At 61.7% G+C, this 57,671-nt stretch carries 49 protein-coding genes, 1 tRNA gene and 1 pseudogene (2 of these 51 cut by a window edge); 31 read left to right on the plus strand and 20 right to left on the minus strand.

The genetic code is table 11. The annotated features are described in order from the left end of the window. From L6D74_RS00260 to L6D74_RS00320, 13 genes are all read left to right on the plus strand, one after another. Positions 1–2,087, plus strand: the 3' portion of a protein-coding gene (locus tag L6D74_RS00260) for a bifunctional diguanylate cyclase/phosphodiesterase (RefSeq protein WP_236187434.1). It extends 1,660 nt beyond the left edge of the window; 2,087 of the gene's 3,747 nt are visible here — the last part of the coding sequence; its start codon lies beyond the left edge, outside the window; its stop codon occupies positions 2,085–2,087. Between the two features lie 15 nt (positions 2,088–2,102). Beyond that, positions 2,103–2,179 (plus strand) — tRNA-Ile (locus L6D74_RS00265). A 212-nt stretch (positions 2,180–2,391) separates the two neighbouring features. After that, positions 2,392–3,480 carry a pyoverdine biosynthesis transaminase PtaA gene (gene ptaA, locus L6D74_RS00270; RefSeq protein ID WP_236187435.1) on the plus strand — a complete coding sequence of 363 codons (1,089 nt, stop codon included), beginning with the start codon at positions 2,392–2,394 and terminating at the stop codon, positions 3,478–3,480. Positions 3,481–3,587: 107 nt separating this feature from the next. Further along, a complete protein-coding gene (locus L6D74_RS00275) occupies positions 3,588–4,049 on the plus strand; it encodes an Lrp/AsnC family transcriptional regulator (protein ID WP_064599860.1) in 462 nt (153 codons plus the stop codon). 146 nt (positions 4,050–4,195) lie between these two features. Then, on the plus strand, positions 4,196–5,878 hold the full coding sequence (locus L6D74_RS00280) for a flavin monoamine oxidase family protein (RefSeq protein ID WP_064599862.1): 1,683 nt from the start codon (positions 4,196–4,198) through the stop codon (positions 5,876–5,878). 12 nt (positions 5,879–5,890) lie between these two features. Continuing rightward, on the plus strand, positions 5,891–6,685 hold the full coding sequence (locus tag L6D74_RS00285; RefSeq protein ID WP_085646887.1) for a carbon-nitrogen hydrolase family protein: 795 nt from the start codon (positions 5,891–5,893) through the stop codon (positions 6,683–6,685). Between the two features lie 38 nt (positions 6,686–6,723). Beyond that, positions 6,724–9,150: a pyrroloquinoline quinone biosynthesis protein PqqF gene (gene pqqF, locus L6D74_RS00290; protein ID WP_236187436.1), complete on the plus strand. Its 2,427-nt coding sequence runs from the start codon at positions 6,724–6,726 to the stop codon at positions 9,148–9,150. A 159-nt stretch (positions 9,151–9,309) separates the two neighbouring features. Continuing rightward, positions 9,310–9,384, plus strand: coding sequence for a pyrroloquinoline quinone precursor peptide PqqA (gene pqqA / locus L6D74_RS00295; protein WP_003444522.1), 75 nt, complete (start codon positions 9,310–9,312; stop codon positions 9,382–9,384). Between the two features lie 84 nt (positions 9,385–9,468). After that, entirely contained in the window at positions 9,469–10,380 is a 912-nt protein-coding gene (pqqB, locus tag L6D74_RS00300; protein WP_236187437.1) for a pyrroloquinoline quinone biosynthesis protein PqqB, read from the plus strand. A gap of 21 nt (positions 10,381–10,401) precedes the next feature. Then, positions 10,402–11,154, plus strand: coding sequence for a pyrroloquinoline-quinone synthase PqqC (gene pqqC, locus L6D74_RS00305; protein ID WP_064599869.1), 753 nt, complete (start codon positions 10,402–10,404; stop codon positions 11,152–11,154). Continuing rightward, positions 11,151–11,426, plus strand: coding sequence for a pyrroloquinoline quinone biosynthesis peptide chaperone PqqD (gene pqqD / locus L6D74_RS00310; RefSeq protein ID WP_007959876.1), 276 nt, complete (start codon positions 11,151–11,153; stop codon positions 11,424–11,426). Before pqqC ends, pqqD begins: the two co-directional genes overlap by 4 nt. Further along, the gene (pqqE, locus tag L6D74_RS00315) at positions 11,398–12,570 is read left to right on the plus strand and encodes a pyrroloquinoline quinone biosynthesis protein PqqE (RefSeq protein WP_085612945.1); all 1,173 of its coding nucleotides are present in this window, start codon (positions 11,398–11,400) and stop codon (positions 12,568–12,570) included. The genes pqqD and pqqE overlap by 29 nt, the downstream gene beginning before the upstream one ends. Further along, positions 12,536–14,344 (plus strand): S9 family peptidase, encoded by a 1,809-nt coding sequence (locus L6D74_RS00320; RefSeq protein ID WP_236187438.1) that lies wholly within the window; start codon positions 12,536–12,538, stop codon positions 14,342–14,344. Before pqqE ends, L6D74_RS00320 begins: the two co-directional genes overlap by 35 nt. Positions 14,345–14,347: 3 nt before the next feature. Here L6D74_RS00320 and L6D74_RS00325 read toward each other — a convergent pair whose 3' ends face one another. Together L6D74_RS00325 and L6D74_RS00330 are read right to left on the minus strand one after the other, a co-directional pair. Next, a complete protein-coding gene (locus tag L6D74_RS00325) occupies positions 14,348–14,506 on the minus strand; it encodes a YqaE/Pmp3 family membrane protein (RefSeq protein WP_003228885.1) in 159 nt (52 codons plus the stop codon). Positions 14,507–14,712: 206 nt separating this feature from the next. Then, positions 14,713–15,996, minus strand: coding sequence for an aspartate aminotransferase family protein (locus L6D74_RS00330; protein ID WP_236187439.1), 1,284 nt, complete (start codon positions 15,994–15,996; stop codon positions 14,713–14,715). 169 nt (positions 15,997–16,165) lie between these two features. Here L6D74_RS00330 and L6D74_RS00335 point away from each other — a divergent pair, with 169 nt between their 5' ends. Beyond that, entirely contained in the window at positions 16,166–17,095 is a 930-nt protein-coding gene (locus L6D74_RS00335; RefSeq protein WP_064380308.1) for a LysR family transcriptional regulator, read from the plus strand. A 227-nt stretch (positions 17,096–17,322) separates the two neighbouring features. On the opposite strand, the gene L6D74_RS00340 is transcribed toward L6D74_RS00335, so the two are convergent. The 11 genes from L6D74_RS00340 to bioB form a co-directional block, all read right to left on the minus strand. Continuing rightward, positions 17,323–19,101 (minus strand): acyl-CoA dehydrogenase C-terminal domain-containing protein, encoded by a 1,779-nt coding sequence (locus L6D74_RS00340; protein ID WP_064599877.1) that lies wholly within the window; start codon positions 19,099–19,101, stop codon positions 17,323–17,325. 184 nt (positions 19,102–19,285) lie between these two features. Next, entirely contained in the window at positions 19,286–21,082 is a 1,797-nt protein-coding gene (locus L6D74_RS00345) for an acyl-CoA dehydrogenase C-terminal domain-containing protein (protein WP_236187440.1), read from the minus strand. Between the two features lie 90 nt (positions 21,083–21,172). Further along, positions 21,173–22,462, minus strand: a complete 1,290-nt coding sequence (locus L6D74_RS00350) for a GGDEF domain-containing protein (RefSeq protein WP_064380305.1) — start codon at positions 22,460–22,462, stop codon at positions 21,173–21,175. A gap of 210 nt (positions 22,463–22,672) precedes the next feature. After that, entirely contained in the window at positions 22,673–24,787 is a 2,115-nt protein-coding gene (locus tag L6D74_RS00355; RefSeq protein WP_236187441.1) for a cytochrome-c peroxidase, read from the minus strand. 260 nt (positions 24,788–25,047) lie between these two features. Beyond that, a complete protein-coding gene (locus tag L6D74_RS00360; protein ID WP_064599882.1) occupies positions 25,048–26,853 on the minus strand; it encodes a phenylacyl-CoA dehydrogenase in 1,806 nt (601 codons plus the stop codon). 275 nt (positions 26,854–27,128) lie between these two features. After that, positions 27,129–27,425: a hypothetical protein gene (locus L6D74_RS00365; RefSeq protein ID WP_007959856.1), complete on the minus strand. Its 297-nt coding sequence runs from the start codon at positions 27,423–27,425 to the stop codon at positions 27,129–27,131. Between the two features lie 106 nt (positions 27,426–27,531). Continuing rightward, positions 27,532–28,212: a dethiobiotin synthase gene (bioD, locus tag L6D74_RS00370; protein ID WP_007959854.1), complete on the minus strand. Its 681-nt coding sequence runs from the start codon at positions 28,210–28,212 to the stop codon at positions 27,532–27,534. After that, positions 28,209–29,015: a malonyl-ACP O-methyltransferase BioC gene (bioC, locus tag L6D74_RS00375; protein ID WP_236187442.1), complete on the minus strand. Its 807-nt coding sequence runs from the start codon at positions 29,013–29,015 to the stop codon at positions 28,209–28,211. The genes bioD and bioC overlap by 4 nt, the downstream gene beginning before the upstream one ends. Next, positions 29,008–29,739, minus strand: coding sequence for an alpha/beta fold hydrolase (locus tag L6D74_RS00380; RefSeq protein WP_236187443.1), 732 nt, complete (start codon positions 29,737–29,739; stop codon positions 29,008–29,010). The genes bioC and L6D74_RS00380 overlap by 8 nt, the downstream gene beginning before the upstream one ends. After that, positions 29,732–30,910: an 8-amino-7-oxononanoate synthase gene (gene bioF / locus L6D74_RS00385; RefSeq protein WP_236187444.1), complete on the minus strand. Its 1,179-nt coding sequence runs from the start codon at positions 30,908–30,910 to the stop codon at positions 29,732–29,734. Before bioF ends, L6D74_RS00380 begins: the two co-directional genes overlap by 8 nt. Before the next feature lie 68 nt (positions 30,911–30,978). Beyond that, a complete protein-coding gene (gene bioB / locus L6D74_RS00390; protein ID WP_011336244.1) occupies positions 30,979–32,034 on the minus strand; it encodes a biotin synthase BioB in 1,056 nt (351 codons plus the stop codon). A gap of 91 nt (positions 32,035–32,125) precedes the next feature. On the opposite strand from bioB, the gene L6D74_RS00395 reads away from it, so the two are divergent. The 5 genes from L6D74_RS00395 to rarD all read left to right on the plus strand — a co-directional run bounded on the left by L6D74_RS00395 (position 32,126) and on the right by rarD (position 37,702). Continuing rightward, the gene (locus L6D74_RS00395) at positions 32,126–32,863 is read left to right on the plus strand and encodes a ComF family protein (RefSeq protein ID WP_236187445.1); all 738 of its coding nucleotides are present in this window, start codon (positions 32,126–32,128) and stop codon (positions 32,861–32,863) included. A 58-nt stretch (positions 32,864–32,921) separates the two neighbouring features. Further along, a complete protein-coding gene (locus L6D74_RS00400) occupies positions 32,922–33,686 on the plus strand; it encodes a TOBE domain-containing protein (RefSeq protein ID WP_236187446.1) in 765 nt (254 codons plus the stop codon). A gap of 69 nt (positions 33,687–33,755) precedes the next feature. Then, positions 33,756–35,657, plus strand: a complete 1,902-nt coding sequence (locus L6D74_RS00405; protein WP_236187447.1) for a PhoX family protein — start codon at positions 33,756–33,758, stop codon at positions 35,655–35,657. A 116-nt stretch (positions 35,658–35,773) separates the two neighbouring features. Next, complete coding sequence (locus L6D74_RS00410) at positions 35,774–36,748, plus strand: serine/threonine protein kinase (RefSeq protein WP_236187448.1); 975 nt, start codon at positions 35,774–35,776, stop codon at positions 36,746–36,748. A gap of 66 nt (positions 36,749–36,814) precedes the next feature. Beyond that, positions 36,815–37,702, plus strand: a complete 888-nt coding sequence (rarD, locus tag L6D74_RS00415; RefSeq protein ID WP_039768038.1) for an EamA family transporter RarD — start codon at positions 36,815–36,817, stop codon at positions 37,700–37,702. A 223-nt stretch (positions 37,703–37,925) separates the two neighbouring features. Here rarD and L6D74_RS00420 read toward each other — a convergent pair whose 3' ends face one another. Next, positions 37,926–38,444, minus strand: a complete 519-nt coding sequence (locus tag L6D74_RS00420) for a glycine cleavage system transcriptional repressor (RefSeq protein ID WP_085646901.1) — start codon at positions 38,442–38,444, stop codon at positions 37,926–37,928. Between the two features lie 455 nt (positions 38,445–38,899). Between L6D74_RS00420 and L6D74_RS00425 the strand changes: the two genes are divergently transcribed. Then, complete coding sequence (locus L6D74_RS00425; protein WP_236187449.1) at positions 38,900–41,077, plus strand: malate synthase G; 2,178 nt, start codon at positions 38,900–38,902, stop codon at positions 41,075–41,077. Between the two features lie 69 nt (positions 41,078–41,146). Here the strand turns inward: L6D74_RS00425 and L6D74_RS00430 are convergent, their stop codons facing one another. Then, positions 41,147–41,593, minus strand: a complete 447-nt coding sequence (locus L6D74_RS00430; protein ID WP_064599912.1) for a response regulator — start codon at positions 41,591–41,593, stop codon at positions 41,147–41,149. Positions 41,594–41,846: 253 nt separating this feature from the next. Here L6D74_RS00430 and L6D74_RS00435 point away from each other — a divergent pair, with 253 nt between their 5' ends. The 8 genes from L6D74_RS00435 to L6D74_RS00470 all read left to right on the plus strand — a co-directional run bounded on the left by L6D74_RS00435 (position 41,847) and on the right by L6D74_RS00470 (position 50,768). Then, positions 41,847–43,787, plus strand: a complete 1,941-nt coding sequence (locus L6D74_RS00435; protein WP_236187450.1) for a putative nucleotidyltransferase substrate binding domain-containing protein — start codon at positions 41,847–41,849, stop codon at positions 43,785–43,787. Further along, positions 43,784–44,491, plus strand: a complete 708-nt coding sequence (locus tag L6D74_RS00440) for a 3'-5' exonuclease (protein WP_064599916.1) — start codon at positions 43,784–43,786, stop codon at positions 44,489–44,491. The genes L6D74_RS00435 and L6D74_RS00440 overlap by 4 nt, the downstream gene beginning before the upstream one ends. A 110-nt stretch (positions 44,492–44,601) precedes the next feature. After that, on the plus strand, positions 44,602–45,120 hold the full coding sequence (locus L6D74_RS00445) for an RNA polymerase sigma factor (protein ID WP_039768032.1): 519 nt from the start codon (positions 44,602–44,604) through the stop codon (positions 45,118–45,120). After that, entirely contained in the window at positions 45,117–46,088 is a 972-nt protein-coding gene (locus L6D74_RS00450; RefSeq protein ID WP_236187451.1) for a FecR domain-containing protein, read from the plus strand. The genes L6D74_RS00445 and L6D74_RS00450 overlap by 4 nt, the downstream gene beginning before the upstream one ends. A gap of 178 nt (positions 46,089–46,266) precedes the next feature. Then, complete coding sequence (locus L6D74_RS00455; protein WP_236187452.1) at positions 46,267–48,693, plus strand: TonB-dependent siderophore receptor; 2,427 nt, start codon at positions 46,267–46,269, stop codon at positions 48,691–48,693. A gap of 74 nt (positions 48,694–48,767) precedes the next feature. Next, positions 48,768–49,898, plus strand: coding sequence for a PepSY-associated TM helix domain-containing protein (locus L6D74_RS00460; protein WP_236187453.1), 1,131 nt, complete (start codon positions 48,768–48,770; stop codon positions 49,896–49,898). Beyond that, complete coding sequence (locus L6D74_RS00465) at positions 49,895–50,074, plus strand: hypothetical protein (RefSeq protein WP_011336259.1); 180 nt, start codon at positions 49,895–49,897, stop codon at positions 50,072–50,074. Before L6D74_RS00460 ends, L6D74_RS00465 begins: the two co-directional genes overlap by 4 nt. 64 nt (positions 50,075–50,138) lie before the next feature. Next, positions 50,139–50,768, plus strand: coding sequence for a glutathione S-transferase (locus L6D74_RS00470; protein ID WP_064600969.1), 630 nt, complete (start codon positions 50,139–50,141; stop codon positions 50,766–50,768). Positions 50,769–50,855: 87 nt separating this feature from the next. Here the strand turns inward: L6D74_RS00470 and creD are convergent, their stop codons facing one another. The 4 genes from creD to rloA2 form a co-directional block, all read right to left on the minus strand. Next, complete coding sequence (gene creD / locus L6D74_RS00475; RefSeq protein WP_236187454.1) at positions 50,856–52,226, minus strand: cell envelope integrity protein CreD; 1,371 nt, start codon at positions 52,224–52,226, stop codon at positions 50,856–50,858. 82 nt (positions 52,227–52,308) lie between these two features. After that, positions 52,309–53,724, minus strand: coding sequence for a two-component system sensor histidine kinase CreC (creC, locus tag L6D74_RS00480; RefSeq protein ID WP_236187455.1), 1,416 nt, complete (start codon positions 53,722–53,724; stop codon positions 52,309–52,311). Then, positions 53,724–54,404 (minus strand): two-component system response regulator CreB, encoded by a 681-nt coding sequence (gene creB / locus L6D74_RS00485; protein ID WP_007959816.1) that lies wholly within the window; start codon positions 54,402–54,404, stop codon positions 53,724–53,726. The genes creC and creB overlap by 1 nt, the downstream gene beginning before the upstream one ends. 73 nt (positions 54,405–54,477) lie before the next feature. Then, the gene (gene rloA2 / locus L6D74_RS00490) at positions 54,478–54,981 is read right to left on the minus strand and encodes a retropepsin-like aspartic peptidase RloA2 (protein ID WP_007959815.1); all 504 of its coding nucleotides are present in this window, start codon (positions 54,979–54,981) and stop codon (positions 54,478–54,480) included. Between the two features lie 175 nt (positions 54,982–55,156). Here rloA2 and L6D74_RS00495 point away from each other — a divergent pair, with 175 nt between their 5' ends. Further along, entirely contained in the window at positions 55,157–56,044 is an 888-nt protein-coding gene (locus L6D74_RS00495) for an acyltransferase (protein ID WP_236187456.1), read from the plus strand. Position 56,045: 1 nt separating this feature from the next. Here the strand turns inward: L6D74_RS00495 and L6D74_RS00500 are convergent, their stop codons facing one another. Further along, positions 56,046–56,603: a DUF2780 domain-containing protein gene (locus L6D74_RS00500; RefSeq protein ID WP_007959813.1), complete on the minus strand. Its 558-nt coding sequence runs from the start codon at positions 56,601–56,603 to the stop codon at positions 56,046–56,048. 149 nt (positions 56,604–56,752) lie between these two features. On the opposite strand from L6D74_RS00500, the pseudogene L6D74_RS00505 reads away from it, so the two are divergent. Together L6D74_RS00505 and L6D74_RS00510 are read left to right on the plus strand one after the other, a co-directional pair. Further along, positions 56,753–57,379, plus strand: a pseudogene (locus tag L6D74_RS00505) (sigma-70 family RNA polymerase sigma factor). After that, a protein-coding gene (locus L6D74_RS00510; protein WP_236187457.1) for an anti-sigma factor crosses the window boundary here: on the plus strand, positions 57,376–57,671 show its 5' end (the start). It continues 379 nt past the right edge of the window; the window shows 296 of its 675 coding nt (coding positions 1–296); its start codon is at positions 57,376–57,378; the stop codon falls past the right edge of the window. The pseudogene L6D74_RS00505 and the gene L6D74_RS00510 overlap by 4 nt, the downstream one beginning before the upstream one ends.

A 57,671-nucleotide genomic window follows, 5' to 3' on the forward strand; every position in this document is an offset into this window, starting at 1 on the left:
AACAGCAACTGCAAACCTCCGAAGAAAAGTTCGCCAAGGCTTTCCACGCCTCGCCGGACGGTCTGCTGCTGTCGCGCCAGAGCGATGGCCTGCTGCTGGAGGTCAACGAAGGTTTCAGTCGCATCACCGGTTTCAACAGCGCCATGTCGGTGGATCGCTCGGCGCTGGACCTGGGCATCTGGGTCAACCTCAACGAACGCAAGCAAATGCTCGATCTGCTGCACCGCGACGGGTTCGTTCGCGACTTCAGCTGCCACATCCGCCGCAGCGACGGGCAGATCCGCCTTTGCGAAGTGTCCAGCCGTCCATTGCCGATCGGCGACGAAGACTGCATGCTGACCATCGCCCGGGACATCACCGAACGCCACTTGATGCAGGAAAAACTGCAGCAGGCTGCGACCGTGTTCGAGAGCACTGCCGAAGGCGTGCTGATCACCGACACCCAGCAACATATCAGTGCCGTGAACCGCGCCTTCACCGAAATCACCGGCTACAGCGAAAGCGAAGCACTGGGTCACACTCCGCGCCTGCTGGCCTCCGGCCTGCACGACAGCGCGTTTTACGCGGCGATGTGGCATCAATTGACCGACGAAGGTCACTGGCAGGGCGAGATCTCCAACCGGCGTAAAAATGGCGAGCTGTACCCGAGCTGGCTGACTATCAGCGCCGTGCGCAACCGCGACAAGTTCATCACCCACTTCGTCGCGGTGTTCGCCGATATCTCCAGCCTGAAGCACGCCCAGGCCAAACTCGACTACCAGGCCCATCACGACCCGCTCACAGGCCTGCCAAACCGCACGCTGTTCGAAAGCCGCCTGTTGATGGCACTCAACAGTCAGCAGGAAAACGGCGGCCAGGGCGCGGTGTTGTTCCTCGACCTCGACCGTTTCAAACACATCAACGACAGCCTCGGTCACCCGGTCGGCGATTTGCTGCTCAAGGGCATCGCCGTACGCCTCAAGGAGCAACTGCGAGACATCGACACCGTCGCGCGGCTGGGGGGCGACGAATTCATCATTCTGCTGCCCGGCCTGCAGCAACCCGGCGATGCCGACAACATCGCCACCAAACTTCTGAACTGCTTTGGCGCGCCGTTCCAGGCCGGCGAGCATGAGTTCTTCATCAGCGCCAGCATCGGCACCAGCCTTTACCCGCGCGACGGCTGCGATGTCGCGACCCTGATCAAGAACGCAGACGCGGCGATGTACCGCTCCAAGGCCAAGGGCCGCAACCGGGTCGAAAGCTACACCCGCGACCTCACCGCCCAGGCCAGCGAACGCGTAGCACTGGAACACGAACTTCGCCGGGCCATCGAGCGCGAGGAGTTGTACCTTTATTACCAGCCGAAAATCAGCCTCGACGATCACAATCTGGTCGGCGCCGAAGCCCTGATCCGCTGGCGCCACCCGAACTTCGGCGAAGTGCCGCCAGAGCATTTCATTCCGCTGGCAGAAGAGAACGGCATGATTCTGCAAATCGGCGACTGGGTGCTGGAAACCGCCTGCCGGCAAATGTTCGAGTGGGGCCAGATCTATGAATCCCTCGGCCCGCTGTCGGTGAACCTCGCCGGCGCACAACTGCGCCAACCGAACCTGCTGGGACGCATCGAGCAACTGCTCAAGGACAACCGCCTGCAACCGGAATTACTGCAACTGGAAATTACCGAAAACTTCATCATGAGCCAGGCTGAAGAGGCGCTGGCAGTGCTGCACCAGCTCAAACACCTTGGCGTGCAACTGGCCATCGACGACTTCGGCACCGGTTATTCCTCGCTGAGTTACCTCAAACGCCTGCCACTGGACATCCTCAAGATCGACCAGTCTTTCGTGCGCGGCCTGCCCGATGACCCGCACGACGCGGCGATTGTCCGCGCCATCATCGCCCTGGGCCGCAGCATGCAATTCACCGTGATCGCCGAAGGCGTGGAAACCCAGGCCCAACAACAGTTCCTCGCCACCGAAGGCTGCGAACAGATCCAGGGCTACATCGTCAGCCTGCCGCTGCCACCAGAAGAGTTCGCCGCGACGTTTCTTCGTATAGCCGTATCAGATTTTTCGGATAGCACAGCCGAGAAACCGTCGCTATAATCCGCGGCCTACTGAGGGCCTATAGCTCAGTTGGTTAGAGCAGAGGACTCATAATCCTTTGGTCCACGGTTCAAGTCCGTGTGGGCCCACCAAACATGAAAAAGCCGCGCATTCGCGCGGCTTTTTCGTTTCTGCCATTCCGGCCCGGGGGCAGTCGTTCCATCTCCCTCAAAACATGCGACTTCCGAAAGCGTGAACAAGGCTTGCCTCGTGCCTGTTTAAATCGACAACTAACCATTTCGTTACACTTTTGTCCTGGCACCCAAAGCCGAGGCACATCTGATGATTCGAAAAAGGAATTTTTATGGTTGATGTCACTCGCCGCTCGCTCATGGGAATCGCCGCAGCACTCCCCCTGCTCGCGCAGTCATCCTGGGGACAGGCGCAACGTCAGGATGTACCGGCACCGGTACCCGGCGATGAGGTACTGATCAATTTCAACGAGAGCCCCTGGGGACCGGCACTCACCGCCCGACAGGCGATGCAGGAAGGCATTGCACTGTGCGGGCGTTATCCCTACAAGATCCAGTACCGACTCAACGCTCTATTTGCCCGCCAACAAGGCATACCGGAGGAGTATGTTCAGACCTTCTGCGGCTCCAAAATGGCCTTGCAGCATGCGGTTCACGCCTTCACTCGACGGGGCAGTCTGGTCGTCGCGTCGCCCTCTTATGAAGACCCTGTCGAGGCGGCGCGTGGCAGCCAGGTCGCGGTCCACGAAATAGCGCTGAATCCTGATCACGCCCATGATCTGCCACGCATGCTGGCAGCCGATCCGCAGGCGGGGCTGATCTACGTCTGCAATCCGAATAATCCGACCGGTACGGTGACGCCCCACGCAGATATCCTGCTCGCGCTGGCGAACAAGCCAAAGGGAACGATTCTGTTGGTGGACGAGGCCTATATCGACTTCTCGAATGCGCCAACCTGCATCCCGTTGGTCAAGGACCATCCCGAACTGATGGTGCTGCGAACCTTCTCGAAAATCTATGGCATGGCGGGCGCTCGCCTGGGTATCGCGATAGCCAACCCGGCCCTGCTGGAGCAACTGGAGGTGTTCGGCAACTATAACGTGCCGGCGGCTCCGTCGCTTTTGGGCGGCATAGCCAGTCTCGAGGACACGCAGTTGCTGCCACAACGCAAGCACACCAACACGAAGCTGCGTGACGAGACGATCAGCTGGCTGGCCGCTCGTGGTTTTCGCTGCACGGTGTCGCAGGCCAACTGCTTCATGGTCGACGTGAAACGTCCTGCCACGGAAGTGGTGCAGGCGTTGGCCGATCGCCGGGTAAAGGTCGGCCGCGTATGGAAAGAGTGGCCGACCTGGATTCGGGTCAGCGTTGGCACGGAAGACGACATGCGACGGTTTCGCGAGGCATTTGCCAGCGTCTGATATCAAGACAGTCCCTATGGAAAACCGCGCGAGTGTCGCCCACAAGCTTACCGCCGGCCGAGCCTGTAACATGCGCAGCCAAAGATCCGCGCCCATGGAGACGCCCCTTGTCCGACATCCGCCCACCCGTGCTCGATGAAATCGACCGCCAGCTGATCGCTGCCCTGCAAATCAACGCCCGTGAAAGCGTGGCGATGCTGGCCCGGCAATTGGGGATCGCCCGCACCACCGTGACTTCACGATTGGCGCGACTGGAAAAGGCCAAGGTCATCACCGGGTATGGTGTGCGTCTGGGACAGCGCGTGGTGGACGGTGGCTTGCAGGCCTACGTCGGGATCAAGGTGCAGCCACGCTCCGGCAAAGAGGTGCTGCGCCGGTTGAGCGCGATGGCCCAGGTGCAGCAATTGTGCGCGGTGAGTGGTGAATTTGATTACGTAGCCTGGCTGCGGACCGATTCACCGGAACAACTCGATCAGCTTCTGGATCAGATCGGCAGCGTAGACGGCGTGGAGAAGACCACGACGTCGATCATCCTCAGCAGCAAGATTGATCGCGGGCATCCAGTTTGATCACTACTTTCGTCATATTGCAGCACTAACGCTCAAAACGACGACACATTGCGTCTTATTAACGTGTTCTACGCTCCCTAGAATGGCTGGCATCTTTTCCTATACTCAGACGCGCATCCAGCGTCGGGTCGCCAGCAAGGTCAGCCATGAACAAGAACAATCGCCATCCTGCAGACGGTAAGAAACCCGTCACCATTTTTGGCCCGGACTTTCCTTTCGCCTTCGACGACTGGATCGAACACCCGGCCGGTTTGGGCAGCATTCCCGAGCATAACCACGGGGCCGAAGTGGCCATCGTCGGTGCCGGCATCGCCGGTCTGGTGGCGGCTTATGAGCTGATGAAACTCGGCTTGAAACCCGTCGTGTATGAGGCCTCGAAGCTTGGCGGTCGTCTGCGTTCGCAAGCGTTCAACGGTACCGACGGCATCGTCGCCGAGCTCGGCGGCATGCGCTTCCCGGTGTCCTCCACCGCGTTCTATCACTACGTCGACAAACTCGGCCTCGAGACCAAGCCCTTCCCCAACCCGCTGACGCCGGCCTCCGGCAGCACCGTGATCGACCTGGAAGGCAAAACCCATTACGCACAGAGCCTGAAGGATCTTCCTGCGCTGTTCCAGGAAGTGGCTGACGCTTGGGCCGATGCTCTGGAGGCCGGCTCACAGTTCGCCGATATCCAGCAGGCGATCCGCGACCGTGATGTGCCACGCCTCAAGGAACTGTGGAACACCCTCGTACCGCTGTGGGACGACCGCACGTTCTACGATTTCGTTGCCACATCGAAAGCCTTCGCCAAACTGTCGTTCCATCACCGTGAAGTGTTCGGTCAGGTCGGTTTCGGTACCGGCGGCTGGGACTCGGACTTCCCCAACTCGATGCTGGAAATCTTCCGTGTGGTGATGACCAACTGCGACGATCACCAGCATCTGGTGGTCGGCGGTGTGGAACAAGTGCCGCAAGGCATCTGGCGTCATGCGCCGGAACGCTGCGTACACTGGCCGCAAGGCACCAGCCTGAAATCGCTGCACCACGGCGCCCCGCGCTCCGGGGTGAAGAAAATCGCCCACGCGCCTGACGGACGCTTCGCAGTCACCGACAACAACGGCGACACCCGCGAATACGCGGCCGTACTGACCACCTGCCAGAGCTGGCTGCTGACCACCCAGATCGAATGCGATGAAAGCCTGTTCTCGCAAAAGATGTGGATGGCACTGGACCGCACGCGCTACATGCAATCGTCGAAGACCTTCGTGATGGTCGACCGCCCGTTCTGGAAGGACAAGGACCCGGAAACCGGCCGCGACCTGATGAGCATGACCCTCACTGATCGCCTGACCCGTGGCACTTACCTGTTCGACAACGGCGACGACAAGCCGGGCGTGATCTGCCTGTCGTACTCGTGGATGAGCGATGCGCTCAAGATGCTCCCGCACCCGGTGGAAAAACGCGTGAAACTGGCGCTGGATGCGCTGAAGAAGATCTACCCGAAGGTCGACATCGCCGCGCGGATCATCGGCGATCCGATCACCGTGTCCTGGGAAGCCGACCCGCACTTCCTCGGCGCGTTCAAGGGCGCCCTGCCCGGTCACTATCGCTACAACCAGCGCATGTACGCGCACTTCATGCAGGACGACATGCCGCCGGAGCAGCGCGGGATTTTCATCGCCGGTGACGACGTGTCGTGGACGCCGGCCTGGGTTGAAGGCGCGGTGCAAACGTCGCTCAACGCGGTGTGGGGAATCATGAAGCACTTCGGCGGGTCCACACATAAAGAGAACCCCGGCCCGGGCGATGTGTTCAAAGACATCGGCCCGATCGCCCTGCCCGAGTAAGAGGAATCCCCGATGCGTGTAGCCCTTTACCAATGTCCACCGCTGCCACTGGAACCCGCCGCCAACCTTCAGCGCCTGCATCAACTGGCGATGGAGGCCAAAGGCGCCGATCTGCTGGTGGTGCCGGAGATGTTCTTGACCGGCTACAACATCGGCAAGGAGGCAGTCGCGACATTGGCCGAGGTCTACAACGGTGAGTGGGCGCAGCAAGTCGGACGGATCGCCAAGGCTGCCGGCCTGGCGATTCTTTACGGTTACCCTGAGCGCACCGCCGAAGGACAGATCTACAACGCCGTGCAGTTGATCGACTCAAACGGCGAGCGCCTGTGCAATTACCGCAAGACGCATCTGTTCGGCGATCTGGATCGTTCGATGTTCAGCGCCGGCGATGGCGAGTTTCCCATCGTCGAGCTCAACGGCTGGAAGCTCGGGTTCCTGATCTGCTACGACCTGGAGTTCCCGGAAAACGCCCGGCGCCTGGCCCTTGAAGGTGCCGAACTGATTCTGGTGCCGACAGCGAACATGATTCCTTTCGATTTCATTGCCGACGTCTCCGTGCGCTCCCGGGCTTTCGAAAACCAGTGCTACGTGGCGTACGCCAACTACTGCGGCCACGAGGGCGACATCCATTACTGCGGGCAAAGCAGCATCGCCGCGCCGGATGGCAGCCGCATTGCTCAGGCCGGACTGGACGAAGCCTTGATCGTCGGCGAGCTGGATCGCCAGTTGATGGTCGACTCGCGCAGCGCCAACCGTTACTTCAACGACCGCCGTCCCGAACTTTACGACGCGCTCAACAAGCGCTAATCCGCTAGCATTGGCACTTCACTGTTCTGGAAGTGCCCATGCCTGCGCCGACTCACCCCCGCCCCCACACCGAAACCCTGGCCAACGGCTTGCGCGTGACCCTGCGTCACGTGCCCGGCCTGAAACGCAGCGCCGCTGCGTTGCGAGTGGCGGCCGGCAGTCATGACGTGCCGTTGGCATGGCCGGGGCTGGCGCATTTCCTTGAGCATCTGCTGTTTCTCGGCACCGAGCGATTTCCTGCACAGCAAGGGCTGATGGCCTACGTGCAAGGTCACGGCGGCCAGGTGAATGCCAGCACCCGCGAGCGCACCACCGATTTCTTCTTTGAATTGCCGCCAGCGTCGTTCAGCGCCGGGCTGGAGCGTCTGTCAGACATGCTCGCCCATCCGCGTATGAATCCGGACGATCAGTTGCGGGAGCGGGAAGTGTTGCAGGCGGAGTTTGTCGCGTGGACGCAGGATGCTGCGGCTCAGCAGAAAGAAGCGCTGTTCGAAGGGTTGTCAGCGGAACATCCGTTGCGCGGTTTCCACGCCGGAAACCGCGACAGCCTGCCGGTGGAGCAAGCGGACTTTCAACAGGCATTGAAAGACTTCCACCAGCAGTTCTACCGCACCGGGCAGATGACCCTGAGCCTGGTCGGGCCGCAGAGTGTTGAAGAGCTGCGCACGCTGGCCGAACAGTTTGCCGCCACGCTGACGCCTGGGGATAAAACTGCACAGGCAGCCCCCGTACGCTTGATGGGTAACGCGCAGGAAAGTTATCAACAGGCCGGCGAGCATCGCGGCAATCTGCTGTTTGCGTTGGAGGAGTTACCGGAGTCGTCGGCCGAAGCGCTGGCGTTTCTCTGCCACTGGTTGAACAGCGCCAAACCCGGTGGCTTGCTCGCCCATTTGCAGCAGCAGGGTCTGGCGGAAGGTTTGCAGGCCTGTGTCCTGTATCAGTTTGCCGAGCAAGCTTTGCTGCACCTTCAATTCACGACGCCATCCGGTCAACTCGACGCCATCCGCGCACAGTTTCTCGACTGGTTGAGCTTCTTCGCAGCCCAGCAGGACTGGCCAACTTTGCGGGAGGAATATTCGGCACAGTTTCAGCGTCAGCAGCAGGTCAGCGGCGCGCTGCAACGGGCGCGACTCGACAGCGAACAACTCGAGAGTGGCCTGTCCGACGCGGCCGTTACGGCGCTCAAAGTAATTCTCGGCAAAATCGGCACTGTGGATAACTTCAGCAGTCACTGGCATCTGCCCGCTGCCAACCCGCTTCTGCGCACAGCCGAGCCGCTGGCCAACGCCGGTCTGATCCGCGGCCAGACCAGCGCCCACCGAGGCCTGCGCACATTCGCTCAGGATCGCTCGCGCAGCCGCCGCGAACGCTCGCCGATGCAATTCAGCCAGGCGCTGCCGGATAACGGCGACGAAGGCGCGGTGTATGTGCGCTGGCAGACGGAAGCGGCGGCCACGGCCGAGCTGCAAGCGAAACTGCAACGCAGCCTGCGGGAGGTGTCTGACGACGCGCGTCAGGCCGGGGTGGAGTTGTCCTTCAGCACTACGGGTAATCAGTGGCTGCTGAAATTGACCGGCCTGCAGGACACGCTGCCCGTATTGCTGGAACATGCGCTGAAATATCTGACGCAGGTCGATGCCGACTCGCCAAGCGGTGAGCCGCCAGTGCCGTCGATGCTGATCCGTCAATTGCTCAAGGCATGGCCCGAGCGTTGCCTGCCCGTGGTTGCGCCATCCGATGATGCCAAGCAGCTGTGGACAACTTCCCGTTGGGATGGTCTGGCGCTGGGTCTCGATGCCCACACCCAATCGGCCATGGGACTGGCCCTGAGCCGTATTCCCGGTAAGCCATCCAATGAATTACCAACCCTGTCGGCATTCCACGCACAACTTCGCTGGGATCAGTTCGACACCGCCTCCAGCGAACACGCATTACTGCTGTTCTGCCCGACCGCCAGACCGGACATTCCCAGCGAAGCCGCGTGGCGCTTCCTTGCGCACCTGTGCCACACGCCGTTCTATCAGCGGCTACGAGGTGAATTGCAACTGGGATACGCGGTGTTCAGTGCTTTCAGACAGGTACACGGTCAAGGTGGATGGCAGTTCGGCGTGCAATCGCCGACCGCCACTCCCGCGCAACTGCTCGATCACGTTCAACAGTTCATCGAAGGCATCCCCGCGCTGGTCGAAAACATTGATGATGCCTTCCTCGTCGAGCAGCGCCAGATCCTCGCCGCACACCTGGATGCCGGCATCCTGTCCGGCAAGGAGGCTGCCGAACTTCTGTGGCAGGCAAAACTCGCCGGCCACTCGTCGGATTACCTGATTCAACTGAGCAATGCCATAAGTCAGCTTGACCGCGAGGCATTGCTGGCCGCCGCACACGGTTTAATCCGCGCCGAAGGCGGCTGGCACGTCCTGGCCAACAGCCCTTCGCCGGGCGCACCGTGGCAAGCGGCAAATTGATCATTACCGGGGCTGCAAGGAGCTTTCTCAAAGATTCACGGGCAAACCCCCTGAAATTTTGAGTAACATAGCCACCTAACTATTTGGAACATCCTTGCGCTGCCGTGGACTATACCTATGGATAGCGCTATCCCACCCACCTGAAAAAGGAGTCACCCGATGGCCTGGACCAAACCTGCTTACACCGACCTGCGCATCGGCTTCGAAGTCACCATGTACTTCGCCAGCCGCTGAGTCCTGCCTCAAGCAGAACATTGCAGTGCAACGCCTCGGCTCGCCGGGGCGTTTTATTTTCAGCGTTGAAATGATGGAGCGTTCATGTTCGTCCAGATTCTGGGTTCGGCCGCCGGTGGCGGTTTTCCGCAGTGGAACTGCAACTGCGTCAACTGCGCAGGCTTTCGCGACGGCAGCCTGAATGCCAAGGCCCGCACCCAATCGTCCATCGCCATTTCCGATGACGGCGTGAACTGGGTGCTGTGCAACGCCTCGCCGGACATCCGCGCGCAGCTTCAGAGCTTCGCCCCGATGCAGCCGGGCCGTGCCCTGCGTGATACCGGCATCAGCGCGATCATTCTGATGGACAGCCAGATCGACCACACCACCGGCCTGCTCAGCCTGCGCGAAGGCTGCCCGCATCAGGTCTGGTGCACGGACATGGTCCACGAAGACCTGAGCACCGGTTTCCCGCTGTTTACCATGCTCAAGCACTGGAACGGTGGGCTGGACTGGAACCGCATCGAACTCGACCAGAGCTTCACCGTCGCCGCGTGCCCGAACCTGCGCTTCACCCCGCTGCCTCTGCGCAGCGCCGCACCGCCTTACTCGCCGCACCGCTTCGACCCGCACCCGGGCGACAACATCGGCCTGATCGTCGAAGACCTCGGCACCGGCGGCAAACTGTTCTATGCGCCAGGCCTGGGCAAGGTCGATGCGCCGTTGCTGGAAATCATGGCCGGCAGCGACTGCGTGCTGGTGGACGGGACGATGTGGGATGACGATGAAATGCAGCGTCGTGGCGTCGGCACACGCACCGGCCGCGAAATGGGCCACCTGGCGCAGAACGGCCCCGGCGGCATGCTCGAAGTGCTGGAACAGCTTCCCGAGCAGCGCAAAGTGCTTATCCACATCAACAACACCAACCCGATTCTCGATGAGGACTCGCCGGAGCGCGCGGAGCTGGTGCGGCGCAATGTTGAAGTGGCGTATGACGGCATGAGCATCGTCCTGTAACGAATGGCCCGGAGAACCGCAATGACCGACACCCCGCTGTCCCCCGCCGAATTCGAAGCGGCCCTGCGCGCCAAGGGCGCCTATTACCACATTCATCACCCGTATCACGTGGCGATGTATGAAGGCCGGGCCACCCGCGAGCAGATTCAGGGCTGGGTCGCCAACCGTTTCTACTATCAGGTGAACATTCCCCTGAAAGACGCGGCGATCCTCGCCAATTGCCCGGATCGCGAGATCCGCCGCGAATGGATTCAGCGCCTGCTCGACCACGACGGCGCGCCCGGTGAGGACGGCGGCATCGAAGCCTGGCTGCGTCTGGGCCAGGCCGTCGGTCTCGATCCGGATCAATTGCGTTCCCAGGAACTGGTGCTGCCCGGCGTGCGTTTCGCCGTCGATGCCTACGTCAACTTCGCCCGCCGCGCCAGTTGGCAGGAAGCTGCCAGCAGCTCTTTGACCGAACTGTTCGCGCCGCAGATCCACCAGTCGCGTCTCGACAGCTGGCCGCAGCATTACCCGTGGATCGACCCGGCCGGCTACGAATATTTCCGCACCCGTCTCGGTCAGGCCCGCCGCGATGTCGAGCATGGTCTGGCGATTACGCTGGAGCACTACAGGACCCGCGAAGGTCAGGAGCGCATGCTGGAAATTCTCCAGTTCAAACTGGACATTCTTTGGAGCATGCTCGATGCCATGAGCATGGCTTACGAACTGAACCGCCCGCCGTATCACAGCGTCACCGATCAACGGGTCTGGCATAAAGGAATCGCCTTATGAGTTTCGACCGCAGCAAGACCCCGACCTGGCGTCCCGGCTACCGTTTCCAGTACGAACCGGCCCAGAAAGGCCACGTGCTGCTGTACCCGGAAGGCATGATCAAGCTCAATGAAAGTGCCGCGCTGATCGGCGGCCTGATCGACGGTGAGCGGGACGTCGCGGCAATCATTGCCGAACTCGACAGACAGTTTCCCGGCGTGCCCGAGCTCGGTGACGACATCGAGCAATTCATGGAGGTTGCCCGTGCGCAACACTGGATCGAACTTGCCTGAGTCATCGGTGCAAGTCCCGGCCAAACCGGAAATCGGCCTGCCGCTGTGGCTGCTCGCCGAGCTGACTTACCGCTGCCCGCTGCAATGCCCGTACTGCTCCAATCCGCTGGATTTCGCCGAGCAGGGCAAAGAACTGAGCACCGAGCAGTGGATCAAGGTGTTCCGCGAAGCGCGGGAGATGGGCGCAGCGCAATTGGGCTTCTCAGGTGGCGAACCGCTGGTACGCCAGGACCTTGCCGAGCTGATCCACGAAGCGCGCCAGTTGGGTTTCTACACCAACCTGATCACCTCCGGCATTGGCCTGACCGAACAGAAGATCAGCGACTTCAAGAAGGCCGGCCTCGACCACATCCAGATCAGTTTCCAGGCCAGCGACGAGCAAGTGAATAACCTGCTCGCCGGCTCGAAAAAGGCCTTCGCGCAGAAACTGGAAATGGCTCGCGCCGTAAAGGCCCACGGCTATCCGATGGTGCTGAACTTCGTCACCCATCGGCACAACATCGACAAGATCGACCGCATCATCGAGCTGTGCATCGCGCTGGAGGCCGACTTCGTAGAACTCGCCACCTGCCAGTTTTACGGCTGGGCGCAGCTCAATCGTGTCGGCCTGTTGCCGACCAAGGAACAACTGGTTCGCGCCGAACGCATCACCAACGAATACCGCGCCAAGCTGGAAGCCGAAGGGCATCCGTGCAAGCTGATTTTCGTCACCCCGGACTATTACGAAGAACGCCCGAAAGCCTGCATGAATGGCTGGGGCAGCCTGTTTCTGACAGTCACCCCGGACGGCACCGCCCTGCCCTGTCATGGCGCCCGACAGCTGCCGGTACAATTTCCCAATGTGCGCGACCACAGCATGCAGCACATCTGGTACGACTCGTTCGGCTTCAACCGCTTTCGCGGCTATGACTGGATGCCCGAGCCGTGCCGCTCCTGTGACGAAAAGGAACAGGACTTCGGCGGCTGCCGCTGCCAGGCATTCATGCTCACCGGCGATGCGAGCAATGCCGATCCGGTGTGCAGCAAGTCCGAACATCACGGCGTGATTCTCAAGGCCCGCGAAGAAGCCGAGCACGCCACCCAGACCATCGAACAATTGGCCTTTCGCAATGAACGAAACTCGCGCCTCATCGCCAAAGGCTGAGCCTTTCAGCGCCACCGCCGCGGTTGCCGCCGGCGTGGACTTCGCCGAATTGCAGCTCGGCGCCCATGGTTTGTTCTGGAATGAATATCGCCCGACAGACGCCGCGTGCCGGATCTGGCATTGGTGCGATGGCGTGGCGAAATGTCTGACGCCCGCGGGTTTCAGCGTGCGCAGCCGGGTGTACGAATATGGCGGTGGGGCGTTTTGTCTGACGCCTGACGGGGTGGTTTTCGTCAACGAGGCGGATCAGCAGTTGTATCGCCAGACGCTGGATGGCCAGCCCGTGGCATTGATGTCTGGCGAGTGTCGTTATGGCGATCTGAACTACGCCGACGGGCAGGTGCTGGCCGTTGAAGAGAACGGTGATCGCCATCGTCTGGTGGCTATCGATCTGGCGAATGGCGACCGCCAAATGCTGGTTGAAGGCGCGGATTTTTACGCGTCGCCGATCATCAGTCCGGACGGTCAGCGCCTGGCGTGGATCGAGTGGAGCCGTCCGCATCAGCCGTGGACATCCACACGACTGATGCTCGCCGAGCGCTCGGATAACGGGATTTCCGTCCCACGCTGTGTGGCGGGTGAAACCCTTGAAGAGTCGATCCAGCAACCGCGTTTCGATGCCAATGGCCGACTGGGCTGTCTGACCGATCGTGCTGGTTATTGGCAACCGTGGGTCGAGTCGGCAAACGGTTTGCAACCGTTAGCCAGCGCCGAAGCCGATCACGCTCCAGCCCCATGGCAACTTGGCGGCTGCACCTGGCTGCCCACCGACGAAGGTTTTTTGGCGAGCTGGAGCGAAGGCGGTTTCGGTCGTCTGGCGCTCAACGGCGAAGACTTCACCGGTGATTACAGCCGCTTCCGTCATCTGGCTGTCGATGATCAGTTCATTTACTGCATTGCCGCCTCACCGGTCAGCCCTTCAGCGGTGATCGCCATTGATCGCGATTCGCGTGAAGTGAACGTCCTGGCCGGCGGTGTCGCACCGCTGCCCGCCGAGCGCATCAGCCGCCCGCAAACCCTGCGCTACCCCAGCGGTTCGGGTGAAGCGCACGGTTTCTTTTACCCGGCCACGAATGGCGATGCGAAACCGCCGCTGGTGGTGTTCATCCACGGTGGCCCAACGTCGGCCTGCTACCCGATGCTCGACCCGCGCATTCAGTACTGGACACAACGCGGGTTCGCCGTCGCCGATCTCAACTACCGAGGCAGCAGCGGCTATGGCCGAGAGTATCGACAGGCCCTGCATCTGAGTTGGGGAGTGGTGGATGTAGAGGATGCTTGCGCAGTGGTGGCCTATCTGGCCGAACGCGGCATGATCGATGGCGACCGTGCGTTTGTCCGTGGCGGCAGCGCCGGCGGTTACACGACGCTGTGCGCACTGGCGTTCCATCAGGTATTCCGCGCTGGCGCCAGTCTGTACGGTGTCAGCGACCCGTTGGCCCTGGCCCGTGCTACGCATAAGTTCGAAGGCGATTACCTGGACTGGCTGATCGGCGATCCAGAGAAGGACGCCGAACGCTACGCCGCCCGCACACCGTTGCTGCACGCAGGCAACATCCGCGTACCGGTGATTTTCTTTCAGGGTGAACTGGACGCCGTCGTCGTGCCGCAACAGACCCGCGACATGGTCGCGGCTCTGGAGCAAAACGGCATTGAGGTCGCAGCGCATTACTACGCCGACGAACGCCACGGCTTCCGCCGGGCCGCCAACCAGGCCCATGCGCTGGAGCAGGAATGGCGGTTCTACCGGCGAGTGATGGGTTTGACGGACTGAGACTCAGCGCTTGGCGATGATGTACACCGCGTGCACGATCCCCGGGATGTAACCGCACAGTGTCAGCAGAATGTTCAGCCAGAACGCGCCGCCGAACCCGACCTGCAGAAACACACCCAGTGGCGGCAACAGAATGGCGATGATGATGCGGATAAAGTCCATGGGGCAGCTCCTGATTGGGGGTTGGCTCACCTGAGCCATACAAGCTAATCGACCTGTGCCGTCTGTCAGGGTTCAGTGCAAACCGCAATCTCGCCATCCGATTGCCATTACCCGGCCACAAAAAAACGCCCCACGCCAAAAGAATCAGGCGTGGGGCGTGCGTTATACCGCGAGACGGTTCTTGAATTCGGGTGGGAAACTTCAGCTCAGACGGCAATCCCTTTGCGGCATTGCAGCTGCGCGGTGCGTACCCGGGAGAAGGCGCGGGCCAGACGCAGGAGCATTTCGTCGATGTTGGCCTGGCTGACGTTGAGCGCCGGGGTGAAGCGCAGGCAGTTGGCTTGCGGGGCGTTGAGCAGCAAACCTTCGTGAAGTGCGGCTTTGACGACGGCCTCGGCGGAGTCTTCCGACAGGGTCAGTCCCCAGAACAGCCCTTGCCCGCGCAACTCGCCATGTTCATAACGATGGGCCAGACGGGCGAGCCCTTCGCGCAGATGCTGGCCGTTGTCCCGGATCTGTTCGAGGAAGGCGCGGTCCTGCACGCTGTCGAGCACCACCAGGCCTGCAGCGGTCATCAGCGCGTTGCCGTGATGAGTACCGCCCAATTCGCCGGGTTCGAAACAGCAGGCCTTGCCTCGCGCCAGCAGCGCCGCCAGTGGAACACCGCCGCCGAGGCCTTTGCCGAGCACGACGATATCGGCGCGCACTCCGTAGGACTGTTCGGCGAGCAAGGTGCCGCAGCGGCCGATGCCGGTCTGCACCTCATCGAGAATCAGCAGAATCCCCAGCTCCCGGCACAGACGTTCGACACCCTTGAGGTAATGCTCGGTCGCAGGGATTACTCCGGCATCGCTCTGGATCGGTTCGAGCATGATCGCCACGGTTTGTGAGTCGACCGCTGCATGCAACGCCGGCAGGTCGTTAAACGGCACCAGATCGAACCCCGGCAGCAATGGCGCGAAGCGGTTGTGCAGGTTGCAACTGTCCGACGCCGAAATCGTCGCCAGACTACGTCCGTGGCAGCCTTGTCTGGCGACAATGATCCGCGAAGCGCCACCGCGATGCAGTTGACCCCATTTGCGCGCCAGTTTGATCGCCGCTTCACAGGCCTCACTGCCGCTGTTGAGCAGGTACGCCTGATCGCTGGCAGTGCTGGCACACAGGCGCTCGGCAAGGCTGAGCATGCCACGGTTGTGCAGATTGAAGCCGGGATTGATCAGGGCCTGGGCCTGGCTGGCGATGGCCTTGACCAGCGCCGAAGGGCTGTGGCCAAGGCTGTTGGCGCCGCCGGCCTGGGAAAAGTCCAGGTAGGCGCGGTCATTGCTGTCCCATAGCCAGGAGCCCTGGCCGCGAACGAATACCTGCCGCGGGCGCTCGACGCTGGGCATCAGACGCTCGGCATTCAGGCCATCAGCGACGTTCGATTCTTGGGTTTCAAAAGCCAGGTCATCGAGGCTCGGCGTCTGGCGCCGCAAACTGAACAGATTCATTGAAAAAAACCTCGATCGAGGTTTTTTGAACTGCCTATGTAAAGACTTTCGAAACAAACGCTGGTCATGGCGCTTTCCGGCCCTGTAAGCCTTGTGAATGCGGTTAGACTAGGCCGGTTCACGGCGTCGAGCCATTTCGATTTCTCAGCATTTTCGATAAGTGTTACTTATGGATTTCAAACAACTGCGTTATTTCGTCGCGGTCTACGAAGAAGGGCATGTCGGACGCGCCGCCGAGCGCCTGTCGATCTCTCAGCCCGCGCTGTCCCAGCAGATTCGCCACCTGGAACAAAACCTCGACGTCACCCTGTTCGAACGCAGCAGCAAACGCCTGTTGCCGACCCTCGCCGCCCACACCTTGTACAACCACGCCCTGCCGCTGCTCGACGGCATGCAGCGGGCGCGCGAGGCGCTGGGCAACTTCAAGGGTCAGGCACTGCGCACATTGGCGATAGGCGTGCTACAGACCGTGCACACTAGCCTGGTGCCGCAAATGCTCGAGCGAGTGCGCAAGGCCCAGCCGCATCTGGTGGTACAGATTTATGAATTGACCGGGCTTGAGATCGAGCGGCGCCTGCTCAACGGCTCACTGGATATCGGCATCAGCTACCTGCCGCCACGTCAGCCGGGGCTGCACGGCGTAATGCTGTACGAAGATGAACTGACGCTGGTCATCCCGGCGGATCATCCGCTGCGGGAATTCAAGAAAGTCTCGATGAGTCAGGCGGCCGAATTGCCGATGTTGCTATTGGGCGAAGAATTTCAGATCCGTCAGATCTGGCAGGCGCAATTGGCCAGCCTCGGACGACGCCCGCAAGTGCAGGCCGAATTGAACAATATGGTCGGGATTCTAGACAGCCTGCCGCATACGCGTCTGGCGACGGTGCTACCCGGTCGTTCGCAAAAGGAGTACGACGATCAGGATCTGTTGTGGAAACCGTTGAGTGAGCCGCGTGTACCGTTGAAGGTCGGGCTGGTGTGTCGCGATGTGCAGCGCCAGCAGGCGCCATTGGCCTTGCTGCGAACGTTGCTGGAAGAGGTGATGCAGCGTGAGGACAAACCGCTGAAAGGTGCACCACCGCTGGACGCGCTGAGCTGAAAACTTTTCTGCGGGCATAAGAAAACCCCGCCGAAGCGGGGCTTTGCAGACTGTTTCCCTGACATCCATTTCACTCCGCCACCCTGGCAGAATCCTACGTGTCCGTGTTGTTGCTTTGCGCTTCCTGCGCGACGTCCATGGAAAGTAGATTAGCTCTGGATCCAATCTACGCCTATGGGAGAACAGCAGCACGTCATGTAAGAGATCGCTTACATGACGTTACATCATCAGAACTGCGCAGCGTCCAGCAGGAACAGCGACTCGCTGCCGGCCTTGACCGACGCGCTCAACGAGTGAATCCGCGGCAGCAGACGGGCGAAATAGAACCGCGCCGTGCCGAGTTTGCTCGCGTAGAAATCGTCCTGCGCTTCTTTGCCCAGCGATGCCTTGGCCATCAGCGCCCACATGTACGCGTAAGCGGTGTAGCCGAACGCTTGCAGATACTCGACCGACGCCGCGCCGATTTCGTTCGGGTTGGTTTTCGCACGGTCCAGCAGCCACGAAGTCAGCTCGTCGAGGGTGTCGACAGCATCATTCAGCGGCTTGGTGAACTCGCCCAGATCGGCACTGGCGGTCGCGGTGAAATGGCGGATCTCGTCGGCGAACAGCTTGTAGAACGCGCCGCCGCTGCCGACGATCTTGCGACCTACCAGGTCCAGCGCCTGAATGCCGTTGGTGCCTTCGTAGATCTGAGTGATGCGCACATCCCGCACCAGTTGCTCCTGGCCCCACTCGCGGATGTAGCCGTGGCCGCCGAAGATTTGCTGACCGTGGACAGTGGTTTCCAGACCCAGATCGGTCAGGAACGCCTTGGCCACTGGTGTCAGCAAGGCAACCAGATCTTCCGCACGCTTGCGGGTCGCGGCGTCTTCGCTGAACTTGGCGGTGTCGAGTTGCATCGCCACGTAGGTGGAGAACGCACGGCCGCCTTCGTTCGAGGCTTTCATGGTCAGCAGCATGCGACGTACGTCCGGGTGGACGATGATCGGGTCGGCCACCTTGTCTTTGTTCTGCGCGCCGGTCGGCGAACGGCTCTGCAGGCGGTCGCGGGCGTATTCGATGGCGTTCTGGTACGAGCGCTCGCCGGTGGCCAGGCCCTGGATGCCGACGCCCAGACGCTCGTAGTTCATCATGGTGAACATCGCGGCCAGGCCCTTGTTCGGCTCGCCGACCAGATAACCCACCGCTTCGTCGAAGTTCATCACACAGGTGGCCGAGGCCTGGATGCCCATCTTGTGTTCGATCGAACCGCAATTCGCAGGGTTGCGTGCGCCCAGGCTGCCATCGGCATTGACCATGAACTTCGGCACCAGGAACAGCGAAATGCCCTTCGGCCCAGCCGGTGCGTCAGGCAGCTTGGCCAGCACCAGGTGAATGATGTTTTCGGTCAGGTCGTGCTCGCCACCGGTGATGAAGATCTTGGTGCCGCTGACCTTGTAGGAGCCGTCGGCCTGAGGCTCGGCCTTGGTGCGGATGATGCCCAGGTCGGTGCCAGCGTGCGGCTCGGTCAGGCACATGGAACCGGCCCAGATACCGGCGTACATGTTCGGCAGGTAAGCGGCTTTCAGCTCTTCGCTGGCGTGAGCGTTGATCGACAGGCAGGCGCCGGCGGTCAGCATCGGATAAAGACCGAAGGCCAAGCTGGCGGAGTTGACCATCTCTTCGACCTGGGCCGATACGGCTTTTGGCATGCCCATGCCGCCGTAAGCCGGATCACCGCCAACACCGACCCAGCCGCCTTCGGCGTAAGTCTGATAGGCCTGTGGGAAACCGGCCGGCGTGGTGACGGCACCGTCGGCCCAGTGACAGCCTTCTTCGTCGGCGGCACGGCTCAGGGGCGCGATGCTTTTGCTGGTGACCTTGCCGGCTTCTTCGAGAATGGCTTCGACGGTTTCCGCGTCCACGGTCTCAGCCAGCGCCGGCAGTTCGGCCCAGAGTTTGGCGACTTCGAACACTTCATTGAGGACGAAGCGCATATCGCGCAGCGGCGCTTTGTAGTCAGCCATGGCAAACCTCGCAAAGATCTAAACAGGTGATTCGTGGAAGGGTGTTTTCGTTGAGCTGGAGTGTAACCCAACAACTTTTGCGACACATAGGGTCAGGCAGTGACTGTTTTGTTATTTTTAGTCACCAGCCATCCAGCATAAAGAAGCCCGCAATCAGCGGGCTCTTTTGTTTAACAGGCGCGCGTTACAGCGCAAACAACTGGGCCGGCAGCTTCATCAGGCAATCGCTGCCCGCCTCGATCGCCGCACGATGCGCCGCGGTGCGCGGCAACAGACGCTTGAAGTAAAACTCGCACGTCGCCAGTTTGCCCTGGCAGAAATCGCCATCACCCTCGCCCGACTCCAGCTGCGCCTGAGCGACCAGCGCCATGCGCAGCCACAGATAGCCGAGAACGATGTAACCGCTGTACATCAGGTAATCCACCGACGCGGCGCCGACTTCATCCGGGTTCTTCATCGCGGCCATACCGACCTTCATGGTCAGCTCGCCCCACTGCTGGTTGAGGCCATCAAGCTGCGCGACAAATTCACCCAGTTGCGCATGCCCGGCATTGGCCGCGCAGAACTTGTGGACGATTTTGGTGAAGTTGCGCAGCAGCTTGCCCTGGCTGCCGAGCACTTTGCGCCCGAGCAGATCCAGCGCCTGAATGCCGTTGGTGCCCTCGTAGATCGGCGCGATCCGGCAATCGCGAACCAGTTGCTCCATGCCCCACTCGCGGATAAATCCGTGGCCGCCGAACACCTGCATGCCGTGGTTGGTCACCTCCAGGCCGGTGTCGGTCATGAACGCTTTGCAGATCGGCGTCAGGAACGCCAACAGGTCTTCGGCTTCCTGACGCGCCTCGGCGTCCGGGCTCAGGTGCGCGACATCGAGCATTTGCGCGGTGAAATAGGTCAGCGCGCGGTTGCCTTCGTTGAAAGCTTTCATGGTCAGCAGCATGCGCCGCACGTCCGGGTGGACGATGATCGGGTCGGCCGGTTTGTCCGGAGCTTTGGCGCCGGTCAGGGCACGCATCTGCAAGCGATCGTTGGCGTATTTGATTGCGCCCTGAAAACTCGCTTCGCCCAGACACAGGCCCTGCATTCCGGTGCCGAGACGCGCGTGGTTCATCATGGTGAACATGCAGTTCAGGCCCTTGTTCGGCTCGCCGATCAGGAAGCCTTTGGCGTCGTCAAAGTTCAGCACGCAGGTGGCCGAGGCCTTGATGCCCATCTTGTGCTCAATCGAGCCGCAGGAAACGCCGTTGCGCTCGCCCGCCTCACCGGATGCGTCCGGGAGAAATTTCGGCACGATGAACAGCGAAATGCCTTTGGTCCCGGCCGGTGCGTCCGGCAGTTTGGCCAGCACCAGATGAATGATGTTGTCACTCATATCGTGCTCGCCGGCGGAGATGAAAATCTTGCTGCCGGTCACTGCATAACTGCCGTCGGCCTGAGGCACCGCGCGGGTCTTGATGATGCCCAGATCGGTGCCGCAATGGGCTTCGGTCAGGCACATGGTGCCGGTCCACTGGCCGGCGGTGAGTTTGCGCAGATAGGTGTTTTTCTGTTCTTCGGTGCCGTGGGCGTGGATCGCCGACATGGCGCCGTGGGTCAGGCCCGGGTACATGCCCCACGAAGTGTTGCTGGAGGCGACCATTTCGCTGATCACCAGCCCCAACGAACTCGGCAGGCCCTGGCCGCCGTAGGTCGGATCTGCCGCCAGACCGTGCCAGCCGCCTTCCACGTATTGTGCGAAGGCTTGCTTGAAGCCTGTAGGTGTTGTTACCACGCCGTTGTCGAAATGGCAGCCCTCTTCGTCGCCGCTGCGATTGAGCGGTGCCAGCACGTTCTCACAGAACTTCGCGCCCTCGTCGAGGATCGCATTAATCATGTCCGGGCTGGCGTCGTGGGCGCCGAGGGCCGCGTACTGAGTGTGGAAGTCAAAGACGTGGTCGATCAGAAAGCGCATGTCGCGCAGGGGAGCTTTGTATTCGGGCATGGTGGCTTCTCCTTCAGCAGATTGCTTCAACCTACTGCCGGCCACCCTGCCCCACAATCACTGTCCAGACGCTGAATGCGCCGTCATCACTCAACCTGCGGCGCTGTCCATGCGCACCGCGCCACGGCGGTTCTGCCCGAACGCCATCACGCAGTTACGGCCTGCGCCCTTGGCGCTGTAGAGCGCCTGGTCGGCGGATTTCAGTACCTCTTCCGGGGTGCGCTGTTCCAGGCGTTCGGCCACGCCGATGCTGACCGTGACCGACACACTGGACGCGCCCGAACCCGAGCGACGCTGACGGCCCTGCTGATCATCCTGCGGGCGGCTTTCCTGATTACGCAGCTGAATGTTGTAGGACGCAATCGACTCGCGAATGACTTCCAGGTGCGGCATGCACTCTTCAAGAGTCTTACCCGCAAACACCAGGGCGAATTCCTCGCCACCGTAGCGATACGCCCTACCGCCGCCGCTGATTTTGGACAGCTTGCTGGCGACCAGACGCAAGACCTGATCCCCAACGTCGTGGCCGTGGGTGTCGTTGAATTTCTTGAAGTGATCGACGTCGCTCATCGCCAGCACATAGTTGCGACCCAGACGCTGCATGCGCTCGTTTAGTGCGCGGCGGCCGGGCAGGCCGGTGAGCTCGTCGCGGAAGGCCATTTGGTACGCCTCGTGCGCTACCGCTGCAGCAATCATCAGCATCACCTGGCTGCACATGATGTTCAGGGTGAATGGCAGGATGAAGGTTTTCGGCAGCATCCAGAACACCCCGAGCAACCCCACCAGTTGCGCCGCGTGCAGCGGACGCGGGTTGCGCCAGTATTGCCAGGCCAGCAGCAGAAACGCCGAGATGAACACCGGATACGACAACTGGATCAGGCTCATCCACGCGCCGTGCAGCGCCGGCCAGCGGATCTCGGAAAGCCACATCAGCAAGGCCTGCGGATAACTTTGCTCAAGTCCCAGCGCCACGCTGCCAAACGCCAGCAGCACGGCAAAGCGCGCGACCATGTCCTGAAACAGGTGCGTGCGTTCCTGCCACGCGGCGAACAGACCGAACAGCAAGGGCAACAGCAGACAGACCAGATGGAACACCACAGCCGCGTCTTCGCGCACCTTGCCGTTGTCGCGGTAATAGTCGGTCTGGGTATCGAGCAGGAAGTAGGCGATGTACACCGTGACCATCAGAAACAGCTCGCGCTGGCGTCGGTAAACCGCACAGTACGAACCGCCCAACAGCAGCACCAAGGTTGGCAATACGTTAAACAGCGAGGTGAAGAACACGTTGAGGTCTTTGACGTACGCAGCCGCCAACCCCGCGAGCAACAACAGCAGTGAAGGCAGGAAATGACTGAAACGTACAGCGGAAGAACGCGGCAAGGGTAAAAGCTCCGACCCGTCATGGCAAAGAGATGGCATTGTGCCTGCAATGTGGCCAGTTAAGCACACATAATGTGATCCAGATCACAGGCTGTCTCTTTAACGGCCGAAATCTGAAGTTACTGAGGGATTTAGTAAGGTTTTTTGCGCAATGGCTGCTAGACGGCCACCATGGCCATCATTCTTGATGGCCATGGTGTGTTTTTCTGCTCAGAGATCGTTGTAGAACGGCTGCAATGCCCCCTCTGCCGCCGGCCGGCCTTCAGCACCGTAAGGCTTGAGATAGAGCGATGCGTCCATCGCCTGACGGGTCGTGACTTTCGGACTGGCCGGACGCTGGGTCACGGCGTTTTCATCGCCGATGTGGCCCTGCGGAATCACCAGCGACGGATGATCGAACGGTGCGCGCTCCCAGGCCACGCGCGGATCGGTCAGGCCGACTTCCATGAATTTCACCAGCGCGTCGATTTCATCGGGCGTCAGGTTCAGCGCCGCCATGTCCGGGTCGAGATTGGAGGTGTTGTGCTGATTCACCGCCGGATGCTCGAAGCCGCTGGTGTTGTTGGCGTCCTCGCCGCGCCGGTCACCGCCACGGTTGTAGAACTCCATCACCTGTTTGAGCGTCGAGCGGCTGCCGTTGTGGAAGTACGGGCCGGTCAGGGCGATGTTGCGCAGGGTCGGCGTCTTGAACGCGCCGTCGACCGAGTCGCGGAAACCGACGTTCGGCTTGAGCGTGGCATCGCATGGAATCGCCGCACTCAACGGCGCTTCGAACGTACAGACATCGACATCCAGCGGATCGACCGAGCGACCGCCCTGCAACACGCTGTTGTACTGCCGGGTGAACGACCATGGATTGCCCCAGGCATCCGCGCCGCCGAGAGCCAGGTCTTCCGAGGTCGGGCGCACACCGGTGTTGTAGAAGCCGTTGTCGTAAAGAGTGGTCAGGTTGTCGGCCATTACCATGCGCTCGATGCGCTCACGCGGATGCATCAGCAGGCGGCTGGCGGCGTTGGTCAGCTCCGGACCGCCGTGGCAATTGACGCATTTGCCCTTGCCGAGAAACAGATTCATGCCCTCCACCTGTTGCGCGTTCATTGCCGTGTGATCGCCTTGCAAATAGGCATCGATCGGCGCCTGATCGGACACCAGCGTGGCCTCATACATCTGGATCGCCAGGCCGAAGAACAGCGGGAAATTGGCCTCCATCTGGGTATACGGCGCGCCGCCCACCAGAACGTTTTGCGTGGCGTTCCACAGCCGGGGCTGGAAGGCGTTCTTGATCAGTTCGCGATAGGTCGGCCGCCGCGCGCCGGATACTGGAGCCAGCACCGAATCGGTAGACGAAATCCGCTGCTGCTTGAGCATCAACGTGTCGAGCATCCTGCGGCCAATGTCGGCAAACGTACGGCCACCGCAGGACATTTCCACCGGACTGCCGGGCGGGCCGACGGCTTGCGAGGCGGCAGACGCATCGTTGAGCGCCAGCCGCACTTTGGTCGCGACCGTGCTGCGTTCGCTGGTCACGTAGATCCCGGCATCCGGATCGCGATTACCGAACGGCGAGAAGCCGTTGAACACGTTGTTGGCCCGACCGTCCCAGAAGTTGCGCACGTTGAACGCGGCGTTGATTACCGACGGCGCGTTGCGTCCGGTGCTGCGGCGAACGTTGATGCCGCCGACCTGAAACAGGCCGTCCGGCTGCTGGGTACATTTATCGAAACGCGGCTGATTGGGCTTGACGAAGTTGGCGTCAAACACGCCTTGCGAGCCGACCACATCGTCCGTCGAGTACACGATGGGCGAGTTGCGCTCCAGCGGATTGCTCAGCACGTGGGTGGGGAAGTCGGTTTTCTTCAGCGTGTAGTTCGGGCCGCCCTTGCCACCGGACAATGTCGCGTAGGACGCCACGTCACCGGGAATGTCCGACGCCACAAACGGTTTGTTGAAGATCGACGCGACGTTGGCGTTGGTGTGCGCCTGGCCGGGGTTGAGTTGGTTGGTGATGCGGTGATCCACGCCGGCGTGGTAGTGGCAGGACGCGCAGGCCGTGGAGCCATCGCTGCCGATCTCCATGTCCCAGAAGAGCGCCTTGCCCAGCAGGATCGCAGCCTGGCGATTGAGCACGTAGTCGGTCATCAGGTCGACCTTGCGTCCGCCTTCGGTTCCGGACGGATCGGGGGGCACCATTCCGCGCAACGATTGCAGCGAGGGAACCTCGGGCACGGGAGGATCGACTTCGGCGGGGTCGGCGGCCCATGCGCTGTGGACTGATAGCGCGATGGGTAACCAGAAGGTCAAACGAGCGAGTCGACTGATGTTCATAGGCTTCACCCTGACTGTTGTTGTTAAGTGCCGGGCGTCTTGCTTCTTTGAGCAGGCAGTTCTGGTTAGCACCGGTAAATCGGGCAGTGCAATTAATTGGCCATTCTTCGGGAAACATTTTGAATCAATAAGCGCAGGGATTCGGCCGAGCAGTGGCTTCATCAATGCTGGGGAATCAGCCCCGGGATTGGGGAAATCCGGGCACAAAAAAACCGCTGCCCCCGAGGGAGCAGCGGTTTTTTGAAAGACCGCGTTAAGGCTTAGTAGCCCAGTGCGAAGTCTTCTTCTTTCATGTCCATCAGGTTGTTGGCGCCCGACAGCATGGTGGCCACGTGCGTACGGGTACGCGGCAGGATGCGCTGGAAGTAGAAGCGCGCGGTTTGCAGCTTGGCGGTGTAGAACGCCTCGTCGCTGGTGCCGGCAGCCAGTTTTTCAGCAGCCAGACGCGCCATGTCAGCCCAGAAGTAGGCCAGGCAGGCGTAACCGGAGTACATCAGGTAGTCCACGGAGGCCGCGCCGACTTCTTCGCGATCTTTCATGGCGGCCATACCGACCTTCATGGTCAGTTCGCCCCACTCTTTGTTCAGTGCCGCCAACGGTGCGACGAATTCTTTAACAGCTTCGTTGCCTTCGTTGTTCTGGCAGAACTTGTGGACGATCTTGGTAAAGCCTTTGAGCGCCTCGCCTTGAGTCATCAGGACTTTACGGCCCAGCAGGTCGAGAGCCTGGATGCCGGTGGTGCCTTCGTACAGCATCGAGATGCGGCTGTCGCGAACGTTCTGCTCCATGCCCCACTCGGCGATGAAGCCGTGGCCACCGTAGATCTGTACGCCGTGGTTGGCGGATTCGAAACCGACTTCGGTCATGAACGCTTTGGCGATCGGAGTCATGAAGGCCAGCAATGCGTCGGCTTTCTTCTTCTCTTCTTCGTCCACGCCGTATTTGACGATGTCGACCTGTTTGGCGGTGAAGTACACCATCGCACGGTTGCCTTCGGCGAATGCCTTCATGGTCAACAGCATGCGGCGTACGTCTGGGTGAACGATGATCGGGTCAGCGGCCTTGTCCGGCGCTTTCGGGCCAGTCAGGGAACGCATCTGCAGGCGATCGCGAGCGTATTTCAGGCCGCCCTGGAAGCCGATTTCGGCGTGAGCCAGACCTTGCAGTGCGGTACCCAGACGTGCGGTGTTCATGAAGGTGAACATGCAGTTCAGGCCTTTGTTCGCCGGGCCAATCAGGAAGCCGGTGGCGCCGTCGAAGTTCATCACGCAGGTCGCGTTGCCGTGGATGCCCATCTTGTGTTCGATCGAACCGCAGGTCACAGCGTTGCGTGCACCGACGGTGCCATCAGCATTCGGCATGAACTTGGGAACGATAAACAGCGAGATGCCTTTGGTGCCGGCCGGTGCGTCCGGCAGGCGGGCCAGTACGATGTGGACGATGTTGTCGGCCATGTCGTGCTCACCGGCCGAGATGAAGATCTTGGTGCCGGAAACTTTGTAGGAACCGTCGGCCTGAGGTTCGGCCTTGGTGCGCAGCATGCCCAGGTCGGTGCCGCAGTGCGGTTCGGTCAGGCACATGGTGCCGGTCCATTCGCCGGAGACCAGTTTGGTCAGATAGGCTTCTTGCTGCTCTGGGGTGCCGTGCTCGGAGATGGTGTTCATCGCGCCGTGCGACAGGCCCGGGTACATGCCCCACGACCAGTTGGCTTCACCGACCATCTCGCTGACAGCCAGACCCAGCGACTCAGGCAGACCCTGACCGCCGTGCTCGACGTCATGGGCGAGGCTCGGCCAGCCGCCTTCGACGAATTGCTTGTAGGCCTCTTTGAAGCCGGTCGGGGTTTTCACGCCGGACTCGCTCCAGGTACAGCCTTCGGTGTCACCCACGCGGTTCAGCGGTGCCAGCACCTGCTCACAAAACTTGGCGCCCTCTTCGAGAATGGCGTCAACCATGTCCGGCGTTGCTTCTGCGCACGCTGGAAGGCTCTGATAGTGCGCTTCGTAGCCGAGCAGTTCGTCACGAACGAAGCGAATATCACGCAAGGGGGCCTTGTAGTCAGGCATAGCGATAAACCTCTGCTGATGTAACCGGGAATGAACGACCGCGTTGATTTGTTATGACGGTCAAACAGTTGTTTGAAACATACGTTTACGCCGAAATCTTGTCAAGCGTCGTTCTTTTGCCGTTCGTCATCACATTTTCCGAACGCCAGACACAGCAGCGCGACATGTGCCCGACCGAGCCATGTGCACTGAAAAAAGATTAGTTGAGGGAGAAGGACTTACAACGAAAAACGCCGCGAACAGTCGCGGCGTCTGGCAAAGCGCAAATCAGAAAATCAGGCGAACGTATCGATGATCGTCCCGAGCATTTCATCGGAAGCCTTGGCGACTTTCACGCCCAGTTCCGCCTGAAACTTGCCTTGGGCCATCTCGACCATGTTGCTCGCCAGGTCCGATTGCTGGGCGCGATCCACGGAACGCAGACGATCGACCTGTACTTCCGAAGACTGGCTGGTAACCGAACGCTCGATGGTGCTGCTGGCGATCTGACTGGCGGCCTGATCGACGCGGTTCTGCCCGGTCTGGATGGTGCTCAGACCTGCATAAAAAGCTGTATTTCCGGAGATTTCCATGGGAGCTCTCATCCTTGGGAAGGATCAATGGGTGCCATTGAACCAGAGGCGTCAGAAAAACACCCGTCAAAAACACTAATGGCACAGTGCCTTGTCATAGCCAAAATCAGTCGAGCAGATCCAGTTGCAAGTGATCGGCAACCGCTTCGGCGCTGACCGCCTTGAGTTTCGGCACCCGCCCCAGGCAGGGTGCCGGAATCCGCTCGGCCAGTGTCGCCAGGTTTTCCTCCAGCCGCGAAGTCTTCGGATCAATGATGTTCGCCACCCATCCCGCCAGTTGCAGCCCGTCCCGGGCAATTGCCTCGGCAGTCAACAGCGCGTGGCTGATGCAACCCAGGCGCACACCGACCACCAGAATCACCGGCAGCTTCAGCGCAATTGCCAGATCCGACAGATTGTCCTGATCCGCCAACGGCACCCGCCAACCGCCCGCGCCTTCGATCAGCGTGAAGTCGGCGTTCATGGCCAGAATCTCGCGCATCGGCGCCAGCAACGATTGCACGGTCAGCGCCACACCCGCCTCACGCGCTGCCAGATGCGGCGCGATGGCCGGCTCAAACGCCACCGGGTTGACCTGTTGATAGGTCAGCGGCAACGAGCATTCGGCCTGCAACGCCAGCGCGTCGGAATTGCGCAAACCTCTGGGCGTCACCACACAACCGGACGCCACCGGTTTGCCCGCTGCCGTGCTCAATCCTGCCGACCGCGCAGCGTGCAGCAACCCGGCGGCGACGGTGGTCTTGCCGACGTCAGTGTCGGTTCCGGTGATGAAATAGGCTGCGCTCATAAGGGTTTCTCCAACACGGCGTAGACCACCTGATAGGTCGCTGGCAGCCCTTGAGGCTGACGGAACTGCTCGTAAGCCTCGACCAGCCCCAGAATCCGCGCCCGCCCGGTCAATCCACCCGGCCGGCCAGGGTTCAGGTTATGCGCGCCCAGTGCCTTGAGTTCGTGGGTCAGGCTGCGCACATCCGGGTAATGCAGCACATGCGGCCGATTCTCCAGACTGGCCGTACGCAAACCACTGGCCGCGCACAATTGCTCATAGCGGGCGAACTCGCGGAAGCGGTTGACGTGCACCAGGCCATCGACCTGACGCCAGCTGTCGCGCAATTCGTGCAGCGTCCCTGCACAAAGACTAGCAAACGCGAAAATCCCCCCCGGTTTCAGCACCCGAAACGCTTCACCGAGCACCGCTTCGAAGTCCGCGCACCACTGCACGGCGAGGCTGGAGAAGATCAGATCACATGTCGAATCCTGCAACGGCAATCGTTCGGCATCGCCAGCAATAAAGTGCGTGGCCCCGCCCAACGGCCGCGCGTGATTGAGCATGCCTTCAGCGATATCCAGCGCCAGCCCCTCACCAAATCGCTCGGCCAGCGCCCGGGTGAAATACCCGGTGCCGCAGCCCAGATCCAACCAGCGTGCCGGCCGAAAATCCACCGGCAAGCGATTCATCAACTGCGTACCGACATCGCGCTGCAATTCGGCGACGCTGTCGTAGCTGGCCGCTGCGCGAGAAAAAGAAGCTGCGACCTGGCGCTTGTCAGGCAAGCCGCCGGGCAACGCCGCAACAGACAAATCAGTCATCACCGCACTCACTCAAAAACGCCTGGATCGCACCCGCCACACCGTGGGGGTCTTCCAGAAAAAACGCATGGCTGGCCTGCTCGATCAGACCAACTTCGACATCTGCCAGCAAGGCGAACAACTCACCCGCGGCTTCCGCAGGCACCAACCCGTCCAGCCCGCCAAACAGATGCAATTGCGGGCCGCGAAACGCCTGCAAGGCTTCACGCGTATCGATCTGCGCCAACAATTCAAGACCGGCCATCAAAGCGGCCGGCGAGGTATTCGGCGCGCCGCCGAGCAAGAGCCGCGACAAGCCGCGCGCGTCTTGCGCGCCCTGGGCGCACAGCAGCGAGAATCGCTTGAGGGTCGTGCGCGGGTCGGCGCTGCAGCCGGCCAGAAACGCATCGAAGGTCTCGCCGGGCATCGCGCTCGGCCATTGTTCATGGGCGACAAACGAAGGGTTGCTCGCCAGGGTCAGCAAGCCGCAGCAATGTTCGCCACGCCGGGCCGCCAGCTCGGACGCGAGCATGCCGCCCAGCGACCAGCCGCCAAGCCAGGCATCTTCGGGGACGCGCTCATCGAGCTCGTCGAGCCAGTCGTTCAGATCGCTGGAATCCAGCTCCGGCAACGGCTCGATGTCGACCTGCAGGTGTTCGTCGAGTCCGCGCAACGCAGCGGCCAGCGGCTCCAGCGGCGAAACCCCGAGCCCCCAACCCGGTAACAAAATCAGGCGATCACGCATGGCTCGGCTCCGACGTCAGTTGAGCAAAGCAATCGGCCAGTCCTTCTAACAATAGCTGCACCTGCGCCTCGCTGTGGGCAGCGGTCAGCGTCACCCGCAACCGCGCACTACCGGCAGGCACGGTCGGCGGGCGGATTGCGGTGACCATCAACCCACGCTCGCGCAGCATCTGCGACAGACGCATGGCGCGACCGGCATCGCCGATCAGGATTGGCTGGATCGGCGTGAAACTGTCCATCAGTTCCAGACCGATCTGCTCAGCGCCGTGGCGGAACTGTCGGATCAGCGCCTGCAAATGCTCGCGACGCCAGTGCTCGCTGCGCAGCAGCTCCAGACTTTTCAACGTTGCACAGGCCAGCGCCGGCGGTTGGCTGGTGGTGTAGATATACGGGCGGGCGAACTGGATCAGGCTTTCGATCAGCTCTTCACTCCCGGCCACAAAGGCGCCAGCCGTACCGAACGCTTTCCCGAGGGTGCCGACCAGCACCGGCACGTCCTCCTGGCTCAAACCGAAATGCTCGACGATCCCGCCACCGTTCGCCCCCAGCGGACCGAAACCGTGAGCGTCATCGACCATCAGCCAGGCGCCTTTGGCCTTGGCTTCCCGGGCCAGCGCCGGCAGATCGGCAAGGTCGCCGTCCATGCTGAATACGCCGTCAGTGACTACCAGTGTATTGCCGGTGGCTTTCTCCAGGCGCTTGGCGAGGCTGTCGGCGTCGTTGTGCAGATAACGATTGAAGCGCGCGCCGGACAACAATCCGGCATCCAGTAACGAGGCATGGTTGAGCCGGTCTTCCAGCACCGTGTCGCCCTGCCCGACCAATGCGGTGACCGCGCCAAGGTTGGCCATGTAACCGGTGGTGAATAGCAGCGCACGCGGCCGTCCGGTGAGGTCTGCCAGAGCTTCTTCCAATTCGTGATGCGGGCCGCTGTGGCCGATCACCAGATGCGAGGCACCGCCGCCGACGCCCCACTTTGAGGCACCGGCGCGCCAGGCTTCGATCACTTGCGGATGATTGGCCAGACCCAGGTAATCGTTGTTGCAGAACGCCAGCAGCGGCTGACCGTCGACCACCACTTGCGGCCCTTGCGGGCTTTCAAGCAGCGGTCGCTGGCGATAGAGATTGTCGGCACGACGGGCAGCAAGGCGTGCGGCGAGATCGAAAGACATGCAAGCCTCACGGGTGGCAAATGAATCAGCAGGCGCCGCCCGAGGCAGCGCCTGAGAAGAACGGGCGATCAGACCGCCGCGTTGTAGAACTGCTCGCTGCTCTTCTGCTCCACCAGCGCCTGCTCGATGGCGGCCTGGTGGACTTCGTCGGCATGCTCTTCGCGGGCTTCCGGCTGAATGCCCAGGCGCGCGAACAGTTGCATGTCCTTGTCGGCCTGCGGGTTGGCCGTGGTCAGCAGTTTGTCGCCGTAGAAGATCGAGTTGGCGCCGGCGAAGAATGCCAGGGCCTGCATCTGCTCGTTCATCGCTTCGCGGCCGGCGGACAGGCGTACGTGGGATTGCGGCATGAGGATGCGCGCCACGGCGAGCATGCGGATGAAATCGAACGGATCGACGTCGTCGGCGTTTTCCAGCGGCGTGCCGGCAACTTTCACCAGCATGTTGATCGGCACCGACTCCGGATGCTCCGGCAGGTTGGCCAGCTGGATCAGCAGGTTGGCGCGGTCATCGAGGGACTCGCCCATGCCGAGAATGCCGCCGGAGCAGATTTTCATCCCCGCATCGCGCACATAGGCCAGGGTCTGCAGACGCTCGGCATAGGTGCGGGTGGTGATGATGCTGCCGTAGAACTCCGGCGAGGTGTCGAGGTTGTGGTTGTAGTAGTCGAGCCCGGCCTTGGCCAGGGCTTCGGTCTGGTCCTGATCGAGACGGCCGAGGGTCATGCAGGTTTCCAGGCCCATGGCCTTCACGCCTTCGACCATCTTCAGCACGTAAGGCATGTCCTTGGCCGACGGGTGCTTCCACGCCGCGCCCATGCAGAATCGGGTCGAACCGATGGCCTTGGCGCGGGCAGCCTCTTCGAGGACTTTCTGCACTTCCATGAGCTTTTCTTTTTCCAGCCCGGTGTTGTAGTGACCGGACTGCGGACAATATTTGCAATCTTCCGGACAGGCCCCGGTCTTGATCGACAACAGGGTGGAAACCTGAACGCGGTTGGCGTCGAAATGCGCGCGGTGCACCGTCTGCGCCTGGAACAGCAAGTCGTTGAATGGCTGAACGAAGAGTGCTTTGACTTCGGCCAAAGTCCAGTCGTGACGCAGGGTGGCAGTGGTGCTGGCGCTCATGGGCGTTTCCTTGGTTATGCTTGGCTGGCGCCTGGGGAAACGGAATACCCACAGGCACGACACGGATGTTCGGCATATTTAAGGAAGAGTCATGCGCTGTCAACCACACTACGAAAGGCCGGTTTACATCTGGTTAAAAAACAAACAGAACTGCTTATTGTGCGACGAACCGGCAGACGCGCAAATCCCGATCTGCACCGCTTGCGAAACCGATTTGCCGTGGCTGGGCGATCAATGCCTGACCTGCGCCCTGCCCCTCGCAGCCGGCCTGACTTGTGGTGGCTGCCTGCAGGATCCACCGGCCTTCGAACAGGTGGCCGTGCCCTGGATTTACGGTTTTCCGGTGGACACGCTGATCACCCGCTTCAAGCACAACGCCAAATGGCCGCTTGGCCACTTGCTCGCCGACGTTCTCGGCGAGTTTCTGCAACATCGCTTCGAAGAAGACCTGCCTCGCCCGGACGCCCTGCTACCGGTGCCGCTTGCGCCGAAACGCTTGCGCCAGCGCGGCTTCAACCAAGCGGCGATGCTCGCGCAGTGGCTGGGCAAGTCACTCGACCTGCCTTGCGAGGAACACTGTCTTTTGCGCGTGCAGGATACTGACGCCCAGCAGGCGCTGAACGCCAAGGCGCGGAAACACAATCTGCGATACGCCTTCGCCTTGAGCCCCGATGCCCAGGTGAAAGGCCGGCACCTGGCCCTGGTCGACGACGTGCTGACCACCGGCGCCACCGCCCAGGCGCTGGCCCGTTTGCTGATGGACGCCGGTGCCGCGCGGGTGGATGTGTACTGCCTGGCCCGTACGCCAAAACCCGGCGACGCGGCTTGACGGATACGCCATGAGCCGCCAACGTCCTCCCTCAACCCTTCAGTACAAAGCGTCCGCCATGTCCCTGCCCAGTCTGTTGTCCCAGCACATCGTCCGCCGTCCGCAGCGCATCGCCTTGCTGCAACACATCGCCGAACAGGGTTCGATCACCCGTGCCGCGAAGAGCGCCGGCCTGAGTTACAAGGCGGCGTGGGATGCCATCGATGAGCTGAACAACCTCGCGCAAAAGCCTCTGGTCGAGCGCGCGGTAGGCGGCAAGGGCGGTGGCGGAGCCAAACTGTCGAGCGAGGGCGAGCGAGTGCTGCGCCTCTATCAAAAGCTGCAAGCCTTGCAGGCCCAGGTACTGGAGGCGGCCGAGGATGCCAGCGATCTGGACCTGCTCGGTCGGCTGATGCTCAGGACCAGCGCACGCAACCAGCTGCACGGCAAAGTCGTGCTGATCGAAGGTCAGGGCCGCAACGACCTGATCCGCCTCGAACTGGCTGAAGGCCTGTCGATCGACGCGCAGATCACCCACGACAGCACCGTCCATCTGGAACTGCAACCGGGCACCGAAGTGGTGGCGCTGATCAAGGCCGGCTGGCTCGAACTGCTCGCTCCACAGGCCACGCCTGCCGTCGGCCACAACCTGTTGAACGGTCGGATCGAGGCGATTCTCGACGCCGAAGATGGCCCGAGCGAAGTGCGCATCGCCCTGCCCAACGGCCAGACCCTGTGCGCGCTGGCCGAACCGCTGGACTTGCGCAGCCGTGGCCTGACGGTCGAGCAAGCGGTGCAGGTGCAGTTTTCCCCGTCCAATGTGCTGCTCGGAACACCGCTCTAAACACCGCTGCAACGAAAGCGTCATCGACCCGCATTAAGGTGGCTGCCAAAACCATGCAGGGAGCCTGATGTGAGCCTATTAGAAGAAAACCAATCCACAGACCTGGAAAAAATGGTCGGCCTGAGCCGTCGCGGTTTCATCAGCGCCGGCGCGCTGTGCGGCGCGGCGATGTTCCTCGGCGGCAACCTGCTGAGTCGCAGCGTGCTGGCCGCCAGTGTCAGCGCCGGCAACAGCCGTCTGCTTGGCTTCGACAGCATTCCAGCCGCCACCACTGACACCATCAGCCTGCCCAAAGGCTACAAGTCGTCGGTGCTGATCAGCTGGGGTCAACCGCTGCACAAGAACGGCCCGGCCTTCGACCCGAGCGGCAATGGCACCGCGGCTGCACAGGAAGTGCAATTCGGCGACAACAACGACGGCATGAGCCTGTTCGAATTCCCGGGCGAGAAAAACCGTGCGTTGATGGCGATCAACAACGAATACACCAACTACCGCTACCTCTATCCGCACGGCGGCATGCCGCAATCGGCCGAGGACGTGCGCAAGGCCCTGGCCTGCGAAGGCGTGTCGGTGATCGAAGTGCAGCGCAAGAACGGCCAGTGGCAGTTCGTCCAGGGCTCGCGCTACAACCGACGCATCCACGGCAACACGCCGATCCGCCTCAGCGGCCCGGCCGCCGGCCACGAACTGCTGAAAACCAGCGCCGACAAGCACGGCAAAAAAGTCCTCGGCACTTTCCAGAACTGCGCCAACGGCAAGACACCGTGGGGCACTTATCTGACCTGCGAAGAGAACTTCACCGACTGCTTCGGCAGCAGCAACGCCCAGCAACAGTTCGACCCGGCGCAGAAACGCTACGGCGTGGTCGCCACCAGCAAAGAGATCAACTGGCACCCTCACGATCCGCGCTTCGACATGGCCAAGAACCCCAACGAACTCAACCGTCACGGCTGGGTCGTGGAGATCGACCCGTTCGATCCGCAATCGACCCCGGTCAAACGCACTGCGCTGGGCCGCTTCAAACATGAAAACGCCGCGCTGGCCGAGACCGACGACGGTCGCGCCGTGGTGTACATGGGCGACGACGAACGCGGCGAGTTCATCTACAAATTCGTCAGCCGCGACAAGATCAATCACCGCAACGCCAAGGCCAACCGCGACATCCTCGATCACGGCACGCTGTACGTGGCCAAGTTCGATGCGGGCGACGGCAACCCGGACCACCCGAAAGGCCAAGGCCAGTGGATCGAACTGACCCACGGCAAGAACGGCATCGACGCCAGCAGCGGTTTCGCCGATCAGGCCGAAGTGCTGATTCATGCGCGGCTGGCAGCCAGCGTGGTTGGCGCCACGCGCATGGACCGTCCGGAGTGGATCGTGGTCAGCCCGAAAGACGGCCAGGTCTATTGCACCCTGACCAACAACGCCAAGCGCGGCGAAGACGGCCAACCGGTGGGCGGACCGAACCCGCGCGAGAAGAACGTCTACGGGCAGATCCTGCGCTGGCGCACCGACCGCGACGATCACGCGGCGAAAACTTTCGCCTGGGATCTGTTCGTGGTCGCCGGCAACCCGGGCGTCCACGCCGGTACGCCGAAGGGCGGCTCGTCGAATATCACCCCGCAGAACATGTTCAACAGCCCCGATGGCCTCGGCTTCGACAAGGCCGGACGGTTGTGGATTCTCACCGACGGCGACTCGAGCAACGCTGGTGATTTTGCCGGGATGGGCAACAACCAGATGCTCTGCGCCGATCCTGCGACCGGTGAGATTCGCCGGTTCATGGTCGGGCCGATCGGTTGCGAAGTCACCGGGATCAGCTTCTCGCCGGATCAGAAAACCCTGTTCGTCGGGATTCAGCACCCGGGCGAGAACGGCGGTTCGACCTTCCCCGAGCATTTGCCGAACGGCAAGCCGCGGTCATCGGTGATGGCGATTACCCGTGAGGATGGCGGGATCGTCGGCGCCTGATCTGGCGAAGCTCTGATCGTTCCCGTGCACTGCACGGGAACGATCCCACTCAAGACAGCCCGTCTGCGCTACCATGCTGAGCCGGACGCGGCAGCCTGCTGCGCGCAGGAGTCAGCATGACCCACCCGTTTGAAACCCTCACCCCAGACCTCGTGCTCGATGCTGTCGAAAGCATCGGCTTCCTGAGCGACGCGCGCATTCTGGCGCTCAACAGTTACGAAAACCGCGTCTATCAGGTCGGCATCGAAGACTCGGAACCGCTGATCGCCAAGTTCTATCGCCCGCAGCGCTGGACCAATGAAGCCATTCTCGAAGAACACCAGTTCACCTTCGAACTGGCCGACGTCGAGATCCCGGTGGTGGCGCCACTGATCCACAACGGCGAAACCCTGCACGAACACGCCGGATTTCGTTTCACCCTGTTTCCCCGTCGCGGTGGCCGGGCGCCGGAGCCGGGCAATCTCGATCAGCTGTATCGTCTCGGCCAGTTGCTCGGGCGCATGCACGCGGTCGGCGGCACCAAACCGTTCGAGCACCGCGAAGCGCTGGCGGTGAAGAATTTCGGCCATGACTCACTGGCCACCCTGCTGGAAGGCAACTTCATTCCCAAGAGCCTGCTGCCCGCCTACGAGTCCGTCGCCCGTGACCTGCTCAAGCGTGTGGAAGACGTCTACGCCAGCACGCCGCACCAGAACATCCGCATGCACGGCGACTGCCACCCCGGCAACATGATGTGCCGCGACGAGATGTTCCACATCGTCGACCTCGACGACTGCCGCATGGGCCCGGCGGTGCAGGACATCTGGATGATGCTCGCCGGCGACCGTCAGGATTGTCTCGGGCAGCTGTCGGAATTGATGGACGGCTACAACGAATTCCATGACTTCGACCCGCGCGAACTGGCGCTGATCGAACCGCTGCGCGCCCTGCGCCTGATGCATTACAGCGCCTGGCTGGCCCGGCGCTGGGACGATCCGGCGTTCCCCCGCAGCTTTCCATGGTTCGGCAGCGAGCGGTATTGGGGCGATCAGGTGCTGGCGTTGCGCGAGCAACTGGCGGCGCTGAACGAAGAGCCGTTGAAGCTTTTCTGACACGACACGTCTATACAACTGCCCGTACAATCGCTGCTTTGTTAGCTGCCTAAGCAAGGATTCTGCATGCAAGCCGCCAACCCGCGTCGCGGGTACATTCTGGGCCTGAGCGCCTACATCATCTGGGGACTGTTCCCGCTCTACTTCAAAGCCATCGCCGAAGTGCCGGCGGTGGAAATCATCATTCACCGGGTGCTGTGGTCAGCGCTGTTCGGCGCGCTGCTGTTGATGGTGTGGAAGCATCCCGGCTGGTGGCAGGAACTGCGCGACAACCCGAAACGCCTGGCGATTCTTGCGCTCAGCGGCACCTTGATCGCGGCCAACTGGCTGACCTACGTGTGGTCGGTGAACAACGGCCGGATGCTGGAGGCGAGCCTCGGTTACTACATCAACCCATTGGTGAACGTGCTGCTGGGCATGCTGATCCTCGGCGAACGCTTGCGGCGCATGCAGTGGCTGGCGGTTGGTCTGGCGGCGGTCGGTGTTGCGCAGCAGGTGTGGCAGGTCGGCAGTCTGCCGTGGGTATCGCTGGTGCTGGCGCTGACCTTCGGTTTCTACGGGCTGATCCGCAAGCAGGCGCCGGTCAAGGCGTTGCCAGGGCTGGTGGTGGAAACCTGGATGCTGGTGCCGATCGCCCTCGCGTGGCTGCTGTTCAATCCGACCGCCACCAGCGCCCAGGCCGAGTTCTGGACCACCTCCGAAGCCTGGTGGCTGGTGGCGGCCGGCCCGGTGACGCTGGTGCCGCTGGTGTGCTTCAACGCGGCCGCGCGGCATCTGCCCTACACCACCCTCGGTTTCCTGCAATACCTGGCGCCGACGTTGGTACTGCTGCAAGCCGTGCTGCTGTTCGGCGAGCACTTGTCGTCCAGCACGCTGATCGCCTTCATGTTTATCTGGGCCGGTCTGGCGGTGTACAGCGTCGATGCATGGATGAGCTTGCGCCGGCGCAGCTGATCAAAAAACGCACAAACCTCCACAGGCCACGGTTCTCGTGGCCTGTATCGTTCCTTCCCAAGGTTATCCACAGCGTGATCCCCGCCGTTTGTGCGCAAGTCACTGAATGCTGGCGGTTTTTTGATCAATCTTCGCCAAGCCACAGCGGACGTGGCCTGGCGCTCAGTCTCTACAGGTTATCCACAGGCAGGTGCACGCTAAAACTGGATAACCCATTCCGCTCTCATGGATCAGTGCGCAGCACCAGTTCCACCATCAAGTCATCGGCCAGGGTTTCCAGGCGCGATTGCAGCACGTCCAGCGACAGGGTCAGCGGCACTGCCAGGATCGCCTCGGCGTGGAACAGCGGTTCACTGCTCATCGGTGCCGGGCGCACTTCGGTCACCAGCCGTTCGAGGTTGACGCCCTGCTCGCTCAGCAACCGGGTAATGTCGCGCACGATGCCGGGACGATCATTGCCCACCAGTTCCATGGCGATCGGTTTCCAGGTGCAGGCCTGTTCGATACCGCTTTCCGCCACCAACACGCGAATGCCCTGTGCCGACAGTGCTTGTAAGGCATCGACTAATTCGTCGTAAGCCTCCGCCGGCACGCCCACCCGCAGGATCCCGGCGAACTGCCCGGCCATGCGCGACAGGCGGCTTTCCAGCCAGTTGCCGCCGTGTTCGGCGATGCATTGGGCGATGCGCTCGACCTGCCCGGGCTTGTCCGGTGCGAAGACGGTGAGTACGAGGTGATCCATGGCGCAGCCCTCTTGTCATGACTTTTGTTATAGAAAAGCAAGTATAGGCAAGCGTTCCACAGACGCCTCAGACGCTCGAAGTCACAAATCGTGTACAACTTTTTATATTTAACTGGAACAATCCATTGGTTTTTTGAGAACATCCCGTTCCGCGCCGTGACCGCAATGCGTCATGGGGTCGCAGAACGACGTAATTAGTCTGATTTTCACAACCGCAACTCATCATGTAGTATGCCGCAGCGCGCACTACATAACGCTGGATCGATGTCTGCCCAAGGCACGTTCGCAACCCTGAAAGCCCCGTCAGCAAGGCCCCCAAGCCGTTGATTGGTCCCAACCCAGCCGCCAGCGATGGCATGTACTGGTCGAAGGGTTTGTGGTTTAAATGGCCAGAAGGCTTCATTGTTAAATTGACGAGCTGAAAAGCGAAATAGCTGAGCAGAGTGAGGCAAGCAATGACTGAACACGTTCAAGTCGGTGGCCTGCAGGTCGCCAAAGTCCTGTTCGACTTCGTGAACAACGAAGCCATTCCCGGTACCGGCCTCACCGCCGACAAATTCTGGGAAGGTGCCGACAAGGTCATTCACGACCTGGCGCCCAAGAACAAGGCCCTACTCGCCAAACGCGATGACTTCCAGGCTCGTATCGATGGCTGGCACCAGAGCCGTGCCGGTCAGCCCCACGACGCCGTGGCCTATAAAGCCTTCCTGCAAGAGATCGGTTATCTGCTGCCAGAAGCGGCTGATTTCCAGGCAACGACGCAAAACGTCGATGACGAAATCGCCCGTACCGCCGGCCCGCAACTCGTGGTGCCGGTGATGAACGCCCGCTTCGCCCTCAACGCCTCGAACGCCCGCTGGGGTTCGCTGTACGACGCCCTGTATGGCACCGACGCCATCAGCGAAGCCGGCGGCGCGGAAAAAGGCAAAGGCTACAACAAGGTGCGTGGCGACAAAGTCATCGCCTTCGCCCGTGCGTTCCTCGACGAAGCCGCGCCACTGGCGACCGGCTCCCACGTCGACTCCACCGGGTACAAGATCGCTGACGGCAAACTGCTGGTTACACTAAAGGGCGGCAGCACCAGCGGTCTGCGCAACGACGCACAGCTGATCGGTTTCCAGGGCGACGCCAATGCGCCGATCGCGATCCTGCTGAAGAACAACGGCCTGCACTTCGAAATCCAGATCGACGCCAGCACCCCGGTCGGCCAGACCGATGCCGCCGGCGTCAAAGACATCCTGATGGAAGCGGCCCTGACCACCATCATGGACTGCGAAGACTCCGTGGCTGCTGTCGATGCCGACGACAAAGTGGTGATTTACCGCAACTGGCTGGGCCTGATGAAAGGCGACCTGGCGGAATCCGTGTCCAAGGGCGGCCAGACCTTCACCCGCACCATGAACGCGGATCGTACCTACACCAAGGTCGACGGTAGCGAACTGACCCTGCACGGCCGCTCGCTGCTGTTCGTGCGCAACGTTGGTCACCTGATGACCATCGACGCGATCCTCGACAAGCACGGCAACGAAGTGCCGGAAGGCATCCTCGACGGTCTGGTGACTTGCCTCGCGGCGATGCACAACCTGAACGGCAACACTTCGCGCAAGAACACCCGCACCGGTTCCGTCTACATCGTCAAGCCGAAGATGCACGGCCCGGAAGAAGCGGCGTTCACCAACGAGCTGTTCGGTCGCATCGAAGACGTACTGGGCCTCAAACGCAACACCCTGAAAGTCGGGATCATGGACGAGGAACGCCGTACCACGGTCAACCTCAAGGCCTGCATCCAGGCTGCCAGCGAGCGCGTGGTGTTCATCAACACCGGTTTCCTCGACCGCACCGGCGACGAAATCCACACCTCCATGGAAGCCGGCCCGGTGGTTCGCAAGGCTGACATGAAGGCCGAGAAGTGGATCGGCGCCTACGAAAACTGGAACGTCGATATCGGTCTGAGCACCGGCCTGCAAGGTCGTGCGCAAATCGGTAAAGGCATGTGGGCGATGCCCGACCTGATGGCGGCGATGCTCGAACAGAAAATCGCTCACCCGATGGCCGGCGCCAACACTGCGTGGGTTCCGTCGCCGACCGCCGCTGCGCTGCACGCGCTGCACTACCACAAGGTCGACGTGTTCGCCCGTCAGGCCGAGCTGGCCAAACGCGCCCGCGCTTCGGTCGATGACATCCTGACCATCCCGCTGGCGGTCAACCCGACCTGGACCCCGGAGCAGATCAAGAACGAACTGGACAACAACGCCCAGGGCATTCTCGGTTACGTGGTGCGCTGGATCGATCAGGGCGTGGGCTGCTCGAAAGTGCCGGACATTAACGACGTCGGCCTGATGGAAGACCGTGCGACGCTGCGTATCTCCAGCCAGCACATCGCCAACTGGCTGCGTCACGGTGTCGTGACCGAAGCGCAAGTGATGGAAAGCCTCAAGCGCATGGCGCCGGTGGTAGACCGTCAGAACGCCAACGACCCGCTGTACCGCCCGCTGGCCCCGAACTTCGACAGCAACATCGCCTTCCAGGCGGCAGTCGAACTGGTGATCGAGGGCACCAAACAGCCGAACGGCTACACCGAGCCGGTCCTGCACCGTCGTCGTCGCGAGTTCAAGGCTGCCAACGGCCTGTAACCTGCGCGGATGCCGGACATGAAAAAGCCCTGATCTTTCGATCAGGGCTTTTTTGTTTGCGCTGGATGGCTAGGGCTCGATGCCCAACTCATGTCTGACGAGACCGAGCAATTTGGCGGTATCGATCGGTTTGAGCAGGAAATCCACCACGCTCAAATGCATCGCCGCGATCGCGTCCTTCACGTCGGCATCGCCCGAAACAATGATGATCGGCATCGCCGCCCGTACCGATTCACGCACCTGACGAATCAGGTCCAGGCCATCGACATTGCCCATCCGCAGATCGGTGATCACCAGGCCGATGGAGGGCCTTTCCTCGAGCATCTTCAGCGCGGACTCACCGCTGGCCGCGGTCATGCAACGAATACCGTCCAACCCGAGAATCTCCGACAACAGCTCCCGGGCGTCCTTGTCGTCATCGACGATCAATACGCGCTGCGGTGGCAGATCGGGTTCGAGCATTACAGCGCTGAGCGCTTCGCGCTCGGCGTCGCTCAAAATATCGTGGTCGGACATGGCGTTCTCTACGTTTTCAATTCGATCCCCTGGCACAGTGGTCAGACATCGCTGGGCAGAGCTTCAATGTGCACTTCGTCGGATTTTTTTCCAAGGGGCGAACCGAAGAATTTCCGACTGATTTTGTAGGGCATATCCGAAAATTCCCCAACGGCATGCCCAACCTAGACTTACGTCCAATGGGCACCCCGCGCGATGGGGTCGACCATGGCTGCAACGATCCGACAACAACAATTCGAAAAAGACTGCGGTAATGGTTATGAGTAAAGCGGACGCCTTCACCCAGGCAGGGAAAACCGCGGTGTTGCAGAACATTCAGGGCACTTTGCAATTCCTCCAGCGCTTCCCCCCTTTCAATCAAATGGAACATGCCCACCTGGCCTATCTGGTGGAGCAATGCCAGCTGCGCTTCTACGGTCAGGGCGAAAGCATCATCAAACCCGCCGACGGGCCGGTCGAACATTTCTATATCGTCAAGCAGGGCCGAGTGGTCGGCGAGCGTCCGCACACGGCCAAGGGCGGCACCGAAACCACGTTTGAAATCACCACCGGCGAGTGTTTTCCCCTCGCTGCGCTGCTCGGCGAACGGGCGACCCGCACCGAACACCTGGCCGGCGAAGACACCTTCTGCCTGCAACTGAACAAACTGGCGTTCATCAAGCTGTTCGCCCTTTCCAGCACCTTCCGCGACTTCGCCCTGCGCGGAGTCAGCAGCCTGCTCGATCAGGTCAATCAGCAAGTCCAGCAGAAAGCCGTGGAAACCCTCGGCACCCAATACTCGCTGAACACCCGTCTCGGCGAATTGGCCATGCGCCATCCGGTGACCTGCAACCCCTCCACCCCACTGCGCGAAGCGGTGAAGTTGATGCACGAACAACAGGTCGGCAGCATCGTCGCGGTGGACGAACACAAGGCCCCGCTGGGGATTTTCACCCTGCGCGACCTGCGCCATGTCGTGGCTGAAGGGGTTGATGATTTCAGCGAGCCGATCGAACGGCACATGACCCGCTCGCCGTTCCATCTGTCGCCGGATCACAGCGCCTTCGACGCGGCGATTGCCATGACCGAGCGGCATATCGCCCACGTGTGTCTGGTCAAGGATCGACGCCTGTGCGGCGTGGTTTCCGAACGGGATCTGTTCTCGCTGCAACGGGTCGATCTGGTGCACCTGGCGCGGACCATCCGCAGTGCCCAGCGGGTCGAACAACTGGTGACCCTGCGCGGCGAGATCGGCCAACTGGTGGAGCGCATGCTGGCTCACGGTGCCTCGTCGACCCAGATCACCCACATCATCACCCTGCTCAACGATCACACCGTGTGCCGGGTAATCGAACTGACCCTCGCCGAAAAAGGCGACCCCGGCGTACCGTTCAGTTGGCTGTGCTTCGGCAGCGAAGGCCGGCGCGAGCAGACTCTGCACACCGATCAGGACAACGGCATTCTGTTCGACGCGCGGGATGCGGCCCATGCGGCGGAGATTCGCGGCAAACTGCTGCCCATCGCCCAGCAGATCAATACCAGCCTGGCGCAATGCGGTTTCACCCTGTGCAAGGGCAACGTCATGGCCGGCAATCCGCAGCTGTGCCTGTCCCGCGCCGAATGGGCCCGACGCTTTGCCGCGTTCATTCGCGAGGCGACCCCGGAGAACCTGTTGGGCTCCAGCATCTATTTCGACCTGCGCGTGGTCTGGGGTGATGAACAGGGCTGCGAGCAATTGCGCCGCGGGATTCTCGATCAGGTCGGCGACAATCGTCTGTTCCAGCGGATGATGGCCGAGAACGCCTTGCGCAACCGTCCGCCGGTTGGGCGATTCCGTGAGTTCGTTCTGACCCGCAAGAACGGCGAGAAAGCCACGCTGGACCTGAAAATCCAGGGCCTGACACCCTTTGTCGACGGCGCACGTTTGCTCGCACTGGCCCATGGCATCGACGCCAACAACACCCTCGAACGCTTTCGCCAACTGGTGGATAAAGAAGTCATCGACCGGCTGGATGGCGCCGCGTACGAAGAGGCCTACCACTTCATCCAGCAGACGCGCATGCAGCAGCATCAACTGCAGACCCGGGAAAACCTGCCGTACTCGAACCGGGTCGATCCCGACAGCCTCAATCATCTGGACCGGCGCATCCTGCGTGAATCCCTGCGCCAGGCCCAGCGCCTGCAAAGCAGCCTGACCTTGCGGTATCAGCTATGAGCCTGTTTTCGTGGCTGCGCCCGGCCAGCCCCGTTGTGCCGGACGACCTGCAACAGCGCCTGACGAAACTGCCGGCCATCGGCGAGCTGCGCGAGTGCAGCCTGCGCGAACAGCGTTGGGTGGTGCTGGACCTGGAAACCACCGGGCTGAACCTGAACAAGGACCGGGTGCTGTCGATCGGCGCGGTGGTGATCGAGGACGGAGCGATCGACTTCAGTCAGCAGTTCGAACGCACCCTGCAATGCCGCGAGCTGAAACTCGGCCCGAGCGTGTTGATTCACGGTCTGGCACCGAGCGCGATTGCCGCCGGCAGCGAGCCCACCGAAGCCCTGGTCGAGCTGCTGGAGTTTATCGGCGACAGTCCGGTGCTGGCGTTTCACGCCTCCTTCGACCAGCACATGCTCGGCCGCGCGCTGAAAGAACATCTGGGGCACAAGTTGCAGACGGTGTTCCTCGATGTGGCGCAGATCGCCCCGCTGGTTTGCCCCCAGGCGCACATTCGCGAGGCGGGGCTGGACGAGTGGATCGACTGGTTCAAGCTCGAAGTGTTCGAACGTCACCATGCGAGCGCCGATGCTCTGGCCACGGCGGAACTGGCGCTGATCCTGTTCAGCCGGGCACGCCAGCAGCAGATCCACAGCCCGCTAAATCTGCAGCAACGCTTGAGTCAGTGGAAACGCCGCCAGCAGACGCATTCGTTCTGAATCCGGGTTGTCGCCCGACAACCCGACCGGTGGCCAATTGCTAACCATTCCCACCTCTGCCACAATCGCGAACAATTCTCGTTAGTTAACACTTCCCAGTCGGTGTCGTCGTGTCTTCAGCCCAAAGCCCTCACAGTGAGCTCGTCGGTGCGTTGTATCGCGACCACCGCGGCTGGCTGCTGGCTTGGCTGCGGCGCAACGTGGCTTGCCCGCAACGCGCCGAAGACCTGAGCCAGGACACCTTCGTCCGCCTGCTCGGCCGCGACGAGTTGCTGACACCCCGCGAACCCCGGGCGTTTCTGGTGGCGATCGCCAAAGGGTTGCTGTTCGACTACTTCCGCAGGGCCGCGCTGGAACAGGCGTATCTGACCGAACTGATGCTGATCCCCGAGGGCGAACAGCCCTCGGTCGAAGAGCAGCAACTGATCCTCGAAGACCTCAAGGCCATCGACCGCATGCTCGGCAAGCTGTCGACCAAGGCCCGCGCCGCTTTCCTCTATAACCGCCTCGATGGCCTGACCCACGCCGAGATCGCCGACAAACTCGGCGTGTCGGTCCCGCGCGTACGCCAGTATCTGGCCCAGGGTATCCGCCAGTGCTACATCGCGCTGTACGGTGAGCCAACATGAGCCCGGCCAGTTCTAGACCGGTCCCGGCCCATGTGCTGGACGCGGCGATTGCCTGGCAATTGACCCTCGATTCCAGCACCCCACTGGAGCGCGAAGAGTTCGCCAAGTGGCACGCGGCCAACGAAGAACACGCCCGCGCCTGGCGCCAGTTGGGCATGCTCGACCAGCGTTTCAGCGTGGCCAAGGGCCCGGCACGCAACGCGTTGCTGCAATCGCGCGAAGGTATCCGCCGCCGGGTGCGCAAGCTCGGCAGCGGGCTGGCCAGTGTCGTGGCGGTGGTCGGACTGGCCTTGTTTGCCGGCGAACGTTATCTGCCGCTGGATTACTGGCTCGCCGATCAACGCACCGCCACCGGCGAACAGCGCACCGTGCGTCTGGCCGACGGCACCGTACTCAACCTCAACACCCACAGCGCCGTGGATGTCCGCTTCGATGAGAAACAACGCCTGATCGTGTTGCAGGAAGGCGAAATCCTCGTCGAAACCGGTCACGGCGATGCGCGGCCGTTCATCGTCGAAACCGCCGAGGGCAGCATGCGCGCCCTGGGCACGCGGTTCCTGGTGAAGCGCGAAGACGCCGGCACGCGCCTGAGCGTCCTGCAGTCGGCGGTGGCGGCGCATCCACAATCCGATCCGCAGGAACAGATCCTGCGCGAAGGCCAGCAAGTGCTGATCCGCCAAAACGGTCTGGATTCGGTGGTGGCGCTCAACCCCGGTGCCGATGCCTGGACCCGCGGCATGCTGGTGGTGGACAACGCGCGCCTGGAAGACCTGGTGCATGAACTTGGCCGCTATCGTCGCGGCCATCTGGGCATCGCGCCGGAAGTCGCCGACCTGCGCATCACCGGCAGCTTCCCGCTGCACGACACCGACAAGGCGTTGAATGCCCTGTTGCCGACCTTGCCGGTGCAGATCGAGCAGCACACGCCATGGTGGGTGACCGTGGCCAAGGCTGATCCGAAGCCCTGACATTCAGCACTGCCTGCCCACGACAGGCCGCCTGCCACACCCCTGAAAACGGACTTTCTGCTGACTTGCGCAGCCATGTCGTTCGTTAATCGAAATTATTTTCATCCAGCCCTATCACTTTTCGAATCTCGTCCGGCACACAGGCAATTGAGAAATATTTCCATTCAGGAGCCGCCGTATGTCCCGTTCGCTAGACACCTTGTTGCGCCCCAGTTTGCTGGCGGTCGCCATTGCCCTCTGCACCCCGCTGGCCAGCAGCCAACTGATCGCCGCTGAACAGGCATCGAGCGTGCGCGCCTACAACCTGCCAGCGGCTCCGTTGTCGACCACTCTGAACCAGATCGCCAGTCAGGGCGGCCTGACGCTGTCGCTGAACCCGTCGCTGGCGGCGGGCAAGACTTCGGCGCCGGTCAACGGCCAATATGACGCGGCCGGCGCCCTGCGCGCGGCGCTGCGTGGCACCGGTCTGCAACTGGAACAGAGCGGCGCCGGCACCTACACCCTGGTCGCCGTGCCGGAAGGCGCGATGGCCCTGCCGGAAACCTCGGTGATCGGCGTGGAAAACTTCGAAAGCGCCTGGGGCCCGGTCGAAGGCTACACCGCCACCCGCACCGCCGCCGGCACCAAGACCGACACCGCACTGGTCGAAGCGCCGCGTTCGATTTCGGTCGCCACGCGCCAACAAATGGAAGACCGTGGCGTGCACAGCCTCGATGACGCCGTGCGCTACATGCCGGGCATCACCGCCAGCAGCTACGGCAGCGACACTCGCGCCGACTGGCTGCGCGTGCGCGGCTTCGAACCGACCCAGTTCCTCGACGGCCTGCCCCTGCCAAAAGGCGTGTACGCCAACCCGAAACAGGAAACCTGGAACCTCGACCGCCTCGCCCTGCTGCGCGGCCCGGCCTCGTCGGTGTACGGCCAGACCCCGCCGGGCGGTTTGCTGGACATGGTCAGCCGTCGTCCGAGCGATGTGCAGAGCAGCGAAATCCAGCTGCAGTACGGCAGCGACAACCACCGCCAGATCAACTTCGCCAGCACCGGCAAGATCGATGAAGCCGGCCAGTTTCTCTACGGCCTCAGCGGTGTGGTACGTGACAGCGGCACGCAGATCGACCACGTCGACAACAAGCGCTACAACATCGCGCCGAGCCTGACCTGGAACATCGACGACGACACAAAATTCACCCTGCTGACCCAGTTCACCCGCGACGATACCGGCATCACCAGCCAGTTCCTGCCGGTGCAGGGCACCAAGATCGACATGCCGTTCGGCAAGGTTTCCCACCACAAGAACCTCGGCGATCCGGACTGGGAATACTACGACCGCACCTACTACGCGCTGGGCTATGCCTTCGAACATCGCCTGAACGATACCTGGCAGTTCAAGCAGAACCTGCGTTACACCAAGTCGGATCTGTCGTTCCAGGGCATCACCGTCGGCTCGTATCCGTTCACTCAAGTGGACAATGACGGCAACGTCGGCCGTACCACCACCATCGTCGACGAAGACATCAGCCAGTTCGCCGTGGACAACAACTTCCAGGCCGACTTCGCCACCGGCGACATCCGCCACACCCTGCTGCTGGGTCTGGACCACCAGCGCAGCAATACCAACTACACCTCGATCTTCGGCAGCGCACCGGAGATCAATGTGAACAACCCGATCCATGGTCAGCCGATCGTGCGCCCGGCGCGTTCCACCGCCTTCTATGACTACAACCAGAAGACCTACCAGACCGGCCTCTACGTCCAGGACCAAATGGCCCTGGATCAATGGCGCCTGACCCTGGGCGGTCGTGAAGACTGGGTGCACACCAGCACTCAATTCATCAACAAGGGCGACGCCACCAACACCCAGCGCGACAAGGCGTTCAGCGGCAACGCAGCGATCAGCTACGTGTTCGACTCCGGTTTCGTACCGTACCTGTCCTACGCCGAATCGTTCCAGCCGACCACTGGCGCCGACGCCTCGTCGACCGAATCGCTCAAACCGACCGAAGGCAAGCAGTGGGAACTGGGCATCAAGTACCAGCCACCGGGCAGCAAGACCCTGCTGACTGCGGCCGTGTATGACCTGACCCAGAAAAACGTCTCGGTCAGCTCGTTCGTCAACGGCGTATCGATCACCAGCCAGACCGGTGAAGTCAAAGTCAAAGGCCTGGAGCTGGAAGCCGTCTCCGACGTTACCGACAACCTGAAGGTCATCGCCGCGTACACCCTGGCCAAGTCCGAAGTGCAGAACGGCGCCGACAAGGGCAACCGCCTGCAACTGATGCCGAATCAGCAAGCCTCACTGTGGGCCGATTACACCTGGCACAGCGGCGTGCTCGACGGCTTCGGCATCGGTGCCGGCGCGCGCTACACCGGCAACACTTACGGCGACAAAGCCAACACCTGGCTGGGCAAGGCGGACGCCTACACCGTGTTCGACGCCGCCGTGCATTACGACCTCGGCCGTCTGGACAACAGCCTCAAAGGCGCGTCGCTGGCACTCAACGCCACCAACCTGCTGGACAAGGATTACATTTCCACTTGCGACAGCTTCTACTGCTACTACGGCGACCAGCGCAGTGTCGTCGCCAGCGCCACTTACAAGTGGTAAGCGCCTGAGCTGAAACAGGCCCTGCAACCAGGCCGTCCCTCGTGGACGGCTTGGGTGTTTTTGAAGGTCATGAAATGAAAAGTAAAACCATTCGCCGCTGGTCCTTCGTCCACACCTGGACCAGCCTGATCTGCACCGTGTTTTTGCTGCTGCTGGCCCTGACCGGCCTGCCGCTGATTTTCCATCACGAGATCGACCACCTGCTGGGCGATGCGCCCGAGTTGCGGGTGATGCCGGCGGACAAACCGCATCTGAACCTGGCGCAACTGGTCGAAGCGGCGGAGAAGCATCGGCCCGGCGAAGTCGTGCAGTACTTCGGTTTCGAAGACGACGAACCGAATGCCGTGCTGACGATCATGGCCAGGACCGCCGGTACCGAGCCCAACTCCTCGCACACCTTCATGCTCGACGCGCGCACCGGCGAAGCCCTGGAAATGCCGTCGGCCAACGGCGGGCTGATGCTGTTTATCCTGCGCCTGCACGTCGACATGTTCGCCGGTCTGCCGGGCAAGCTGCTGCTGGCGTTCATGGGTTTGCTGTTCGTGGTCGCGATCGTGTCCGGCACGGTGTTGTACCTGCCGTTCATGCGCCGCTTGAAGTTCGGCACCGTGCGCCAGGACAAATCCACCCGCCTGCGCTGGCTCGACCTGCATAACCTGATCGGCGTGGTGACCCTGACCTGGGCGCTGGTGGTCGGCGTGACCGGTGTCATCAGCGCCTGCGCCGATCTGCTGATCGCCGCGTGGCGGGCCGAAGCCCTGACGACCCTGATCGCGCCCTACCGCGATGCCCCGCCGCTGACGCAACTGGCCCCGGCCACCCGTGTGCTGGAGATTGCCAGTGACGTCACACCGGGGATGAAACCGGACTTCATCGCCTTCCCCGGCACGCGCTTCTCCAGCGAGCACCATTACTCGGTGTTCATGAAGGGCGGCACCCACCTGACCTCGCACCTGCTGACCCCGGTGCTGATCGACGCCAGCACCCTGCAAGTCACGGCGGTGGCGGAGCGACCGTGGTACATGGACGCCATGGGCATGTCGCAGCCGCTGCACTTTGGTGACTACGGCGGCATGCCGATGAAAATCCTCTGGGCCACGCTGGACGTGCTGACCATCATCGTCCTCGCCAGCGGCGTGTACCTGTGGGTGGTACGGCGCAAGGCCGCGAAACCGGTGTTGGAAACGGCGGAGGCCGCTGCATGAAACCGCGTCAGTCGAATTTCTGGAAAGTCTTCAGCACGCCGCTGGTGATCGCGCTGCTGAGTGCGGCGGGCCTGTTCGCGGCGCTACTGGGCGACGGGATCTGGGATGGCCTGAGCTGGGTGGGTCTGGGCATTCCGGCCACCATTGCTCTGCGCGGATTGCTGCAACGTCGCTGAACGGCTTGAGCCTGACGGGCAACGCGCTATGCTGCCCGTCTTGCCCTTGACCGAGACCCTGCCAATGTCCGCTCCCAGCATGACCCTGTTCCACAACACCCTGTCCCCGTTCGTGCGCAAAGTCATGGTGCTGTTGCACGAGACCGGCCAGCAGGATCGCGTCGCGCTGCAGGATTGCGTGCTCAGCCCTGTCAGCCCGGACGCCGCCCTCAACGAAGACAACCCGCTGGGCAAGATCCCGGCCCTGCGCCTGGCCGACGGCAATGTCATCCATGACAGCCGGGTGATCCTCGATTACCTCGACCACCAGCACGTCGGCAACCCGCTGATTCCCCGCGACGGCTCGGCCCGCTGGCGGCGCCTGACCCTGGCCTCGATGGCCGACGGGATCATGGACGCCTCGGTCATGGTGCGTTACGAGCAAGTGTTGCGCGCCCCGGAAAAACACTGGGACGAATGGCTCGAGGCCCAGCGCGAGAAGATCCGCCGCGCCCTCGCCCTGCTGGAACGCGACGCGATTGCCGAACTGACCTGCCACTTCGACGTCGCCGCGATCAGCGTGGCCTGTGCACTGGGTTATCTCGACCTGCGCTTCCCGGATCTGGGCTGGCGTGACGCCAATCCGCAACTGGCCAACTGGTTCTTTGAAGTGAGCCAGCGGCCGTCGATGATTGCGACGATGCCGAAGGTTTGATGTGCCGGGCGGGAGGCAGCGAGGCAAAGATCAGCGTCATCAACAACTCGGCCTCCCGCTGCTCCTCACGCAGCCCCACGAACCGGCTCATTGCACCGCTCCGTTATCGAATTCCAGCGGTTTGGCCGGTTTCTGCCCGATCCCGTACCAGTCCAGATTGCGGGTCAGCACCATGAACACACCGAGCAGACCGAACAGCAGCAGCGAGCCCATCAGCAGCGCGTAATCCTCGGCGCTCAGCAGGCCGTAGAGCAAGCCATACAACGCCGCCAGCCCCGCCGAAAAACTCAAGCCATGACGCACGCTGCGCAGCACGTGGCAGACGTAGAACCCGATCAACAGCACACAACCGCTGGCCGACAACAGATACGCCAGGGCAAACCCGATGTGCTCCGACAACGACAGCAGCAACAGATAAAAGAACGCCAGCGCCACACCCACCAGCGCGTATTGCACAGGGTGCACCGCCAGGCTTTTCAGCACTTCGAACAGGAAGAAACCGGCGAACGTCAGAACGATGAACAGCAGCGCATATTTGATCGCCCGGTCGCTCTTCAGATACTGATCCACCGGATCGATGAAGCTCACGCCGAAACTGCGCCCGTTGAACGCCTCGCAATCATTGCCCGACACACAACGGCTCATCGCTTCTTGCAAATTGGTGGAGAAAAACGAGGTCTGCCAGTCAGCGGTAAAACCCTGATCGTTGATCTCGCGCCTGGCCGGCAGGAAGTTACCGATGAAGCTTGGGTGCGGCCAGTTGGCGGCGAGGTTCACGCGGCTGGTTTTGCCCACCGGCAGCACCTGCAGCGAACCGGTGCCTTGCAGGCGCAGGTCGAAGCCGAAGGCCAGTTCCGTGGTTTTGCCGGTGTCCAGCGCCGGCAGCGTCACTCGCACACCCTCGCCCAGCCAGCCGACCTGAGTACCGGGCACGAAGTCCAGGCGTTGCGCGCCCAGTTCCAGCTTCAGCGCGTTTTCAATCCCGCGAATGTCACTGATGCCGACCGCCAGGAACGGCGCATCGAAGGTGTAATCGGCAAAATCCTCCTTGATCCCCAACTGCGCCGGCAGCGAGAAATGCCCACTGATGCGGTTGTCGGCATGGAACAGCCGCGCCTCGTAAATACCCCGGGCACGCAGCTCGGTCTGCACCTGGCCGTCGAGTTCAAAACGCTCCGGCAGGAAATACAAACGTCCGCGCTCCTCGCCGATTTCCTGGTAACGCTCGTCGCTCTTCTCTTTGGTTTTCCAGGTGCGCACCACCTTGCGATACGGCACAACCATCACCGGCCCGCTGAGTTGCTGGCTGTAGCTTGAGCTTCTGGCAATGTCTTCCAGCACACCGTCACGCAGTTGCTGGCGATCATCGATGATGCCGTCGATCATCAACAGCGGCACCAGCAACACCAGGATCAGCAGGGCAATGGCCCCGAGTTTTATCGTCAGACTTTTGTTCATGGGACTCTCCCTGTTTCGATGGGCAGAGTCTGCGAAGGGGATGTGGGGGTTTTGTGGGAGGAATGTGGAGTTTGTGTGGAGACTACAACTGCAGGACGACTTCCACCCCACGTTCGACGTTGCCGATGCGCATCGAACCACCGTGCAACTTGATCACCTCTTCGACAAAATTGAGCCCGAGACCGGTGCTTTTACGCCCGCTGTCCGGGCGTGGCAAAGAGTAGAAACGCTCGCTCAAACGGGGCAAGGCATAGTCGGGAATCGGCGTGGTTTCGTTGAACAGGCGAAGCTCGACCTTCTCGCCGATCCGCTCGGCACTGAAGCGCAGCAAACCGTTTTGCGACGTGAAATCCAGCGCATTTTCCAGCAGATTGCCCAATGCCTGACGCAGCAGAAACGGCTCGCCGATCAACGCCAGATCCGGCGCGATGGTTTGTTCGATCCGCAGTTGCCGGCCTTCGATGCGCGCCATCTGTGCCTGTAGCAGCTCACTCAGCAGCGCCGCCAACGGCACGGCGACACGCTCCTCAAGGCCCTGCCGCTGTTCAACTTGTGCAAGGTTCAGCAGGCGTTCGATCAACTGCTGCATCCGGGCACCTTCACTGTCGATGTTGCCGACAAAACGCAATCGCTGATCCGCCGGCATCTCGCCCTGCAACAACTCGGCGGCACCGCGAATCGCCGCCAGCGGGCTTTTCAGTTCGTGGGTCAGGGTGTGCACATAGCGCTCGACGTAGGCTTTGCCTTCGAGCTGGGTGCGCATCTGTTCTACGGCGGTCGCCAACTGCTCCAGCTCGCCGCCGCGATAGTGCGGCACCGCCACCCGACGGCCCTCGCTCACCGCCTGGGCGTACACGGTCAAGCGGTGCAACGCGCGGCTCAGCCACCACGACAGCACGGCGCCGAGCAGCAGGCCGAGGACGATCAATCCGGCGCCGTAACCGAGCAAGCGGCGCTCGGTGCGATCGACATAGGGCTGCAGTGAACTGTTGGGTTTGGCCACGGTGACCACGCCGATGATCGCGCCGTTGTCGCGGATCGGCGCACCGACGTGCATCACTGAAGAATTCGGATCATTCGGGTCACTGCGGCTGGAGCGTGCGCCGTATTCGCCGCGCAGGGTCAGGTAGACGTCGTTCCAGCGCGAGTAGTCCTGACCGACGGCCAGACCGCTGGAGTCCAGCACCACGATGCCCTTGGCGTCGGTAACGTAGATCCGGTGGTTGACCTGGTTTTTCGCCAGGCCCCAGATCGTCGCCTTCGGCTGGCGCTCGCCATAGGCACGGAGCAGTTCCGGCCAGCGATTCTGGTTGAGGGTGCCGGCCTTGAAATCGTCCCGCAGGATTTCCGCCATCAGGTTGGCGGTATCGACCAGGGTTTCTTCGGTGGACTGGCGCACGCCGGGGCGGATTTCTTCCATCACGGTGTTGAGCACGAAATACCCGGTGAGGCCGATAAACAGCACGTACACCAGGAAAATCCGCAGCCCCAGCGACATCAGCTGTGCCCCGGACTGTAGCTGTAGCCGAGGCCGCGATGGGTCTGGATCGGCTCGGCCTCGGCGCGCACCAGACGCAATTTGGCGCGTACGCTTTTGATATGGCTGTCGATGCTGCGCTCGTAACCGGCATCCGCCGCCACGCCCAGCGCATCGAGCAATTGCTCGCGGCTGAACACCCGCTCGGGTTGTTCGAGCAGGCATTGCAGTAGCCGGAATTCGTGGCGGGTCAGGCTCAGGGGCTGGCCGCGATAGCTGATCTGTACGCGCTCGGGATCGATGCGAAACAGCGCCGAGGACGCCTCGATGACCGGACGTGGCGCCATGCGCTTGAGAATCGCCCGGACCCGCGCCGCCACTTCCCGTGGGCTGAACGGTTTGACCACATAATCATCGGCACCGATTTCCAGGCCCACCACCCGGTCGATCTCGGCGTTGCGCGCGCTGAGAAACAGCACCGGCACTTCACTGAAGCGACGCAGCTGCTTGCAGGTTTCGAAGCCGCTGATGTCCGGCAGACCGATGTCGAGGATGATCAGGTCCGCCGGGGTCTGGCGCTGATGCTCCAGCGCCGCTGCGCCCAGGCTCAGCCAGGTCGTGGTGAAGCCCTCGCCCTGCAAGGCAAAAATCAGCGTGTCGGCAATCGCCGCTTCGTCTTCGACAATCAGGATATGAGGCATGGCGTCCGAGCCTGTGGGTTAAGTGCGCGAACGGTGCCCCAAGCCCGGCGTTACGTCAATGAGACCACTTGGTTTAGCAGTCGGGTTTGTCGGCTGTGAAGCGTCGTGCCGGGTTCACCGCCGCGCCGAACTCGCGCAGGGCCTTGGCGCCGATCAGCAACGGATAATTGAAGTTGCTGCGGTCGGTCAGGTTGACCTCCACGGTACGCTTGACGTCGCCCAGGCACAGCTCCAGATCGACCACCGGGCGCTTGGCCACTTCGGTGCTTTCGCCCTCGTCTTCTTCATCCGAGCGACTCTTGATCTTGCTGATCCGCGCGACCTTGTGCTCGTACACCTTGTTGCTGGCGTCCTTGGTAGCCAGACGGAAACGCACCCAGTCTTCGCCGTCGCGTTTGAACGTCTCGATGTCCTTGGCCGACAGCGAGGCGGTCAGTGCGCCGGTGTCCATCTTGGCCTTGAGCACTTCGCCGCCGATTTCCGGCAGCGCGATGTATTCGTAACGACCGTACAGGGTCGGTTCGGCGGCGAGCACCGGCAGGGCGACGAGGGAAAGCAGTGCAAGGAGGGATTTCACGTAAGGGGCTTCCTTGGGAAATGGGGGCGTCAGACGCGAGATTTTAGACCGTTGTTCGCATGAACGTTCCCGGCAGGTTATCGCGCCACAGGTGAAACATTCGTCACCGGTGGATTTGGCCTGCCGGCCGAAGCCACTTATCATGGCGCGCCCATCCGTTTTCCAAGAGTTGCTTATGCGCCGCCTGCTCACCGGCTGTCTCGTCACCCTGCTGCTGTTGTCCAACACCCTGGTGCTGTTCGGCCCGCTGATGGTGTTCGCCGTGCTCAAGCTGATCCTGCCGGGGCGCTTTCGCGACTACTCCTCGTGGGCGGTGATGTGGATCGCCGAAACCTGGGCGGAAATCGACAAGCTGATCTTTCGCCTGTGCATTCCCACGCAATGGGACATTCGCGGCGGCGAAGACCTGCGCAGCGACACTTCTTACCTGGTGATCAGCAACCATCAGTCCTGGGTCGATATCCCGGCGCTGATCCAGACCCTCAACCGGCGCACGCCGTTCTTCAAGTTCTTCCTGAAGAAAGAGCTGATCTGGGTGCCGTTCCTGGGCCTGGCCTGGTGGGCGCTGGATTACCCGTTCATGAAGCGCTACACCAAGGCGTTCCTGGCGAAGAACCCCGAGCTGGCCGGCAAGGATTTGGAAATCACCAAGGCCGCCTGCGAGCTGTTCAAGCGCCAGCCGGTGACGGTGGTGAATTATCTGGAAGGCACGCGTTACACCGCTGCCAAAAGCACTCAGCAGCAGTCACCGTTCAGCCACCTGCTCAAGCCCAAGGCCGGCGGCGTGGCGTTCGTACTGGCGGCGATGGGCGAACAGCTGGACGCGATTCTCGATGTGACCGTGGTTTATCCACAGCAGAAGATTCCGGGGTTCTGGGACCTGATCAGCGGCAACGTGCCACGCGTGATCGTCGACATCCAGACTCGCGAACTGGACCCGGCCCTGTGGCAGGGCGATTACGAAAACGATCCGGCGTTTCGCGAGAAGGTCCAGAACTGGGTCAACCAGCTCTGGACCCTCAAGGATCAGCGCATCGCCGAACTCAAGGGCGAGCGCCGCTGAGTCAACCGTTGGTGCCGGTGCCCCAGATACTGCCCAGGCTTTGCAGCAACGAACCACCGACACCCTGCTGACCGAGGTATTGCAGGAGGATCGGGGCAAACTGGCCGACCATCCCGCTGTCCATGCCCAACGCACCGAAGGCGTTGTTCAGGTCATTGGTGTCCTTGACGTTGCCCAGCGCATTTTCCAGCCCGGCGGACTTGCCCGACGAGCCGAGCAAGCCGCTCAACGCCGCCAGATTACCGCTGCCACCCGACAGTTTGTCGATGCCCGGCACTTCCTTGGCCAGCTCGGAATAATCCGTGTTGCTGAGCTGGTTTTTCGCCAACCCCAGCATGGCACTGGTGCCGCCGACCGCTTGCTGCGGCGTGACGTTCAGCGCGCTCAGGGCACTCAACAGACCGGCGGTTTCCGACGTCGGCGCCGCAGCGGCGGCCTTGTCCCCACCCTGCATGCCCGATACCGCACCGGCCACGTCATTCAAACTGAAACCGGCAAACACCGGCCCTGCCGCCAGGGTCAGGAGCGATGCCAGGGCAAAACCGCGTGAAATCTTCATTCAGACATCCTCTTGTGGCGTGAAGGCCCTTCGTCGACGAAGGGTAAAACTGCCGGTTTGACCGAGCATCCACCGGCATGTTCCGAGCCTAGCGCATCCATTTTGAGCCGGCCCGCGTATAGAAAACGTGAAACCCCGGAAATCGAACCATGAATGGCACGAGCGCTATGGCTGAACTAGCCTGTGAACTACCCCAAACCAGCGCCCGCCCTGTCTGGAGATTTGTCATAACCCTCGCCGGCACCGATCATCTGCGGCAATTGCTGGCCCAGTGCTCACTGGGCGACCGTCGCGCCTTCGGAACCCTGTACCGCAGCGTTGGCCCGCGCCTGCACGGCGTGGCCCTGCGTTTCATGGGCCGCCCGGATCTGGCCGAGGAAGAGCTGCAGGAAAGCTTCGTGCGGATCTGGAACAACGCTTCGCGCTATTAATCGCACTTGTCGGCACCCATGACCTGGATGATCAACATCACCCGAAATCAGGCCATCGACCAGTTGCGCAAGCAGCGCGAACGACCCCTGAGCGATTTCGAACAGGAGGGCCTGGTGGATGAGAATCCCTCGGGTCACGACCAGTTGAACAGCGCCCGCGAGGCCACAGCCCTGAACCGCTGCCTCGAAACCCCGGAAGGCATGCAAAGCCGGTCGATTACCGTGGCGTATTTTCAGGGGTTGTCCTGCTCGGAAGTGGCCGAGCACCTGGCGGCGCCGCTGGGCTCGGTCAAGTCGTGGATTCGCCGAGGCATGGAACGCCTGCGCCGGTGCCTTGAATCATGAACTACCAGACCCCTGCCCTGCGCCGCGCCCTCGCCGCCGATTACGCCATCGGCTTGATGGCTGCGCCGGCCCGTCGGCGTTTCGAGCAACTGTTGCTGGAAGACGCGGCCCTGCGCGCCGAACTCGCGCAATGGCAGGAAAGCCTCGCCAGCCTCACCGAAACACTGCCGGAGGTTCCAGTGCCGGAACGCGTGTGGCACGGCGTTACTGCGCGTATCGAGCCGCAAGTGCTGCACGTCCCCGAAAAGCGTCCGTTCTGGAACTGGCTGCGGGTGACGGCGGCACTGGCCTC

Origin of the sequence: Pseudomonas pharyngis (assembly GCF_021602345.1) — a bacterium.
Classification (GTDB): Bacteria; Pseudomonadota; Gammaproteobacteria; order Pseudomonadales; family Pseudomonadaceae; genus Aquipseudomonas; species Aquipseudomonas pharyngis.

What these genes read in the sequence shown, in the direction of transcription:
- ptaA (WP_236187435.1), top strand. Translation starts at nt 2,392, where the DNA reads ATGGTTGATGTCACTCGCCGCTCGCTCATGGGAATCGCCGCAGCACTC.
- L6D74_RS00280 (WP_064599862.1), top strand. Translation starts at nt 4,196, where the DNA reads ATGAACAAGAACAATCGCCATCCTGCAGACGGTAAGAAACCCGTCACC.
- L6D74_RS00285 (WP_085646887.1), top strand. Translation starts at nt 5,891, where the DNA reads ATGCGTGTAGCCCTTTACCAATGTCCACCGCTGCCACTGGAACCCGCC.
- pqqF (WP_236187436.1), top strand. Translation starts at nt 6,724, where the DNA reads ATGCCTGCGCCGACTCACCCCCGCCCCCACACCGAAACCCTGGCCAAC.
- pqqB (WP_236187437.1), top strand. Translation starts at nt 9,469, where the DNA reads ATGTTCGTCCAGATTCTGGGTTCGGCCGCCGGTGGCGGTTTTCCGCAG.
- pqqC (WP_064599869.1), top strand. Translation starts at nt 10,402, where the DNA reads ATGACCGACACCCCGCTGTCCCCCGCCGAATTCGAAGCGGCCCTGCGC.
- pqqD (WP_007959876.1), top strand. Translation starts at nt 11,151, where the DNA reads ATGAGTTTCGACCGCAGCAAGACCCCGACCTGGCGTCCCGGCTACCGT.
- L6D74_RS00320 (WP_236187438.1), top strand. Translation starts at nt 12,536, where the DNA reads ATGAACGAAACTCGCGCCTCATCGCCAAAGGCTGAGCCTTTCAGCGCC.
- L6D74_RS00325 (WP_003228885.1), bottom strand. Translation starts at nt 14,506, where the DNA reads ATGGACTTTATCCGCATCATCATCGCCATTCTGTTGCCGCCACTGGGT.
- L6D74_RS00330 (WP_236187439.1), bottom strand. Translation starts at nt 15,996, where the DNA reads ATGAATCTGTTCAGTTTGCGGCGCCAGACGCCGAGCCTCGATGACCTG.
- L6D74_RS00335 (WP_064380308.1), top strand. Translation starts at nt 16,166, where the DNA reads ATGGATTTCAAACAACTGCGTTATTTCGTCGCGGTCTACGAAGAAGGG.
- L6D74_RS00340 (WP_064599877.1), bottom strand. Translation starts at nt 19,101, where the DNA reads ATGGCTGACTACAAAGCGCCGCTGCGCGATATGCGCTTCGTCCTCAAT.
- L6D74_RS00345 (WP_236187440.1), bottom strand. Translation starts at nt 21,082, where the DNA reads ATGCCCGAATACAAAGCTCCCCTGCGCGACATGCGCTTTCTGATCGAC.
- L6D74_RS00355 (WP_236187441.1), bottom strand. Translation starts at nt 24,787, where the DNA reads ATGAACATCAGTCGACTCGCTCGTTTGACCTTCTGGTTACCCATCGCG.
- L6D74_RS00360 (WP_064599882.1), bottom strand. Translation starts at nt 26,853, where the DNA reads ATGCCTGACTACAAGGCCCCCTTGCGTGATATTCGCTTCGTTCGTGAC.
- L6D74_RS00365 (WP_007959856.1), bottom strand. Translation starts at nt 27,425, where the DNA reads ATGGAAATCTCCGGAAATACAGCTTTTTATGCAGGTCTGAGCACCATC.
- bioD (WP_007959854.1), bottom strand. Translation starts at nt 28,212, where the DNA reads ATGAGCGCAGCCTATTTCATCACCGGAACCGACACTGACGTCGGCAAG.
- bioC (WP_236187442.1), bottom strand. Translation starts at nt 29,015, where the DNA reads ATGACTGATTTGTCTGTTGCGGCGTTGCCCGGCGGCTTGCCTGACAAG.
- L6D74_RS00380 (WP_236187443.1), bottom strand. Translation starts at nt 29,739, where the DNA reads ATGCGTGATCGCCTGATTTTGTTACCGGGTTGGGGGCTCGGGGTTTCG.
- bioF (WP_236187444.1), bottom strand. Translation starts at nt 30,910, where the DNA reads ATGTCTTTCGATCTCGCCGCACGCCTTGCTGCCCGTCGTGCCGACAAT.
- bioB (WP_011336244.1), bottom strand. Translation starts at nt 32,034, where the DNA reads ATGAGCGCCAGCACCACTGCCACCCTGCGTCACGACTGGACTTTGGCC.
- L6D74_RS00395 (WP_236187445.1), top strand. Translation starts at nt 32,126, where the DNA reads ATGCGCTGTCAACCACACTACGAAAGGCCGGTTTACATCTGGTTAAAA.
- L6D74_RS00400 (WP_236187446.1), top strand. Translation starts at nt 32,922, where the DNA reads ATGTCCCTGCCCAGTCTGTTGTCCCAGCACATCGTCCGCCGTCCGCAG.
- L6D74_RS00410 (WP_236187448.1), top strand. Translation starts at nt 35,774, where the DNA reads ATGACCCACCCGTTTGAAACCCTCACCCCAGACCTCGTGCTCGATGCT.
- rarD (WP_039768038.1), top strand. Translation starts at nt 36,815, where the DNA reads ATGCAAGCCGCCAACCCGCGTCGCGGGTACATTCTGGGCCTGAGCGCC.
- L6D74_RS00420 (WP_085646901.1), bottom strand. Translation starts at nt 38,444, where the DNA reads ATGGATCACCTCGTACTCACCGTCTTCGCACCGGACAAGCCCGGGCAG.
- L6D74_RS00425 (WP_236187449.1), top strand. Translation starts at nt 38,900, where the DNA reads ATGACTGAACACGTTCAAGTCGGTGGCCTGCAGGTCGCCAAAGTCCTG.
- L6D74_RS00430 (WP_064599912.1), bottom strand. Translation starts at nt 41,593, where the DNA reads ATGTCCGACCACGATATTTTGAGCGACGCCGAGCGCGAAGCGCTCAGC.
- L6D74_RS00435 (WP_236187450.1), top strand. Translation starts at nt 41,847, where the DNA reads ATGGTTATGAGTAAAGCGGACGCCTTCACCCAGGCAGGGAAAACCGCG.
- L6D74_RS00440 (WP_064599916.1), top strand. Translation starts at nt 43,784, where the DNA reads ATGAGCCTGTTTTCGTGGCTGCGCCCGGCCAGCCCCGTTGTGCCGGAC.
- L6D74_RS00450 (WP_236187451.1), top strand. Translation starts at nt 45,117, where the DNA reads ATGAGCCCGGCCAGTTCTAGACCGGTCCCGGCCCATGTGCTGGACGCG.
- L6D74_RS00455 (WP_236187452.1), top strand. Translation starts at nt 46,267, where the DNA reads ATGTCCCGTTCGCTAGACACCTTGTTGCGCCCCAGTTTGCTGGCGGTC.
- L6D74_RS00460 (WP_236187453.1), top strand. Translation starts at nt 48,768, where the DNA reads ATGAAAAGTAAAACCATTCGCCGCTGGTCCTTCGTCCACACCTGGACC.
- L6D74_RS00465 (WP_011336259.1), top strand. Translation starts at nt 49,895, where the DNA reads ATGAAACCGCGTCAGTCGAATTTCTGGAAAGTCTTCAGCACGCCGCTG.
- L6D74_RS00470 (WP_064600969.1), top strand. Translation starts at nt 50,139, where the DNA reads ATGTCCGCTCCCAGCATGACCCTGTTCCACAACACCCTGTCCCCGTTC.
- creD (WP_236187454.1), bottom strand. Translation starts at nt 52,226, where the DNA reads ATGAACAAAAGTCTGACGATAAAACTCGGGGCCATTGCCCTGCTGATC.
- creC (WP_236187455.1), bottom strand. Translation starts at nt 53,724, where the DNA reads ATGTCGCTGGGGCTGCGGATTTTCCTGGTGTACGTGCTGTTTATCGGC.
- creB (WP_007959816.1), bottom strand. Translation starts at nt 54,404, where the DNA reads ATGCCTCATATCCTGATTGTCGAAGACGAAGCGGCGATTGCCGACACG.
- L6D74_RS00495 (WP_236187456.1), top strand. Translation starts at nt 55,157, where the DNA reads ATGCGCCGCCTGCTCACCGGCTGTCTCGTCACCCTGCTGCTGTTGTCC.
- L6D74_RS00500 (WP_007959813.1), bottom strand. Translation starts at nt 56,603, where the DNA reads ATGAAGATTTCACGCGGTTTTGCCCTGGCATCGCTCCTGACCCTGGCG.